Source organism: Eubacterium album, from assembly GCF_025336545.1.
Taxonomy (GTDB): domain Bacteria; phylum Bacillota; class Clostridia; order Lachnospirales; family Lachnospiraceae; genus Eubacterium_U; species Eubacterium_U album.
The window spans coordinates 57,672-115,342 of sequence record NZ_JAODBU010000003.1; the positions used below are offsets into that span (position 1 = coordinate 57,672).

At 32.4% G+C, this 57,671-nt stretch carries 52 protein-coding genes and 3 tRNA genes (1 of these 55 only partly in view); 47 read left to right on the forward strand and 8 right to left on the reverse strand.

Annotated elements, in window-relative coordinates:
* The first annotated feature begins 4 nt into the window (after nucleotides 1-4).
* The 15 genes from N5B56_RS02850 to N5B56_RS02920 all read left to right on the forward strand — a co-directional run bounded on the left by N5B56_RS02850 (nucleotide 5) and on the right by N5B56_RS02920 (nucleotide 17,761).
* Nucleotides 5-877: a phosphoribosylaminoimidazolesuccinocarboxamide synthase gene (locus tag N5B56_RS02850; RefSeq protein ID WP_117908453.1), complete on the forward strand. Its 873-nt coding sequence runs from the start codon at nucleotides 5-7 to the stop codon at nucleotides 875-877.
* A gap of 95 nt (nucleotides 878-972) precedes the next feature.
* Nucleotides 973-1,719, forward strand: coding sequence for an Rpn family recombination-promoting nuclease/putative transposase (locus N5B56_RS02855; RefSeq protein ID WP_118564984.1), 747 nt, complete (start codon nucleotides 973-975; stop codon nucleotides 1,717-1,719).
* 345 nt (nucleotides 1,720-2,064) lie between these two features.
* Nucleotides 2,065-3,168, forward strand: a complete 1,104-nt coding sequence (locus N5B56_RS02860) for a tetratricopeptide repeat protein (protein WP_260978347.1) — start codon at nucleotides 2,065-2,067, stop codon at nucleotides 3,166-3,168.
* Between the two features lie 59 nt (nucleotides 3,169-3,227).
* Nucleotides 3,228-4,325 (forward strand): hypothetical protein, encoded by a 1,098-nt coding sequence (locus N5B56_RS02865; RefSeq protein WP_147585404.1) that lies wholly within the window; start codon nucleotides 3,228-3,230, stop codon nucleotides 4,323-4,325.
* Nucleotides 4,326-4,328: 3 nt separating this feature from the next.
* Nucleotides 4,329-5,555, forward strand: a complete 1,227-nt coding sequence (locus N5B56_RS02870) for a hypothetical protein (RefSeq protein ID WP_147585405.1) — start codon at nucleotides 4,329-4,331, stop codon at nucleotides 5,553-5,555.
* Nucleotides 5,556-5,668: 113 nt separating this feature from the next.
* The gene (locus N5B56_RS02875) at nucleotides 5,669-7,288 is read left to right on the forward strand and encodes a serine/threonine-protein kinase (protein WP_260978348.1); all 1,620 of its coding nucleotides are present in this window, start codon (nucleotides 5,669-5,671) and stop codon (nucleotides 7,286-7,288) included.
* A 613-nt stretch (nucleotides 7,289-7,901) separates the two neighbouring features.
* Entirely contained in the window at nucleotides 7,902-8,786 is an 885-nt protein-coding gene (locus tag N5B56_RS02880) for a PspC domain-containing protein (protein ID WP_260978349.1), read from the forward strand.
* Nucleotides 8,776-10,386 carry a hypothetical protein gene (locus N5B56_RS02885; protein ID WP_260978350.1) on the forward strand — a complete coding sequence of 537 codons (1,611 nt, stop codon included), beginning with the start codon at nucleotides 8,776-8,778 and terminating at the stop codon, nucleotides 10,384-10,386. The genes N5B56_RS02880 and N5B56_RS02885 overlap by 11 nt, the downstream gene beginning before the upstream one ends.
* 58 nt (nucleotides 10,387-10,444) lie before the next feature.
* On the forward strand, nucleotides 10,445-11,233 hold the full coding sequence (locus N5B56_RS02890) for an Ig-like domain-containing protein (protein WP_260978351.1): 789 nt from the start codon (nucleotides 10,445-10,447) through the stop codon (nucleotides 11,231-11,233).
* Between the two features lie 814 nt (nucleotides 11,234-12,047).
* The gene (gene iorA / locus N5B56_RS02895; RefSeq protein ID WP_346432185.1) at nucleotides 12,048-13,817 is read left to right on the forward strand and encodes an indolepyruvate ferredoxin oxidoreductase subunit alpha; all 1,770 of its coding nucleotides are present in this window, start codon (nucleotides 12,048-12,050) and stop codon (nucleotides 13,815-13,817) included.
* Nucleotides 13,817-14,392 carry an indolepyruvate oxidoreductase subunit beta gene (locus tag N5B56_RS02900; protein ID WP_022089113.1) on the forward strand — a complete coding sequence of 192 codons (576 nt, stop codon included), beginning with the start codon at nucleotides 13,817-13,819 and terminating at the stop codon, nucleotides 14,390-14,392. The genes iorA and N5B56_RS02900 overlap by 1 nt, the downstream gene beginning before the upstream one ends.
* A 29-nt stretch (nucleotides 14,393-14,421) precedes the next feature.
* Nucleotides 14,422-15,252 carry an amidohydrolase family protein gene (locus N5B56_RS02905; RefSeq protein ID WP_260978352.1) on the forward strand — a complete coding sequence of 277 codons (831 nt, stop codon included), beginning with the start codon at nucleotides 14,422-14,424 and terminating at the stop codon, nucleotides 15,250-15,252.
* Between the two features lie 12 nt (nucleotides 15,253-15,264).
* Complete coding sequence (locus N5B56_RS02910; RefSeq protein WP_022089115.1) at nucleotides 15,265-16,899, forward strand: class I adenylate-forming enzyme family protein; 1,635 nt, start codon at nucleotides 15,265-15,267, stop codon at nucleotides 16,897-16,899.
* 219 nt (nucleotides 16,900-17,118) lie between these two features.
* Entirely contained in the window at nucleotides 17,119-17,472 is a 354-nt protein-coding gene (locus tag N5B56_RS02915; protein WP_117908461.1) for a hypothetical protein, read from the forward strand.
* A gap of 103 nt (nucleotides 17,473-17,575) precedes the next feature.
* The gene (locus tag N5B56_RS02920; RefSeq protein ID WP_022089118.1) at nucleotides 17,576-17,761 is read left to right on the forward strand and encodes a hypothetical protein; all 186 of its coding nucleotides are present in this window, start codon (nucleotides 17,576-17,578) and stop codon (nucleotides 17,759-17,761) included.
* Nucleotides 17,762-17,863: 102 nt separating this feature from the next.
* Here N5B56_RS02920 and N5B56_RS02925 read toward each other — a convergent pair whose 3' ends face one another.
* Complete coding sequence (locus tag N5B56_RS02925; protein ID WP_147365032.1) at nucleotides 17,864-18,577, reverse strand: cell wall hydrolase; 714 nt, start codon at nucleotides 18,575-18,577, stop codon at nucleotides 17,864-17,866.
* A 565-nt stretch (nucleotides 18,578-19,142) separates the two neighbouring features.
* Between N5B56_RS02925 and N5B56_RS02930 the strand changes: the two genes are divergently transcribed.
* Entirely contained in the window at nucleotides 19,143-20,432 is a 1,290-nt protein-coding gene (locus tag N5B56_RS02930) for an MATE family efflux transporter (RefSeq protein ID WP_178515824.1), read from the forward strand.
* Nucleotides 20,433-20,462: 30 nt separating this feature from the next.
* On the opposite strand, the gene N5B56_RS02935 is transcribed toward N5B56_RS02930, so the two are convergent.
* Complete coding sequence (locus tag N5B56_RS02935) at nucleotides 20,463-21,275, reverse strand: cell wall hydrolase (protein WP_260978353.1); 813 nt, start codon at nucleotides 21,273-21,275, stop codon at nucleotides 20,463-20,465.
* A gap of 388 nt (nucleotides 21,276-21,663) precedes the next feature.
* Here N5B56_RS02935 and N5B56_RS02940 point away from each other — a divergent pair, with 388 nt between their 5' ends.
* Nucleotides 21,664-23,505, forward strand: coding sequence for an ABC-F family ATP-binding cassette domain-containing protein (locus N5B56_RS02940; protein WP_260978354.1), 1,842 nt, complete (start codon nucleotides 21,664-21,666; stop codon nucleotides 23,503-23,505).
* A 145-nt stretch (nucleotides 23,506-23,650) separates the two neighbouring features.
* On the opposite strand, the gene N5B56_RS02945 is transcribed toward N5B56_RS02940, so the two are convergent.
* On the reverse strand, nucleotides 23,651-24,082 hold the full coding sequence (locus N5B56_RS02945; RefSeq protein ID WP_022089123.1) for an acyl-CoA thioesterase: 432 nt from the start codon (nucleotides 24,080-24,082) through the stop codon (nucleotides 23,651-23,653).
* 187 nt (nucleotides 24,083-24,269) lie between these two features.
* Between N5B56_RS02945 and N5B56_RS02950 the strand changes: the two genes are divergently transcribed.
* The 7 genes from N5B56_RS02950 (at nucleotide 24,270) to N5B56_RS02980 (ending at nucleotide 30,057) form a co-directional block, all read left to right on the forward strand.
* Nucleotides 24,270-24,803, forward strand: a complete 534-nt coding sequence (locus tag N5B56_RS02950) for a helix-turn-helix domain-containing protein (protein WP_118565000.1) — start codon at nucleotides 24,270-24,272, stop codon at nucleotides 24,801-24,803.
* A gap of 137 nt (nucleotides 24,804-24,940) precedes the next feature.
* Nucleotides 24,941-25,984 carry a spermidine/putrescine ABC transporter ATP-binding protein gene (gene potA, locus N5B56_RS02955; RefSeq protein WP_022089125.1) on the forward strand — a complete coding sequence of 348 codons (1,044 nt, stop codon included), beginning with the start codon at nucleotides 24,941-24,943 and terminating at the stop codon, nucleotides 25,982-25,984.
* A gap of 102 nt (nucleotides 25,985-26,086) precedes the next feature.
* Complete coding sequence (locus tag N5B56_RS02960; RefSeq protein WP_022089126.1) at nucleotides 26,087-26,914, forward strand: ABC transporter permease; 828 nt, start codon at nucleotides 26,087-26,089, stop codon at nucleotides 26,912-26,914.
* Entirely contained in the window at nucleotides 26,915-28,792 is a 1,878-nt protein-coding gene (locus tag N5B56_RS02965; RefSeq protein WP_260978355.1) for an extracellular solute-binding protein, read from the forward strand.
* A gap of 106 nt (nucleotides 28,793-28,898) precedes the next feature.
* Nucleotides 28,899-29,705 carry a TrmH family RNA methyltransferase gene (locus N5B56_RS02970; RefSeq protein ID WP_260978356.1) on the forward strand — a complete coding sequence of 269 codons (807 nt, stop codon included), beginning with the start codon at nucleotides 28,899-28,901 and terminating at the stop codon, nucleotides 29,703-29,705.
* A 204-nt stretch (nucleotides 29,706-29,909) separates the two neighbouring features.
* Nucleotides 29,910-29,982 (forward strand) — tRNA-Phe (locus tag N5B56_RS02975).
* 4 nt (nucleotides 29,983-29,986) lie between these two features.
* Nucleotides 29,987-30,057, forward strand: a tRNA-Gly gene (locus tag N5B56_RS02980).
* A gap of 110 nt (nucleotides 30,058-30,167) precedes the next feature.
* Here N5B56_RS02980 and N5B56_RS02985 read toward each other — a convergent pair.
* Nucleotides 30,168-31,010 carry a glycoside hydrolase family 16 protein gene (locus N5B56_RS02985; RefSeq protein ID WP_260978357.1) on the reverse strand — a complete coding sequence of 281 codons (843 nt, stop codon included), beginning with the start codon at nucleotides 31,008-31,010 and terminating at the stop codon, nucleotides 30,168-30,170.
* A 255-nt stretch (nucleotides 31,011-31,265) separates the two neighbouring features.
* Between N5B56_RS02985 and N5B56_RS02990 the strand changes: the two genes are divergently transcribed.
* The 17 genes from N5B56_RS02990 (at nucleotide 31,266) to N5B56_RS03070 (ending at nucleotide 47,123) form a co-directional block, all read left to right on the forward strand.
* Nucleotides 31,266-33,047 carry a B12-binding domain-containing radical SAM protein gene (locus tag N5B56_RS02990; protein ID WP_260978358.1) on the forward strand — a complete coding sequence of 594 codons (1,782 nt, stop codon included), beginning with the start codon at nucleotides 31,266-31,268 and terminating at the stop codon, nucleotides 33,045-33,047.
* Nucleotides 33,040-33,765, forward strand: a complete 726-nt coding sequence (locus N5B56_RS02995; protein WP_260978359.1) for a 3'-5' exonuclease — start codon at nucleotides 33,040-33,042, stop codon at nucleotides 33,763-33,765. Before N5B56_RS02990 ends, N5B56_RS02995 begins: the two co-directional genes overlap by 8 nt.
* 391 nt (nucleotides 33,766-34,156) lie before the next feature.
* Complete coding sequence (locus tag N5B56_RS03000) at nucleotides 34,157-35,677, forward strand: VanW family protein (RefSeq protein WP_260978360.1); 1,521 nt, start codon at nucleotides 34,157-34,159, stop codon at nucleotides 35,675-35,677.
* Between the two features lie 27 nt (nucleotides 35,678-35,704).
* The gene (locus N5B56_RS03005; RefSeq protein ID WP_260978361.1) at nucleotides 35,705-36,682 is read left to right on the forward strand and encodes an AIR synthase-related protein; all 978 of its coding nucleotides are present in this window, start codon (nucleotides 35,705-35,707) and stop codon (nucleotides 36,680-36,682) included.
* 15 nt (nucleotides 36,683-36,697) lie between these two features.
* Nucleotides 36,698-37,180 (forward strand): Lrp/AsnC family transcriptional regulator, encoded by a 483-nt coding sequence (locus N5B56_RS03010; protein ID WP_022088686.1) that lies wholly within the window; start codon nucleotides 36,698-36,700, stop codon nucleotides 37,178-37,180.
* Nucleotides 37,180-38,346, forward strand: coding sequence for an aminotransferase class I/II-fold pyridoxal phosphate-dependent enzyme (locus N5B56_RS03015; RefSeq protein ID WP_118565006.1), 1,167 nt, complete (start codon nucleotides 37,180-37,182; stop codon nucleotides 38,344-38,346). The genes N5B56_RS03010 and N5B56_RS03015 overlap by 1 nt, the downstream gene beginning before the upstream one ends.
* Before the next feature lie 206 nt (nucleotides 38,347-38,552).
* A complete protein-coding gene (trmL, locus tag N5B56_RS03020; protein WP_022088684.1) occupies nucleotides 38,553-39,044 on the forward strand; it encodes a tRNA (uridine(34)/cytosine(34)/5-carboxymethylaminomethyluridine(34)-2'-O)-methyltransferase TrmL in 492 nt (163 codons plus the stop codon).
* A 324-nt stretch (nucleotides 39,045-39,368) separates the two neighbouring features.
* Nucleotides 39,369-39,905 carry a nitroreductase family protein gene (locus N5B56_RS03025; RefSeq protein ID WP_022088683.1) on the forward strand — a complete coding sequence of 179 codons (537 nt, stop codon included), beginning with the start codon at nucleotides 39,369-39,371 and terminating at the stop codon, nucleotides 39,903-39,905.
* Nucleotides 39,906-39,971: 66 nt separating this feature from the next.
* The gene (gene pflB, locus N5B56_RS03030; protein WP_022088682.1) at nucleotides 39,972-42,044 is read left to right on the forward strand and encodes a formate C-acetyltransferase; all 2,073 of its coding nucleotides are present in this window, start codon (nucleotides 39,972-39,974) and stop codon (nucleotides 42,042-42,044) included.
* Between the two features lie 26 nt (nucleotides 42,045-42,070).
* Nucleotides 42,071-42,841, forward strand: coding sequence for a pyruvate formate-lyase-activating protein (gene pflA / locus N5B56_RS03035; RefSeq protein WP_022088681.1), 771 nt, complete (start codon nucleotides 42,071-42,073; stop codon nucleotides 42,839-42,841).
* A gap of 12 nt (nucleotides 42,842-42,853) precedes the next feature.
* Nucleotides 42,854-43,096 (forward strand): autonomous glycyl radical cofactor GrcA3, encoded by a 243-nt coding sequence (gene grcA3 / locus N5B56_RS03040; protein ID WP_022088680.1) that lies wholly within the window; start codon nucleotides 42,854-42,856, stop codon nucleotides 43,094-43,096.
* A gap of 212 nt (nucleotides 43,097-43,308) precedes the next feature.
* The gene (locus N5B56_RS03045; protein ID WP_260978362.1) at nucleotides 43,309-43,902 is read left to right on the forward strand and encodes a xanthine phosphoribosyltransferase; all 594 of its coding nucleotides are present in this window, start codon (nucleotides 43,309-43,311) and stop codon (nucleotides 43,900-43,902) included.
* Between the two features lie 94 nt (nucleotides 43,903-43,996).
* A complete protein-coding gene (locus N5B56_RS03050) occupies nucleotides 43,997-45,301 on the forward strand; it encodes an ATP-binding protein (RefSeq protein WP_022088678.1) in 1,305 nt (434 codons plus the stop codon).
* 42 nt (nucleotides 45,302-45,343) lie between these two features.
* A complete protein-coding gene (locus N5B56_RS03055; protein ID WP_260978363.1) occupies nucleotides 45,344-46,060 on the forward strand; it encodes a hypothetical protein in 717 nt (238 codons plus the stop codon).
* 1 nt (nucleotide 46,061) lies between these two features.
* Nucleotides 46,062-46,490 carry a S26 family signal peptidase gene (locus N5B56_RS03060; RefSeq protein ID WP_260978364.1) on the forward strand — a complete coding sequence of 143 codons (429 nt, stop codon included), beginning with the start codon at nucleotides 46,062-46,064 and terminating at the stop codon, nucleotides 46,488-46,490.
* Nucleotides 46,490-46,984, forward strand: coding sequence for a hypothetical protein (locus N5B56_RS03065; RefSeq protein ID WP_260978365.1), 495 nt, complete (start codon nucleotides 46,490-46,492; stop codon nucleotides 46,982-46,984). Before N5B56_RS03060 ends, N5B56_RS03065 begins: the two co-directional genes overlap by 1 nt.
* Before the next feature lie 66 nt (nucleotides 46,985-47,050).
* Nucleotides 47,051-47,123 (forward strand) — tRNA-Gln (locus N5B56_RS03070).
* 59 nt (nucleotides 47,124-47,182) lie between these two features.
* On the opposite strand, the gene N5B56_RS03075 is transcribed toward N5B56_RS03070, so the two are convergent.
* Genes N5B56_RS03075 through N5B56_RS03085 form a run of 3 tightly spaced genes read right to left on the reverse strand, consistent with a single transcriptional unit; the run spans nucleotide 47,183 to nucleotide 48,403 of the window.
* Nucleotides 47,183-47,782 carry a manganese catalase family protein gene (locus tag N5B56_RS03075; RefSeq protein WP_117908498.1) on the reverse strand — a complete coding sequence of 200 codons (600 nt, stop codon included), beginning with the start codon at nucleotides 47,780-47,782 and terminating at the stop codon, nucleotides 47,183-47,185.
* Entirely contained in the window at nucleotides 47,782-48,045 is a 264-nt protein-coding gene (locus N5B56_RS03080) for a spore coat protein CotJB (RefSeq protein ID WP_260978366.1), read from the reverse strand. Before N5B56_RS03080 ends, N5B56_RS03075 begins: the two co-directional genes overlap by 1 nt.
* Complete coding sequence (locus N5B56_RS03085) at nucleotides 48,035-48,403, reverse strand: spore coat associated protein CotJA (protein WP_260978367.1); 369 nt, start codon at nucleotides 48,401-48,403, stop codon at nucleotides 48,035-48,037. The genes N5B56_RS03080 and N5B56_RS03085 overlap by 11 nt, the downstream gene beginning before the upstream one ends.
* 131 nt (nucleotides 48,404-48,534) lie before the next feature.
* Between N5B56_RS03085 and N5B56_RS03090 the strand changes: the two genes are divergently transcribed.
* From N5B56_RS03090 to N5B56_RS03115, 6 genes are all read left to right on the forward strand, one after another.
* Nucleotides 48,535-49,779 (forward strand): 6-phosphofructokinase, encoded by a 1,245-nt coding sequence (locus N5B56_RS03090; protein WP_117908502.1) that lies wholly within the window; start codon nucleotides 48,535-48,537, stop codon nucleotides 49,777-49,779.
* A gap of 322 nt (nucleotides 49,780-50,101) precedes the next feature.
* On the forward strand, nucleotides 50,102-51,559 hold the full coding sequence (locus N5B56_RS03095; RefSeq protein WP_260978368.1) for a glycoside hydrolase family 16 protein: 1,458 nt from the start codon (nucleotides 50,102-50,104) through the stop codon (nucleotides 51,557-51,559).
* 82 nt (nucleotides 51,560-51,641) lie between these two features.
* Complete coding sequence (locus N5B56_RS03100; RefSeq protein WP_022088611.1) at nucleotides 51,642-53,072, forward strand: family 16 glycosylhydrolase; 1,431 nt, start codon at nucleotides 51,642-51,644, stop codon at nucleotides 53,070-53,072.
* Nucleotides 53,073-53,205: 133 nt separating this feature from the next.
* Nucleotides 53,206-54,075 (forward strand): class II fructose-1,6-bisphosphate aldolase, encoded by an 870-nt coding sequence (gene fba, locus N5B56_RS03105; RefSeq protein ID WP_022088610.1) that lies wholly within the window; start codon nucleotides 53,206-53,208, stop codon nucleotides 54,073-54,075.
* 124 nt (nucleotides 54,076-54,199) lie between these two features.
* Nucleotides 54,200-55,153: a class B sortase gene (locus tag N5B56_RS03110; RefSeq protein WP_022088609.1), complete on the forward strand. Its 954-nt coding sequence runs from the start codon at nucleotides 54,200-54,202 to the stop codon at nucleotides 55,151-55,153.
* A 272-nt stretch (nucleotides 55,154-55,425) separates the two neighbouring features.
* Nucleotides 55,426-57,516: a glutamine synthetase III family protein gene (locus N5B56_RS03115; RefSeq protein WP_117908508.1), complete on the forward strand. Its 2,091-nt coding sequence runs from the start codon at nucleotides 55,426-55,428 to the stop codon at nucleotides 57,514-57,516.
* A 127-nt stretch (nucleotides 57,517-57,643) separates the two neighbouring features.
* Here N5B56_RS03115 and N5B56_RS03120 read toward each other — a convergent pair whose 3' ends face one another.
* A protein-coding gene (locus N5B56_RS03120; protein WP_022088607.1) for a sodium-dependent transporter crosses the window boundary here: on the reverse strand, nucleotides 57,644-57,671 show its 3' end. Its footprint extends 1,343 nt past the window's final position; only the last 28 of its 1,371 coding nucleotides appear in the window; its start codon lies beyond the right edge, outside the window; its stop codon occupies nucleotides 57,644-57,646.

The following is a 57,671-nucleotide window of genomic DNA, read 5'->3' on the forward strand; positions in this document are numbered from 1 at the left end:
AATAATGCAGGAATTTAAACCGGTAAAAGAAGGAAAAGTACGTGAGATTTACGATAATGGAGACAATATGATTATTGTTGCAACAGACAGAATCTCAGCATTTGATGACATCTTAAAGAACAAGATTACAGACAAGGGTGCGGTTTTAACACAGATGTCAAAATTTTGGTTTGATTATACAAAGGATGTTGTTCCTAACCATATGGTATCAACAGATGTTAAAGATATGCCGGAATTTTTCCAGAATGACAAATTTGCTGGCAGAAGTATGATGTGTAAGAAGTTAGAAATGCTTCCAATCGAATGTATCGTTCGTGGATACATTACAGGAAGTGGTTGGGCAAGTTACAAGGAAAATGGAACAGTTTGCGGAATAAAACTTCCTGAAGGTCTTGTAGAATCAGATAAGTTGCCTGAACCAATTTATACACCAAGTACAAAGGCAGAAATCGGACTCCATGATGAAAATATTTCATTTGAACAGAGTGTAGAAGTACTAGAAAAAGCATATCCTGGAAAAGGTGCAGAATATGCAGAAAAGATTAAAGATTGCACAATTGCTTTATATAAGAAATGTGCAGAATATGCTTTAAGCAAAGGAATCATTATTGCAGATACTAAATTTGAATTTGGTTTAGATGAAAATGGAAACGTAGTAATTGGTGATGAAATGTTAACACCTGACAGCTCACGTTTCTGGCCACTCGAAGGATATAAACCGGGACAGGGACAGCCTTCATTTGATAAGCAGTACGTAAGAGACTGGTTAAAAGCTAACCCTGACAATGATTTACTTCTTCCGGATGAAGTTGTTGAAAAGACAGTTGCTAAATATAAAGAAGCATATGAATTATTAACAGGTGAAAAATTTGCATAGTTTGATATGTATATAAACCTTTAAAATCCCCATAAAATTTGATTGTGCGATTTAAAAGCATAATTGAATTTTATGGGGATTTTTTTGCAAAAGTGATGAGTGATAAGAGATTATGTAAACCATTGTTAGAAAGCATATTAAATATAAAAATAAGAGACATAGAATATGTAGATTATGAAGAAACAATTCAGATGACAATAAAATCAAAAGGAATAAGATTAGATATATATGTTGAGGATGATAATAATACAGTGTTTAATCTTGAAATGCAGACAACAGCGTATAAAGAATTACCAAAAAGATCAAGATATTATCAGGGAGTTATAGATCTAAACATGATTGAAAAAGGTGAGCCATATGATATACTTAAAGAAAGTTATGTCATATTTATCTGCACATTTGATTTCTTTGGAAAGAACAAATGTATTTATGAGTTTGAAAACTTATGTATAGATGATTGTGGAATTAAACTTAATGATGGAACGCATAAGATATTTTTAAACACAAAAGGGGATAAAAAAGGCATAAATAAAGAACTGAAATCATTATTGGAATATTTTGATGGCAAAGAACCGGAAAGTGATTTGACAAAACAAATTGATGAAAAGGTAATTGCAGTCAGAAAAAATACGAGATGGAGGCGAGAGTATATGTCGTTACAGATGGAGATGAATCTGAAATATAGAGAGGGATTGAAGGCTGGAGAGGCAAAGGGTCAGGAGAATATAAACAAACTTAACACTATATTATTAGCAGAAAAAAGATATGACGATTTAGAAAAATCTGCTAAAGATATTGAATATCAGAACAAGTTAATGAAAGAGTATAAGATTATAGAGTAAAGGGCGAAACATTATATGTAAGAGTGATTAACCTGATATAATTATTATTCTAACAGACAAAGATTAAAAGAATATTATACAACGAAAAAATCCGGAATTAGAGGTGCGAATAAAGCAATCTAATTCCGGATTTTTTTTTGCAAATATGTAAGAAAAATGCAGGGGTCAGTTTGTGAAAAAAATAAAAAATTTATCTGGTATAGTATTAGTAAAGAAAGCAAAAATGGGGACTTAACAATGGTTGAGATTTAAATAAATGTAATATAAGTCAGGCAGAATTCATTTTGAATTCTGCCTTGTTGTGAATATAAATATGATATAATAAACATAGGAAAGGGGACATTAATGAACGTACAACGTATTTTAGATGAAAAGATAAAAAATTATACACAAAATAACGGACAGAAATTGATTGAACAGACATTGTGGAATAATTCAACAGTAGTTTATACAATAGAAGATAAGCAGAATATGGAAATGTCCCTTATCGCAATTTATTTAGAAAAAGAAAAAGCATATTTAAAAGATACAATAGAAAAAATATGCGAGGATAGTAAAAAAACAGAATATTTGGTAAAGTGCAACCAATGGACAACAGAAAAGCTTAATGAAGGACAGATAATAGTTATTGAAACAGAAAAGATTACAACATTGATTGAAATGGCTTTAGATGAAAATATTACTTTGGCTGACAATACGGAAGAGGAAAAGAAAATCTGGCTATGTAATCTCATGGAAAACGTAACTGAATGCGTAGAATATATAATAAAAAAATATCCCGGATTTAATATTTACATAAATAATGAAGAAATTTGTGTTAATGAAGTCGGACAGGGAAAAATATTACTGTTTGATTTAATAAATAATGAAATAAAAACAAATAATGAAGCATACGAAATTGTTACTATTTTTAAACAAGTAGCAAATGGTATGAACATAAAGTTCAGTATAAAAATCCAGGAACAGAAGATAGAAAATTTACGTAAGGAATGCCTTGAATATATTGAGAGACATAAGCGTAAAAATGAGAAAGATAAAAAAATATATAAAGAGAATATAAAAAAAGCAAATAATGGAAATAAAGAATCAGAATTTGTAATTGGTTATTTATATGAAAATGGACGTGGCGTACCTCAAAATATAAATGAAGCCGTAAAATGGTATAGAAAATCGGCAAAAAAGAAATATACAAAGGCGCTTAATAATCTTGCTTATCTTTATCAAAATGGGAACGGTGTAGAAAAAGACATAAGAAAAGCAGAAGAATTATTAAAAATGTCAGCAAAACAAGGTGATAACGTCGCGTGTTTAAATTTAGGGATTTTATATCAGACAAATAATGAAATAAATATGGAAAACGCAAAATTCTGGTATAAAAAAGCAATGAATAAAGGGAATGAAGTAGCTGAAAGAATGTACAAGAGAATTCGTGAAAAAGAGAATTTATAAATAAAATTTACAAAAAAGAAAGCGTGCAATTTTTCATGGACAGGAAAAAGGGAGAAAAAATGAAACATGTAAATACTACAGAAATGTATTTTAAAGTCATTAACTGTGAAGAGGCTGATGAATTAAAAGAAATAATTAATAAATACAGTCCGTACTACTCGAATTGGAGAGATTATGTAAATAATGTAATGCTAAGCAATGGACTATCTTACGAAAAATTAGGTAAAATATGTGGATTTAGCAAAAATACTATTAAATCATGGGCAAAAAGTAACAAAGTGCCAAAATCCAGAGAAAGTTTTATAAAATTTGGAATGGGATTAAGATATAATTTTCAGGAAATTAATTTTATTTTACAAAGATATGGGAAATATCCTAAACTGTATTCTAAATCATTAGAAGATGCAATCTGCATTTACGTCATATCTCATTATCCTAAGGACGAAAATGTAAATGCGTATGAAACTTATTTGAATATGAAGGAAAAATTCCTGGATGTATTAAAAACAAAAAATAAAAGAAGATATTTAAATGATTCAAAAAATAAAACAATAGATGTTGAGCAAATAATAATAAATATGTCAGATGATGAAGAACTTTTTGATTTCATTAGAAAAAATGAAGTAGAGTTTTTTAATAGTTACTATAAACTGATAGATTATATTGAATCATACGTTAAGGCTGAAAGCGTAGGAGGTTCTTACCATAGTCTTGTAAAAGATGAAAATTTGGACAAAGGATTTGAAAAGATGATTTCAAATTTAAAGAACTGGGGAGAGGTGCCAAACAGAAACAGGCTTATAGCACTTGGAATAAAATTGAATATGACAGGACCCGAAATAAATCAGCTTTTAAATTATGCAAATATGGAAAAACTATGTCCTAAAGATAAGATAGAGTGTATAATATTATATGTATTAGCAAATATTGATATTGCAAATCCATATTATCAGATAAATCACATGTCTATTGCGACACAATATACAGAAAATCCGGAAATGAAAAATAAATGCGAACGTCTTCTTATGGAATTGACAGGACTTAGAGAATCTGAGGAAATAAGAGAAGACGTAGAATTTTATATAAAAGATGCATTGGAATCCTTAGATATGGAAGATGAAGAAAATGGAATTTTGCAACTGTTTTTGGAAGGATAGGAAATGCTAAATATAACTAGAAGTTTAAAATATATAATAAAAAAATATAATAAGATACTATATCTTAATATATATATGTTAGTTATTATAGGTTCATTATTAATTAGCACCAAATGTAGTGCGGCGTTAAATGATATAGTGTATTTTGATTCTGATAATCAATTTTTAGAATATTTTAGTAAAAATATATATGATGAGCAAGATGATGAGTTGAATCCTGATTTAGGATATAGATATAATGTTAAGTATTATGGATATAAGAATACAACTAGGACAAGTGATAAATTTTCTTGCTGTAAAAATAAATATAATGAAAATGTTTTGATAAAAAATATAGTACTAAATTATTCAGATAGAAAGAGAGAAGCATATGCAATAATCGCATTTGAAACAAACATTATCAATTATAGGACTAATGATTGCAAAATATATATAAATGGAGAGTTAGAAGATAGTGTTAAACTGTATAATGTAAATAATAGAATGATTGGATATTTACGAATTGATATCTTTTCTAGATGTATTAATTATAAAGTGGAAGTTGCAACTGTTGGAAAAGATGGAGAAAAACTTAGAACTGCAGTGGAAGTGGAATTGTATTATCCTTTAGTTACAACAAAACAATTAATAAATAAAATAGAAAATACACAGGACAACAAAGGACTTAATATCGAGTGGAAAGATTTGGGAAAAGTGGAATCTTATTATGTATTTAGATCAAAACAAAAAGATGGAATATATGAATTGATAGGAAAAAAGAATTGGCCGCTTTTTACAGATAATGATGTCAAAAAAGGAAAGACATATTATTATCACATTTTTGCAAATTTTGTAAATGGTGAAGAATTACAGTCTGATGATGTGGAAGGGATGTTAAGACAGGTTGACAATGTTAAGACAAACAAAACAAAATTAAATAAACCTAAAATACGAATAAAAAAGAAGTCAAGAAACTGGCAGATATATTGGGGAATTATATCTGATAAAAGTACTTGTATAGAAATTTATATGAAAAACGGTCGCGGAAAATATAAAAATTTTCGAAAAATAAACATAACAACAAATTTAAAGAAGAGGAAAAATAAAAAAGGAGCAGTAGGAATAACAAGCTCAAGGAAATCTTTAGTAAAGGGAGTAAAATACCAATTTAAGGCAAGGACATTTTATTATAAAAAAAATGGCAAAAAAGTATCAAGTAAATGGTCGAATGTTATAAAATTAAAAGGCTGATAAAGTAACTACAGGAGGAAACAAAATGAACGAAGTTCATTTTCTATAAATGTTTCCGACGAATAGCCGCTGACCGAAGGGCGGGGGCAATACATATTATTCAGGAGATAAAGATGGACTCTATTATAGGCAGAACAATACTTGGATATAAGGTTATAGAGAGAATAGGTGCAGGCGGATTTGGTGATGTCTACAAAGTTGAAAGAAACAACATTATAGGTAATGTAACAAGAGCTTTGAAAGTCATCACTTTGCCAAGAGACAATGAATATATAGAAATATTAAATTCAATGGGTGGCGATAGGGAAAAAGCCGATACATATTTTCATAAAGAATTAGACAGGGTTGTAAATGAAATTCGTGTGTTTTCCATGATTTCTGAAAAAGACAACCACCATATTGTTTCGTACTATGAAAGCGATGTAGAAAAGGTTGGCGAATATAAATACAACATATACATTCTTATGGAATTTTTGACTCCAATTGACAAATGGATGCAAAATAACAACATAACAGTAGAAAATGCACTAGACATAGGAATCGGAGTAGCTGATGCTTTGGACATTTGCCATAAAAACGGAATAATTCACAGAGATATTAAATTAAGCAACATATTTGTATCTAAGGATGGAGTATTTAAAATAGGTGATTTCGGTGTATCTAAAAATATAAATAATGCAACTATGGCAAAGACAATCAAAGGAACACCAAATTATATAGCACCTGAGGTTTACATAGGAAAAAGCAAATATGATAGTTCAGTAGATAATTATTCTCTTGGAATTCTGCTTTATTATTTGTTTAACAAATTAAGATTTCCGTATTATCCTAATTTTCCCAATGAGTACACACAGGAAGACTCGGATAAGGCATTTTATAAGAGAATGAATTATGAAAAATTAGAGGCACCTGTTTGCGCACCATTATCTGTTGCAAATATAATAAAAAAAGCAATTTCAACACCTTCTGAAAGATATATTAAAGCAAAGGATATGTCTAAAGATTTGTCAGACGTCAAAACAAATCTGACAAAGGACGAGCTGAAAGTAAAGATAGGATTTGAACCTAAGGCAATTACAGATGAATGGATTGAAAATGACAAAGAACGAAAGCTTGTACAGGATTTAAATGGGGAAAGTCAGAGTGATGTAAGCTTTATAGAACAAGGGATAACTGTATTTGAAAAAAGAGATGAATCTAAAGTTAATAAAAATAAAAAATATGTAATTGTCGGCTTAGTTATGGTAGGAATAATTGTAGTTATAATATTTGCTAAAAATGTGATGAATGATAGGCATAGCAAAGAAAAACTACCATCACAAATTCAAACATCTGAGTTCGTAAATGAAAATAATACAAATATAAGTGAAGGCAAAGAGGACGTAAATGAAGATGGAAATGATGTCAATGCGGATGGGACCGGAGATGGCATAAATGCAGTTGAAAATGATAGCAATACGAATGTAAATCAGTCTGGTAGCATAATCGGAAAAGACAATAATTTGAATCAAAATAATTCAGATAATAATCAAATAGGTGAATCTGAAAATATTGAAACGACTAAAAAAGTAAAGAGAAAACAGCCGGAAACAACTAAACGGCAACAGGAGATAACAACAAAGAAACAACAACAGACAACAACTCAAAAACATTACAATTCAACCCCTAAGCCGACTCAAAAGCCTACTGAGAAAAAAGAAGATAACTTTGATTTTAAGAGTGTTGTGGAATGATGGCAATGTATATTTGTAGTTTTTATAGTAGTATCAACAGGTAATGTTACAGCAAAAATAAACCCGGTGGGATACAAGGATGAAAATGGAATAAAATACAACATGAATGTTATATTAAAATTACCTAATGGAAATAAAGAAATTATAGGTAAATATTTTGAAGCGTAAAATAGAAATGATTTGAAATACAAAAAAATAGAGTCCCGGTAATTAACCAATTAAAAAATCAGACAAAGAACTGACAATTAAGAGGTTGGCTTATTGCCGGGACTTTTGTTATGGAAAAAATATGTGGAAATCTTTGAAATATAAAGATTAATAAAAGGAAAAGGGTTGTCAGAGATTATATTACCATGTGACACTTAGAAGGGGTCAGTATGTGAAAAACATCCAAAAAATTAATGATATAATATACATAACAAATTAATTTATTTGCTAAAGCTGTATTTCAAACTACATTAAGCAACACATATTATGTATAACTATAAAAATAGACACAAATATGAATTTATATGTGCAGAATGTATAGCAAAGAGAACGATAAGTAAAAGGTAAGAAAATTATTAAATGTAAAAGAATGTGTGTATAAATCAAATATGAAGGAGGAAAAAATATGTCGTTACGAAAGAGTCAAGAAAATGAAGTTTTAGATAAAGAAATTCATTGTCCATATTGTGAAACAGACCATGCAGTGTTACTTACTAAAATAACAGCGAAAAAAATTTCAATACAATATCCGGCTTTTGGATTGAAATTTCTACTATCGTTATTATATCTGTCAGTAGTGCAGATTATGATATATGGATATAAACTTATTGAAGCGGTAAAAAAAATTGATAGTGTTACATATGCATTTTGTCCGAATTGTGGAAACAGTTATTCTATGGCACCGCCGGAAGCAATTCAAGAGGAAACAAAGGAACCACGATTCTGCAAAATAAAAGACGGAAAAGTCATTATGGGAATGTGTAAAGGAATTTCTGAGTATACAGGAATTTCATTATTATGGGTTCGTATTATGACAGTATTTTACGGGGTGACTGTAATTGGAGCAATTCTATATTTTCTAATTGGCGCTTGTGTTCCTTATAAGGAAGATATAGACAATGGAAACATAAATAATTATGAAAAATTTTACCGCATTCAAACAGGAGGAGATATTACAGGCTTGTGCAAAGGTTTTTCTGAATACACAGGAATTCCTGTTATGTGGGTTCGAATTTTTGCAGTAGCATCTATTATTACAGTTATAGCTCCTGTTTTATATTTTATTATTTCTGCTTTTGTTCCGGTTAAGGAAAAGATAGAAAAAGGTATTAAACGTAAGAAATTATATAAAACTCATAATAAGAAAATTGTATTAGGATTGTGTGCTGGTATATCAGAATACAGTGGAATACCAAGATGGCTTATACGAGTTATAAGTGTTCTACTCTTCCCATTATATTTCATCATTGGTGCAATTGTTCCAACGAAGGAGGAAGAGAATGTCGAATAAGAAATTGCCACCGGGATGGGAAAAACAAAATAGTAATGATAGACCAAATTGGGTGTACAAAGATAGTTTGAAGAAAAGTTGGAATAATAATGCAAGTAATTTGATGAGTAATCCAAATTATAAAGTGGATATATCAGAAGAAACAAAAAATATTGTGTCAGATAAAAGCAAGAAAAATAGCTTAGAAGAAAAATTCGCATCGAATAAAAGAAATCAAAATATCATAAAAGAAGAAAATAAAGTATTAGATGAAAATATGCTTTTAAAGGAACACGAAATCGTAGATGATAAAATAGAAAAAAATAAAACTTTTCAAGCACAAGATAATGTAGAGAATAAAGCCAAAAAAAATGAAACTATACCGGCACAAGATAATGTAGAGAATAAAGCAAAAAAAAATGAAATTGCATATGTAAATGATAGCACTCTTGAAAAAGAAGAAAAGATTGATTTTAAGAAAAGCAGAGATATTGTTAAAAAGGAGAAAAAAATTTTTGAGGTTGTTCTCATGATACTCCTTATTATTACAATAATTGCTTTAGCGGTGTTAGTATATTTATATTTCAACGATAAGAAATTAAAAATTAAATTGGTTGACAGTACAGTAGTAGAAACGTCAACTATTGAACCGACTACTATAACAGATGATATATTAGTAGAAACTACAACGGTGGAAGAAACTACGACAACAGAAGATGTTGTATCAACAAATAATGAAAATATGTCGACTGATGGAATTTTATTGACAACCGAGTATTATACAATAACGCTTCCATCTTGGTGGAAAGGTAAGTATGGATATGAAATTTATGAAACAGAAAATTATGGTTATTCTCTTACAGTATATCATAAACAGAGCAAAGAGGAATATTATAGTGGTGAATTTTTCACTATTTGCTTAATCACACACAATTCTGAAGAACCTATGAATTTAGTGTACTTGGGTGACTTGAGTGTACCAAATATTAATGACTTTTATATTTATGCACATTTTCCTACAGACGTACAATATTCGGAATCGGGAGCTAATGAATATATAGAAATGCAGGATGAAGTTAACAATATTCTTCTCACAATATCTCCAGGGAACGGGAACGCATATACATCTGCTGATTTTACTGAAACAGACGAGAGTTCAATGACAAATAGTGAAAATGAGATTATGGATGAAAATGAAAATAATTATATGAATGAAAATAAAAATATTCTTACGGATGGAATTTCATTGAAAACAGAATACTATACAATAACGCTTCCGTCTTGGTGGAAAGGTAAGTATGGGTATGAAATTTATGAAACAGAAGGACATGGTTATTCTCTTACGGTATATCATAAACAAAGTGGAGAAAATTATTATGGAGGTGAATTATTTTCCATTGACCTTGTTCTACATGATTCAAAAGTGTCTACGAATTCAATATATCTAGGTGATTTGAGTGTACCTCAAATTAATGATTTTTATATTTATGCATTGTTTCCTATAGATGCACAATATTCGGAATCGGAAGCTAATGAATATATGGAAATGCAGGATGAAGTTGACAATATACTTCTCACAATATCTTCGAGGAAAGGAAGTATGTATACATCTGTAGATTGAAATGATAGTAAAAATCAGATAACAGATTCTATTAGCGAATTAAAGGAGATAAAGAAAAATGAAGAGATTAAAGAAAATGTTATGTATGGTAATGGCATTAGTTATGATACTTACAGTAGTAAACGTATCGGATGTAAATGCAACAGCAAAGCCGAAAATAAATAAGAAGAAAGTAACAATAAGAGTTGGAAACACATATCAACTCAAAGTTAAAAACTATAAAGGAAAAGTAAAATGGTATTCTGATAGTGGTAAAATTGTTAGTATAAGTAAAAAAGGAAAAATAAAAGCAAAAAAAGTTGGCAAAGCAACTGTATATGCTCAAAGTAAAAATTTTTTATTATGGTGTGATGTAAAGATTAAAAAGAAAAAGTCGTCAATAACTAATACATATAATACAGTATCGAAGAAACAAGAAACTGAAACTGAACAGGAAACTGAACAGGAAACAACAGTAAGTGTAGAGCCGCAGCTAAACATCGAATTGCCTAGTGTACCGCAAAAGTGTTATATATATAGTCAGTACAGTATTGGAACTACAACTTATACGAAGATTAATTGGGATGGAACAATAACAAATGCTCGTATTGAAAAAACATATAGAGAATCTGATAATTGCTTTTTAGTTGAACTATATATTTCAGGAACAAAAATATCTGGATTTAATGATTCAATAAGTATTGGATGGAAACTATACGATGAGAATAAAAATGTAGTTGATAGTGGAAGTATTATTACGCCGGCAATAAGTGCAGGGGAGAGTTTTGTAGATTCAAGTACTTTTATTGGATCAGTTAAACCAGGAAATTATAAATTAGTATTACAAAGTAATAGAAAGTATAATTAAATATTAGTTTAAAAATGCCATAGGAAAAAATATCTATGGCATTTTCTAGTATAGAGCAAGATAATATTTATAAATGCAGGTTTTTCGGGATGAAAGAGGAGATTTTAATTGCATATTTGTTAAAAATTATTAGAAATAAAATTATGGATAATGTAAAAAAAACTAATTTATCCGTAATAAATAATTGACATATAGCTTCAAAATTAAAGTAAAATTAATTATGTAAACCAAATTACGGATTTTTGTTTATTTTTGATTATATTCCGTAAAAACTAATGCAAATTTCTTACTGATTTTTTTCGATTACGGATGATGGAAAATTTTTTCTCTAGCATCCGTAATTTTTCTGTTTAAATTTAATATTGTTTTGAGAGACAATTAAAAGTTACGGATATAAATGGAAAAAATTATATAATCTGTAAAATATATCACATAGAATATATGTGCTATATTTTGGACGCTGAATTTTACGGATAAATAAGAAATATGAAAATTTTATCCGTAACAGTGTATAAAAAAATGTTAAAGCCGGGCTACAAAACACATCTACAAATCTCCAACTCCAAATTTTCCCGCAGCATTACCAACAAAAAACTTGCCCACACATTGCAACCGCAAATCCCAATCACCAAATAACCATCCCCAAAAAATCTCGCCCACAAATATCCCTCAAAATACATCTCTACATTCATTGACGAATATATCCTAATTAGGTATAATTTACTTTATGAGTTTAAAGCAAAAAAGCAGTAAATTATGCTAAATACAAAATAATATGAAGTGCATTTGTATTGCACTATCAGTTTTATACATAATGACGAAAGGCAGGTTACATATTTTGAGTAAAAAAATTATGTTAGGTAACGAGGCGATTGCCAGAGGAGCATATGAAGCAGGAGTTAAAGTTACTTCAGCTTATCCTGGCACACCAAGTACAGAAATTAGTGAAAATGTTGTTAAATACCCGGGGATTAAGGCTGAATGGGCACCAAATGAAAAAGTAGCTACTGAAGTTGCAATTGGTGCATCTATGGCAGGAGTTCGTTCAATGTGCATGATGAAGCATGTTGGTGTAAACGTTGCATCTGACCCATTGTACACAGTATCTTATATCGGTGTTAATGGAGGTATGGTTTTAGTTGCAGCAGATGATCCGGGAATGTACAGTTCACAGAACGAACAGGATTCGAGAATGGTTGCAAGAGCAGCAATGGTTCCTGTTGTAGAACCATCAGACAGTGAAGAAGCAAGAGTATTTACAAAGAGAGCGTATGAACTTTCAGAAAAATATGACACTCCTGTAATTCTTCGTTCAACAACAAGACTTTCACATTCACAGGGAATTGTTAATCTTGAAGAAAGACAGGAAATAGAAGATAAGCCATATGAAAGAAATGTAGCAAAGAATGTTATGATGCCGGGAAATGCAATTAAGCGTCATATTTTTGTAGAAGAACGTTTAAAGAGAATGGCAGAGGATGCATGTACATTAGACATTAATAAAGTTGAATACAACGATACAAAGATTGGTGTTATTACAAGTGGTATCGTATATCAGTATGTAAAAGAAGTATTACCTAATGCATCAGTTCTTAAGTTAGGATTGGTAAATCCACTTCCTATGAAACTTATCGAAGAATTTGCATCAAAGGTAGACACATTATATGTTATAGAAGAATTAGAGCCTGTAATAGAAGAACAGGTTAAGGCTCATGGAATCAAATGTATTGGAAAAGAAATTTTTACAGTACAGGGTGAATACAGTGCCAATATGCTTAGAAAAGCAATCTTAAAAGAAGATTTAGATTTAGATACACCTGCACAGGCACCGGCAAGACCACCAATTCTTTGTCCGGGATGTCCTCATAGAAGTACATTCTCAGTATTAAAGAAATTAAAAATTCATGCAGCAGGTGATATCGGATGCTACACATTAGGAGCTGTAAATCCTTTAAATGTAGTAGATACAACAGTTTGTATGGGTGCAAGTATTTCAACACTTCACGGTATTGAAAAAGCTAAAGGAAAAGATTTCATAAAGAACTGGGTTGCAGTAATTGGTGATTCAACATTTTTACATACAGGTGTTAATTCACTTATGAACATGGTTTACAATCAGGCAACAGGAACAGTTATGATTTTAGATAACTCAACAACAGGTATGACAGGTCATCAGGATCACTCAGCAACAGGAAAAATGTTAAATGGTGAACCAACATACGCTATTGATTTAGTAGATTTGTGTCATGCAATCGGTGTAAAGCACGTAGAAGTTGTAGATGCATTTGATATTAAGAAATTGGAAGAAGTAATTAAGACAGAAGTTGCAAGAGATGAAGTTTCTGTTATTATTTCTCAGTCACCATGTGCATTGCTTAAGTCATTTGTGCCAAAGGGAAAATGTTATACAATTCCTGAAAAATGTAAGAAGTGCGGAATGTGTCTCGTACCGGGATGTCCTGCAATTACAAAGAATGAAGACGGAACAGTTTCAATTGATGCAACAATGTGTAACGGTTGTGGATTATGTATGCAGAATTGTAAATTTGATGCAATTGGATTAAAAGAGAGAGGTGACAAATAATGGCAGATACAAAGAATATTATGATTGTTGGTGTAGGCGGACAGGGTACACTTCTCACAAGTAGAGTTTTAGGTGGAATCACAATTGAAAGCGGATATGATGTAAAACTTTCAGAAGTTCATGGGATGGCACAGCGTGGAGGAAGCGTTGTTACATTTGTAAGATATGGAGAAAAGGTAGCTGAACCAATTGTTGAAGAAGGTCAGGCAGATGTATTAATCGCATTTGAACGTCTTGAAGCATTAAGATATGCACATTTTCTTAAAAAAGACGGTGTAATTATCGTAAATGACCAGAGAATTGACCCTATGACAGTAGTTACAGGATTAGCAGAATATCCTGAAAACATTATTGAAAATCTTAGCAAAAAACATAAAGTAATCGCAGTAAATGCAATGGATGAAGCATTAAAACTTGGAAATTCAAGAGTATTTAATGTAATTATTTTAGGCGTTGCTGCAAAACATATGGATTTTGAAAAAGATAAATGGATTGAAGTTATAAAAGCAACAGTTCCACCAAAGACAGTAGACATTAATATTGCTGCATTTGAAAAAGGATACGAATTAGCATAATAAAAATAAACAATAAAGAAGGTGCAGTTGTGATAATTGATACACATACACACACTTTTCCGGATAGAATTGCCACCAGAGCATTAGCCGGAATGGAGAAGAGTATTGTTGATAATCATGGCTGGGATGTAAAAATAAAGGTGGCAGGAACAAGAGATGCACTTAGTGAATCTACAAAGAAAAATGGAGTAGATATTTCAGTGGTTGTTCCGGTTGCCACGAAACCAGAGCAGTCTGTGAGTATAAACGAATTTGCAGCACACACAAATGAAAAAACAAAAGAAACAGGCGTATTTTCATTAGGCGCAATACATCCTGACAATGAAGATTATAAAGATATATTAGATGACATTAAGAAAAAAGGATTAAAAGGAATTAAGGTTCATCCTGACTATCAAAAGGTTGAATTTGATGACCCAAGATATCTTAGAATTTTTAAATATGCAGATGAACTTGGTCTTGTAATTGTAACACACGCGGGAGAAGATATAGGTTTTCCGGAAAAGATTCACTGTACACCTGATATGGTGCTTAACGTACTAAACAAAGTTAATCCTAAAAAATTAGTCCTTGCTCATATGGGTGGATGGAATTTATGGGATGAGGTAGAAGAAAAATTAGTGGGAAAAAATGTCTATTTTGACACGGCTTTTTCTTTTGAAAAAGGTATTCCCCACTTAGAAAAAGAACAATTTTTAAGAATTGTTGAAAAACATGGTGCAGATAAAATTTTATTTGCAACAGACAGTCCGTGGTCTGATCAGGGATATACACTTGAAAGATTAAAAGAATTTGGAATGTCTGAAGAAGCATTGAACCTTATATTAGGGGAAAATGCAAAAAAACTATTTGAATTTTAATGAGGTAGAGAAATGCCAATCACAGAGATTTTAGAGAAGAACGCAAAAGAATACGGAAAAGATGTCTGTTTAGTAGAAATTAATCCGGACTTGCAGGAAAAGAAAAGAGTAACATGGAGAGATTACGAATTAATCGAATCCAATCCAATGTGTCAGTATAGAAGAGAAATTACATGGCACGTATTTAACGAAAAAGCAAACCGTTTCGCAAATCTGCTTATTAGCAGAGGAATTAAGAAAGGCGACAAAGTAGCAATTCTTTTAATGAACTGCTTAGAATGGCTTCCAATTTATTTTGGAATTTTAAAGGCAGGAGCTTTGGCTGTCCCATTAAATTTCAGATACGCAGCAGACGAAATAAAATACTGTGTTGAACTTGCAGAAGTAGATGTATTAGTATTTGGACCTGAATTTACAGGCCGTGTAGAAGAAATCGTTGATGAAATTGATGAAAAGAGAATTTTATTCTATGTAGGTGGTGACTGCCCAACATTTGCTGAAGATTATGATAAGTTAGCAGCAAATTGCCCAAGCTATTCACCTGACATTAAATTAACAGATGATGATTATGCGGCAATTTACTTTTCATCTGGAACAACAGGTTTCCCTAAAGCTATTTTACATAAACACAGAAGTTTAATGCATGCAGCAAAAGTTGAACAGAAACATCATGGACAGACTAAGGATGATGTATTCCTTTGCATTCCTCCACTTTACCATACAGGCGCAAAAATGCACTGGCTTGGAAGTTTTCTTGTGGGAGGCAAGGCAGTATTGCTTAAAGGTGTTACACCAAAGACTATTCTTGAAACAGTGTCAAATGAGCAGTGTACAATTGTGTGGCTTTTAGTACCATGGGCTCAGGATATTTTGCTTGCAATAGAAAAAGGCGATGTTAAGCTTGAAGATTATAAATTAGACCAGTGGAGACTTATGCATATTGGTGCACAGCCGGTTCCACAGAGCTTAATTAAAAAATGGAAAACAATTTTCCCTCATCATCAGTATGACACTAACTACGGTCTTAGTGAATCAATTGGACCTGGTGCTGTACATTTAGGAGTCGAAAATATTGACCATGTTGGTGCAATCGGTGTTCCGGGATATGGATGGGAAGTTAAGATTGTGGATGAAAATGGTGTAGAAGTTAAGCAGGGAGATGTCGGTGAATTAATCCTTAAAGGACCTGGTGTAATGGAATGCTATTACAACGACCCTAAGGCAACAGCAGAAACGCTTAAAGATGGTTGGTTATACACAGGAGATATGGCTGAGCAGGATAGTGAGGGATTTATATACCTTGTAGACAGAAAGAAAGACGTTATAATTTCCGGTGGTGAAAATATTTATCCGGTTCAGATAGAAAACTTCTTAAGCAAACATCCTGATATTAAGGATGTAGCTGTAATAGGTATTGCTGATACAAGATTAGGTGAAATATCAGCTGCAATTATTGAATTGAAACCAGGTGTAGCAACAACAGAAGAAGATATTAATAATTTCTGTAAGGAACTTCCACGTTACAAGAGACCTAGAAAAATTATTTTTGCGGATGTACCTAGAAATCCAACAGGTAAGATTGAAAAACCTAAGTTAAGACATATGTATAACAGCGAAAACTTAGTAGATGCCCAGAACAGAGCGTAAAAGGGTAAATAATTAAATAAATTAAGATAATGCGAAAAGGCATAGCCCATAGAATTAAATTCATGAGTTGTGCCTTTTTTTGGCTCTTAAAATTTATGAATAAACAGAACATATTATATCAAATCAAATATAACGGCAAACAATATATTGACACACAAAGTATTAGAGAGTAATATATGTATATATCAAAGGGACAATATAATTTATAGGAGGAGCGATATGAAAAAGTATTTGGCGGGAATTACAAGTGCAATTGCAACACTAGCATGTATTTTGGCAAACTATCTGGTGAGACTTGTTAATAAGGAAGTTTCAATGTCTTATAAGGCATGGGAAGGAATAGGAAAAGAGATTATTATTTACATAGTCTTAGGATTGATTATTGGATATAATATTTATGTATTAAGCAAAAATATTAAGAATAATACAATCACAATAATAGTTGCCGTAATTGTTAACATAGTAATTGCAGCTATTATGTTTTATTGGTGGGATCAGGTATGGACAATAGTTTTATTAGTGGGAAGTTATTTAACACTATTATTAACAAAGATAATTGAAAAAGAAGCATAAATAATAAAAGCGATAGAGTTCTGATATGAATCCACAACACAAGTTGAGATAATATCATTAATTCTATCGCTTTTATATTTAAAGGAAAGAGGAGGACACAGAGATGAGAAAAAGAAGATGCAAATGGGGAATTTGTTTCACTGCTTTATTAGTATGTGTAATGAGTGCAAGTGTTTTTGCGGCAACAGCTAGTAGAACAACTGTATATGCAGATTCAGAAGATAAATCGATTCAACTGGAGTACAGATGCTATGATACAGAAAAAGATAGAGGAATAATTATGGATTAAATATAGAAGAGGCAGTTGCGTCTGTGATTAAATCACTAAAGCAACTGCCTCTTCTTAGATAAGTATATTACTGCCGGATTATTCCGGTAATATTATTCAATTTTATTTAAACTGGTGATTCTGTATCTGTAATCTGCATCCTGGTACATAACCACTGAAATATAAGTAACTGCTCATATCAATAGTTTTACTATTGTATGAAACTGTATTGTCTCCATTTAAAACATCTTTAGCAGCTTTAATGCAGTCAGAATTTAAATTACCGCTGTCATATAATGATAATGATCTGCTAAGAGAACCATTTCTTGCAGGAGTAAACTGTCCACTCTGGTAAACAACTCCACTAACTGTGTTAGGGAAGAGAGTAGATCTTACTCTGTTCATAACTACAATTCCTACAGCTTTCTTACCGGCATAAACCTGATTGCCTGATTCACTGTAAATAATTGAAGAAAGCATTCTTAAATCACTGCTGTTGTAACGATTCTTAACTATTATATTAACTGTTCCGTAAGTTGAACCATTAACTTTACTTGTTATTGTAATTGTTGCCTTGCCGGCCTTTAAACCGGTAACAGTACCTTTCTTTGAAACCTTGGCAACCTTTTTGTTACTTGATTTAAAAGAATAGTAATCAACATTATTACCATTGCTTTTTAAAAGTTTCTTTATCTTGTATGTCTTATTTACCTTAACTGTCTTCGTAATACTTATCTGTGATTTGTTTGTTGAATTAATATCTGCGTTTACCATTGTAATGCTTGATGCAATAAGCATAAATGCTATCATTAGTAAACTATAAATCTTTAATTTCACAACTACCTCCAAATGTTACGCTTATATTTTACAAATGTTACAAATTTGTTACGTTTATTAATAATGCCTTAAAAAACAGTTTTTGTCAAGGGTTTTCTTAAAGGAATAATATGACAAACCGTAATAAATAATAAAAAATGAGAACAAAAACGAAAAAAATCGAATTAATTTGTTACGGTTTGTAACATTTGAAAATGGAATATATAGTGAATGAAAAGAGTGGTTCATACAAGTACTTGATGAAAATGCAATATATCATATTTTAAGTTGCAATGACTCATAAAATTTATTTATAATAAGAAAAATTTTTTGGATATTGTAACATTTATGCTAATTGACAAATATAAAATTATATGTTACTTTTTTCAGAAGAAAAGTATATAAATTAACTGCCACCGGGTAGTAGCGTATAACGCTGGAGTTCATATCGTTAGGTCTTTGAAGATATGAAGTTCCGGCGATTTTTTTGTAATAAATAACAGAAGAAAATAGTGGACGGCAGAATTTGTGTAATAAAAGAATAATGAAATGCTAAACAATATTTTTAAAATAGAAAGAGGGAATAATGAACAGAAACTTAAAAGAATTTATTAAATATACAGTTTTTAATGTTTTAGGAATGATAGGGTTGTCATGCTATATATTAGCAGATACTTTCTTTATATCATTTGGACTAGGTGCAAATGGACTTGCGGCTCTAAATTTGGCACTGCCGGTTTACAGCGTTATTAACGGAAGTGGGTTAATGCTTGGAATAGGTGGAGCTACTAAATATGCAATAATGAAAAATCAGGGAAATAAGAAGTATAATGAAAGTTTTATGAATACAGTGTTTATGGCAATCGTTATTGGAATAATATTTTTCTTAACAGGGATTATTTTTTCGGGAAATATAGCAACGCTGTTGGGGGCAAATAAACAGGTTTACCATATGACATCTATTTATTTAAAAGTTCTTCTCATGTTTGGTCCGGCATTTGTATTAAATAATGTAATGAATGCATTTGTTAGAAATGATGGAAATCCCAAACTTTCTATGATAGCAATGTTAGTAGGTAGTTTTGGCAATATTATTTTAGATTATTTATTGGTAATTAAATTTAGCATGGGAATGTTTGGAGCTGTCCTTGCAACCGGATTTTCGCCGATTATGGGACTTATGGTGTTATCGGGACATATTGTTTCAGAGAATAGCAACATTAAATTTAAAGTAGCAAAAATAAGAGCGTCATTTATTAAATCAATCATAATGCTTGGAATTCCTTCGTTTGTTGCAGAAATGTCATCAGGCATAGTGATTTTTGTGTTTAATATAATTATATTAGGCTTACAGGGAAATGTAGGGGTGGCAGCATATGGTGTTATTGCAAATTTAGCCCTTGTAGTGATTTCAATTTACACAGGTGTAGCACAGGGAAGCCAACCTTTGTTTAGTGCGGCATATGGGAAAAATGACAAGAAGATGCAGAAACAGTTATTTAAATATGCAATTACTGCTGTAACTTTGATTTCTATAGTAATATATGCAGTTATTTTGTTATTTGCAAATCCAATTACTTCTATATTTAATGGCGAAGGAAATATGCAGCTTCAGGCTATAGCAGTTAAAGGAATGTATTTATACTTTACTTCAATTTTATTTATTGGAATGAATATTGTGATGGCTACTTATTTTGCTGCAAGAGAAAAAGTAATTCCTTCATATATAATATCTTTTGGCAGAGGGTTTGTGGTTATAATTCCAATGGCGTTTATAATGAGTTTTCTATGGAAAATGACAGGTGTATGGCTGGCAATGACTGTAACTGAGGGAATAATTGCTGCTGTCGGAGTGGCACTAATAAAAAAAGCTTAGACCTTAAAGGCCTAAGCTTTTTTATATAAATTATTTAAACATATGATGTGCAATTCTAAATTTACTTCTGTAAATATATCTGCTAAAGAATAATGTCTTTGTCATGTTGATAGTTGAGTTCTTGTAAACAACTGTCTTATCACCATTTAATGCTTCCTTAGCTGCTGCAATACAGTCAGGATCCATTCTTCCGCTATCATATAATGCTAAAGATCTGTTAAGTGAACCGTTTCTTGCAGGAGTGAACTGTCGTCTCTGATAAAGAACACCTTTAATTGTGTTAGGGAAGAGACTTGATTTCATCCTGTTAGCAACTACAATACCAACAGCTTTCTTTCCGGCATATGGTTCTCCACATGCTTCACTGTAAATGATAGATGACATATATCTTAACTGACTTGCTGTGTAACTGCTCTTAACATCAAGATTAACAGTGGCATATACTGAATCATCTGTGTCAGAAGTAACAGTAACAGTTGTTGAACCTGTCTTAAGACCGGTAACAGTACCTGCCTTTGAAACCTTAACTACAGTTGAGTCATCAGCTGTAAAAGTCATATCTTTTACTGATTCAGAATCAAGATTTAATGATTTCTGTAATTTGATTTTCTTGTTAACTTTAACTGATTTATTAATATCTAATGTATTGTCTGTGTTATCTGTACTAGTTATATTGTTGTATGAATTTTCTGTTGATGTTTCTACTTCTGAAGCTGTTGATGTTTCAATTGCTACTGTATTAGTATCAGGTATTGAAATTGAATCATCAGCGTGTACTGTTACAAGTCCTACTGCTGCAAACATAAAAGTAAAAACTAAAGAACTGTAAATTTTACGTTTCAAAACTAACCTCCAATATTATATAATTAATTACGAATAATTATTACGAAAAGTCGTAAATTTATTACAAAAATATTACGCCTATTAATAATGCCTTAAAATTCAAAAAATGTCAAGAGTAGGACACAGTCTTTTAACATATTTAAGAATAGGATAAAGAAAGATAAATAAGTTGCAATGAATAGTTTGTTTTGTTAAAATTTAAAAAGGTTTTGCCGTATAAATGGGCATTCTGAGTAAAAATGGTTAAAAATTTTTTTTAACAAATATATAGAATAAATAAAAAGAAAGTAAAAAATAAAAAAATTTACTAAAATATATAAAAATTTCGTTTTTTTTGTGAAAATTATTGAAATTTGAAATAATTAGAATAATGAAAAGAGGCATTAATTTGAATATATTATCAGTTGAAAATATAACACATTCTTTTACGGAAAGAAAATTATTTGACAAAGCAAGCTTTTATCTTCATGAAGGAGACAAAGTAGGTGTTATTGGCATAAATGGAACAGGAAAATCTACATTATTAAAAATAATGGCAGGAATAGAAGAACCGGATGAAGGAAAAGTAATTAAGGCATCGAATTTAATGATTCACTATTTGCCACAGAATCCTAAGTTTAATGATGAGGATACGGTCATAGAAAGTGTACAGAATATGGTACATCATCATGCAAATGAAAATGAACTTATAGAAGCTAAAAGTATGATGACACGTTTAGGAATAACGGATTTTGAACAGAAAACAGGAGAATTGTCAGGAGGACAGAGAAAAAGACTGGCTTTGGTTTCGGTGTTGCTTACACCATGTGATATTTTAATTTTAGATGAACCTACAAACCATTTAGATAGCACAATGGCTGAGTGGCTTGAAAATCAGCTTAAGGCATTTAAAGGCGCTCTTGTAATGGTAACGCATGATAGATATTTTTTAGATAGTGTAACAAATAGAATAATCGAACTTGATAAAGGAAAGATTTACAGTTATCAGGAGAAATATTCAGGATATTTGCAACGTAAGGCAGAAAGAGAAGCGAGTGACAAAGCCAGCGAACGTAAACGCCAGAGTATTTTAAGAAAAGAAATTGAGTGGATGCAAAGAGGTGCAAGAGCAAGGTCTACGAAGCAGAAAGCTCATATTCAAAGATATGAAAATTTGAAAAATCAGCAGGGAATAGTAGAGGATGAAAAAATTGAACTTAGCAGTATAAAGTCCAGAATGGGAAGAACAACCATCGAAATTGAAAATATTTCTAAGGCTTACGGAGACAATGTGTTAATCAAAGATTTTACATACAATTTCCTGAAAGGTGACAGAGTCGGATTTGTAGGAAAGAATGGATGCGGAAAAACAACTTTGATGAAGATTATTGATGGCCGAATTAAGCCTGACAGTGGAAATATTAATATTGGACAGACAATTAAGATGGGTTATTATACTCAGGAAATTGAAAATGACAAAGATGCGGGAATTGCTTATATGGATTCTGAAGACAGAGTTATTGATTACATTAAAAATACTGCTGAATTTGTCAGAACTGAAGAAGGGCTTGTTTCGGCATCAGTTATGCTTGAAAGATTCTTGTTCCCATCATCACAACAGTACAGTAAGATTGGCAAATTATCAGGTGGTGAGAGAAGACGATTGAATCTTCTAAGGGTTCTAATGGAAGCACCAAATGTTCTTATTTTAGATGAACCTACAAATGATTTAGATATAGAGACGATGACAATATTGGAAGACTATTTAGATAGTTTTGATGGAATTGTAATTACTGTTTCTCATGACAGATATTTCCTCGACAGAGTTGTAAGAAGAATATTTTCTTTTGAAGGAAATGGTGTGATTCGTCAGTATGAAGGTGGTTACACAGATTACATTAATAAAAAGAAGGAAAATGAAACACCGGAAGAAAATATTTTTTCAAATTCAAAGTCAAAAAATTCTTCAGAAGATAAAAATGGTAAGTCAGACTATAAAAATAGAAATAAAAAATTGAAATTCTCTTACAATGAGCAGAGAGAATATGAAACCATAGAAGATGACATATCTAAATTAGAAGAAAAACTTGAAAAATTAGATGATGAAATGAACAAAAATGCTACTAATTCTGTAAAACTAAAAGAATTGATAGATTCTAAAGAAGAAACAGAAAATCTTTTAATGGAAAAGATGAACAGATGGGAATATTTAGAAGATTTGGCTAAAAAAATAGAAGAGCAGGGAAGGTAAATATTGTTTATAGAAATGATAACCATAAAATAAAGGCAAGGGAAAATTTTCCTTTGCCTTTTTTCTAATATAATAAAGTCTGTTAATGAACAGATTGTTCAGTTCTTAAAAATGTCTGATAGAATATTTTCATAATATTCCTTGTTTACTGATTATCAGATACTTTATCTAAACACTCTAAGAATTTCTCATGGTATTCAGTCATGTTGTTTTTTAATGAAACAGGTCTTCCATTTTTACTTAAAAAGCAATGGCTTGTAATGCCTCGAGTTGTTACTTTGCCGGATTTTTTATCAACTATTTCATAATTTAATTTCATACGAATGCCATTGTATTCGATAAGGCTAACCTTAATAAGCATTGTTTCGCCAAACTGAACCATACGCTTGTATTCACATTGAACACTAAGAACAGGTGACATAATACCATTCTCTTCTAATTCTTTATAAGGTATACCTAAGGAATCCATAAAAGCAATTCGGGCTTCTTCAAAATATCTTAAGTAATTTGAATGATGAACAACTCCCATCATATCAGTTTCATAATAATTTGCTTTTCGCTCATATGTAAATGTCATATTAAAAATCCCTTCTATCTTATTTAAATCATTGTATCTTTAATTTTTATTAACATTATTAGTATACATCATTTTACAAAAATGTGTTATCAAAAATATTGACAATAAAAATGCGATTTTGTATAGTGTATCTGGGTTTAGCTTTACTAAACTTTAAGGTTAGTATTTGAAAATAAAGGAAAAAATAATGGATATAGGATTTAAGATAAAAGAATTGAGAATGGAGAGGGGATTAACGCAGGAAGAACTGGCTGACAGGGCAGAACTTTCTAAGGGGTTTATTTCTCAGGTTGAAAACAATCTTACATCTCCATCAATTGCAACATTGACAGATATTTTGCAGTGCCTGGGAACGGATTTAAAAGATTTTTTTAATGATACGAAGGATGAGCAGATAGTTTTTTCAAAAGAGGATTATTTTGAAAAAAATGATAGTGAATTAAAGAATTCCATACAGTGGATAATCCCTAATGCCCAAAAGAATACGATGGAACCGATTCTTCTTACATTAGAACAGGGAGGTTCGACGTATCCGGACAATCCTCATGAGGGAGAAGAATTTGGATACGTATTAAAGGGAAGCGTGGAAATCCATATAGGTGGAAAGATTTATAAGGCAAAAAAAGGCGAGTCATTTTATTATGAAGCAAAATACAGCCATCATATAGAATCAAAAAAAGGTGCAACAATAATATGGGTAAGTTCACCACCGAGTTTCTAAAAATATCGAAACAATAATGGTAAGTTTATCACTTGATTTATAATGACGACTAAGAACTACCATAAATTTATAGGTGTGTTGATTAACGTATATAATTGTAAAAAATTGGAACTATTAAAAAGATTGGAGGATGTACAGTGAGTAATAAGATTATTGAATTAAAAGGAATAACAAAGACATTCGATGACCAGCAGGTTTTAAAAGGAATAGATTTAAATATATATGAAAATGAATTTTTGACATTGCTTGGACCTAGTGGATGCGGAAAGACAACACTTCTTAGAATTTTAGGCGGATTTGAATCTGCAGACAATGGAGAGGTATTGTTTAATGGCAAAGATATTGCAAAGGTTCCGCCATATAAAAGAGAAATAAATACGGTATTTCAGAAATATGCTCTTTTTCCATTTTTAAATGTATATGATAATGTGGCTTTTGGTCTTAATTTGAAAAAAATGGATAAGGACGTAATAGATAAAAAAGTTAAAAATATTTTAGCTTTAGTTGGACTTGAAGGATTTGAAAAGAGAGATGTTACAAGACTTTCAGGTGGACAGCAGCAAAGAGTTGCCATAGCAAGAGCTCTTGTAAATGAACCTAAAGTTTTGCTTCTTGATGAACCACTTGGAGCGCTTGATGCAAAATTAAGAAAGGACATGCAGATTGAACTAAAAAAGATTCAGAAAGAAGTAGGAATTACTTTCGTATTTGTAACTCATGACCAGGAAGAAGCGTTGTCAATGTCCGACACGATTGTTGTTTTAAATGATGGTGTTATCCAGCAGATTGGTACGCCTATGGACATTTACAACGAACCTGAAAACAGATTTGTTGCAAATTTTATTGGCGAGTCAAATATTATAGAAGGAAATATGCTTAAGGATTGTCTGGTAAAATTTGATGATATTGAATGGGAGTGCGTTGATAAAGGGTTTAAAGATAATGAAGAAATTGAAGTAGTTCTTCGTCCTGAAGATATGGATATTGTAAAACCCGAAGAGGCACAGCTTGTAGGCACAATTATTTCAAAGGTATTTATGGGAGTTCACTATGAGTATCTTGTTGAAACAAAATATAGAAATTATAAAGTTCATACAACAGATGATTATGAAGTGGGGCTTAAGGTTGGAATGACAATTGACCCATTTGACATTCAGGTTATGTATAAGATGGATTATTAATAGGAGGAAACAAAATGAACGAAGTTCATTTTCTATAAATGTTTCCGACGAATAGCCGCCGACCGAAGGGCGGGGACATTACATGTTTTACAGGAGGAAGAAATGGGACATTATAAAAATTTAATAAAACCGTATGTGTTCTGGTCATTTTTGCTTATTGTTGTGCCGCTGTTATTGATTGTGTTGTATTCAGTTACGGCAGGCGACAATTCCGTGTTGACCATACATTTTACATTAGACAATTTTAAGAAAATATCAGATCCTGTATATTTAAATGTATTTATAAAATCTCTTAAGATGGGATTGATTACTACAGGAATTTGTGTGGTGTTTGCATATCCGATGGCATATATTATTGCAAAATTTGACGAGAGTGTTCAGGATATTTTAATTTTGCTGGTTACAATTCCTATGTGGATTAATACTTTGCTTAGAACTTATGCATGGATTAGTTTGCTATCAGACAATGGAATTGTAAATTCGTTATTAAAGGTTTTAGGAATAAATCCTGTAACAATGATGTATACAGATTTTTCAGTTGTAATGGGATTAGTATGTGACTTGCTTCCGTTTATGGTAATTCCAATCCATACATCTCTTGCCAAAATGGATTATTCCTTAGTAGAGGCAGCAAATGATTTAGGAGCAAATAGATTTCAAACTTTTACAAAAGTTATTTTTAAACTTTCGATTCCGGGTGTTATAAGTGGTGTAACGATGGTGTTTTTACTTTCAATATCAAGTTTCGTAATTCCATCTTTACTAGGTGGACGTCAGTATGTACTTATTGGAAATTTAATTGAAAATCAGTTTATATCAGTTGGAGACTGGAATTTCGGAAGTGCGATTTCTATTATCCTTGCAATTATTATATTAGGATTAATCAGATTAATGAAAAAGATTGACTCTGAGGAAGCAGGAGGTGAATAGATGAATAAGAAAGTTTCAATAGGACCAAAGTTATATATTGCGTTGTGTTTTATATTTTTCTATTTGCCAATTGCAATTACAATGTTATTTTCATTTAACTCATCGAAGTCACTTACTCATTTTACAGGATTTTCATTTAGATGGTATGAAAAATTAATTACGGACAGAGATATTATTTCGGCTGTTTATGTTTCAATCAGTATTGCCATAATTTCAACATTGGTATCAACTGTTCTTGGGACAATTACTTCAATCGGACTTTCGAGAAGTAGAAAGGTTCTTAAAGAATGGGTTCTTAGCGTAAATGACCTTCCTATTATGAATCCTGATATTGTTACGGCTATAGGTCTGATGATTTTATTTTCTTCTATTAAATTAGGTAGAGGATATTTGACAATGTTGCTTGCACATATCGCATTTTGTACGCCATATGTAATAACAAGTGTTTATCCTAAGGTAAGACGAATGGATCACAACCTTGCAAATGCTGCAATGGATTTAGGAGCAACACCTTTTCAAGCACTTACAAAGGTTATAATTCCAATGTTAAAGCCTGGAATTTATGCTGGAATGCTACTTGCATTTACAATGTCACTTGATGACTTTGTAGTTTCATATTTTGTAACGGGAAATGGTGTCCAAAACATTTCAATAGTAGTTTATAACATGACAAAAAGAACAAATCCGACAATTAATGCACTGTCAACTCTTCTTATTTTAGCAGTTGTAATTATTTTGATTGTTGTAAACGTAATTCCTGCCATTGCAAAAAGACAGCACAGAGAGGCAAATGAAATTGCATCAAAGGGACATGGAGTGTGGAAGAAATTTGCTCCGGTGCTTTCAGTTATATTGGCAATTGCAATTGCGGGCGGATGTGTTTATGGATTTGTTAAAGAACAAAACCGTCAGGTACTTAGAGTGTTTAATTCAGGAGAATATATGGATACAAATCTTCTGACTAAATTTGAAAAAGAATATGACTGTGAAGTTGTTTACGAAACATATGATTCAAATGAGTCAATGTATACAAAACTGTTAAGTGGAGCTGAGTATGACATTTTAGTACCGTCTGACTATATGGTTGAAAGACTTATAAAAGAAGACAGAATTCAGCCGGTTAACTGGGATTTAATAACAAATAAGGATAATGTTATCAGTAATCTGTTTGAGAATGAATATGATCCTGAAAACAAATATACAGTGCCTTACTATTGGGGAACTGTAGGAATTTTATATAACAAAAATATTGTAGATAAGGCAGATTTGGCACAAGGTTGGGAAATCTTAAAAAATAAAAAATATGCAGGCAATATTTATATGTATGATTCAGAAAGAGATTCATTCATGGTTGCATTGAAAGCGTTAGGTTATTCAATGAATACTTCAAATCATGATGAACTAAAGAAGGCATATGACTGGCTTGTTGACCAGCGTGAAACTATGCATCCTGTTTATGCCGGAGATGATGTTATTGACAATATGATTTCAGGCAATAAAGCAATGGCAGTTGTATACTCAGGAGATGGAGCGTATATTATGTCAGAAAATGAAGATATGGATTTCTTTGTCCCTGAGCAAGGCTCAAATGTGTGGTATGACAGTATGGTTATTACTAAGCAGTGTAAAGATACAAAACTTGCTAATGAATTCCTTAATTTTATGCTAAGGGAGGACGTGGCAAAGCAGAATACGGAATATGTAGGATATGATAGTGCAGTAAAATCGGTTTATGAATATTTTAGAGATGATGAATATGAAGGAATTTCAGCATGTGCGCCTGATATTTCAAATCCGTTAAATGAAACATTTAAATATCAGGATACTGAATTAAAAGAATTCTGTGCCGGTTTATGGACAAAGGTTAAGTCTTATTAGAATTGAGTATCGCTATTATGACTTATAAAAATAAGTATAAGTTGCAATCTATAGAATTGTAATCGATTACGAATAAAGAAAAAGTCTTATTAGAAAAAGGAGCATTATGGCAAATATTATAGAGATAACTGATTTTAATTCTCCGCAGTTAGATATTTATGCAAGAATGTCGGAAGGGCAGCTTCTTAACAGGCATGAACCTGAAAAAGGGATATTCATAGCAGAAAGTCCAAAGGTAGTTGAAAGGGCGTTGGATGCGGGATGTGAGCCGATATCAATGCTTGTTGAACATAAGCATATTGATGGAGAAGCAAAACCTATTATAGACAGATGTAGAGAAGTTCCTGTGTATACGGCGCCATTTGAAGTGCTTACACAGTTGACAGGATTTAAATTAACAAGAGGAATGTTGTGTGCAATGCATCGCCCACAACTTCCTAATGTTTCAGAAGTTTGTAGCAAAGCAAGGCGTATAGCAGTTCTTGAAAATGTAATGAATCCAACAAATGTGGGAGCAATTTTTCGTTCGGCAGCAGCTTTAAACATGGATGCGGTTTTGCTCACTCATGGATGTAGTAATCCGTTGTATAGAAGAGCGATAAGAGTAAGTATGGGAACTGTATTTCAGATTCCGTGGACTTTTTTGAACGAAGAAAAAGGAGTAAGTGAACTTAAAGAATTAGGATTTAAGACAGCCGCTATGGCATTAACTGATGATTCGGTATCAATTGATAACGAGGAACTTTTGGCAGAAGAAAAACTTGCAATAGTTCTTGGAACAGAAGGGGACGGACTTGCTAAAGAAACAATTGCAGACTGTGATTATACTGTAAAAATTCCGATGTCTCATGGGGTAGATTCATTAAATGTAGCAGCAGCCAGTGCAGTTGCATTTTGGCAAATTGGAAAATAATGAGGTATTAGACCTTTTGCTTCAGGCATCTTAAAATTAAAAGTGTAAGACTAAAATCTACTTTGCCCCACTTTAAAGTGGAAATAAACTTTTCGCTTCACGTTAAAATTAAATAAAAAAAATCGCTTGACAAAAGAGTGTGGTTATTGTACTATAAAACACGCGAGTGCGACTCAAAGCAAGCGCATCATGAATAAGTGATGTGCCCAGTTAGCTCAGTTGGTAGAGCAGAGGACTGAAAATCCTCGTGTCTCTGGTTCGATTCCGGAACTGGGCACTCCGCGGGTGTAGTTCAATGGTAGAACACTAGCCTTCCAAGCTAGATACGTGGGTTCGATTCCCATCACCCGCTTTTGTTATGCCTAAAAATGCGTGTAGAATTTCTTAAAAGAAATATATTAAATATACTTAATCAAAAGAACCCACATCATCGCTGATGTGGGCTCTTTTGATGTTACTATATTATTTTTTCTGATAAACTCTTACATAATCAATAATAAATTCAAAAGGAATATTAGAATCATCTACAGGTCCGCCAAGCCCACCGCCGACAGCAGTATTTAATATGAGATAAAAAGGCTTGTCAAACGGCCATGAATCATGGCTTTGGTCTGTGTCATCAGCTTTGTTGTAACGACAGTAGCTTTTGCCATCAACGAAATATTCGATATAATCTGTAGTCCATTCCATTGCATAGACATGAAAATCATCTGAAAAATCAACGTCAAAAGTTACATTTGTTGTGTACTGAATGCCATCCTTACGTGTATGATTGTGATTTTTAGAATGAAGGCTGAACAATAAATGCTTTTTTAACCTTCCAATATGTTCTAAAATATCAATTTCGCCACAGTTTGGCCAATGATCATTTTCAGGAATAGGAGGCAAAATAGCTCGTTGCTCCTTGCTCATGTTAAAGAAATCTGGGCGGCCATCAGGTCTTGTAGGAATTCCGTCAGGTAATTTATGAGGTTTAATATATGGCATCATCCATATTGCAGGCCATGAGCCGACACCTCTTGGCACTTTGGCACGAAATTCAAAATAACCATATGTCCACATTCCTTTATTTAAGGTGTTGACTTTTCCTGATGTGTATTCTCGGTCGCCATCCTTTTGCTTTAAAGAACGTATTGTTAAATGACCATCTTTCACAAAAACATTATCAAGTCTGTCAGTATAGGCCTGAAGCTCGCGATTTGGCCACTGAAAGTTTCCGGTTTCATAATTCCATTTTTTAGAATCTAATTTTCCTTCGTAATCAAATTCATCATTCCAAACTAAATTGTATTCATTAATATTCATAACTATCTCCGATAAAATTTAAAATTCTTTTTGAATTTAACAATGAAAATATTTTTATGCAACACCTTTTTAAAATAATTTATACATAATAAATTGTTTTGGTGTACAATCACTATTGAGAATAAAATAAAAATATGTAAATATTGGGAGTGATTGTGAATACATAACGTATAATATTAAATTTTACACAGTCAGAATAATGAGATTAAAAATTCTACAGTATTAAAAAAATAATAATCTAAAAGAGGAAATAAAATGAATATAGTTTTAGTAGCAATAAATGCAAAATATATACATTCAAATTTAGCAGTTTACAGCCTGAAAGCTTATGCAGAAAAATATGCAAAAAATGAAAATATAGAAATAGAAATTGCAGAATATACAATAAATCAGACAGAGGACGAAGTACTTAGAAATTTATATGAAAGAAAGGCTGATATTTTAGCATTTTCATGTTATATATGGAATTTGCAAATGACAAAGCATGTAATTGAAAATATGAAAAAGGTTGCGCCTAATGTACCGATTTATATGGGAGGTCCTGAGGTCTCGTATAATGCTAAAGAATTTCTTTTACAAAATCATGAAGTAGAAGGAATTATGCGTGGTGAGGGAGAAAAAATATTTGCAAATTTTGTTACGGCTGTGTCAGAGGAGAATAGCCCGATACCAAATCTTTCCAATATAAAGGGAGTGGTTTATAGAAGTGCGAGCGGTGAAATTATTGAAAATGAATTGGAAAGCCCGCTCGATATGTCGGATATTCCATTTGTGTACAAAGATTTAAAACAGTTTGAAAATAAAATAATGTATTATGAGACGAGCCGTGGATGCCCATTTTCCTGTAGTTATTGCCTCTCATCGATAGATAAAAAATTAAGATTTAGAAATTTATCTTTAGTAAAAGAAGAATTGAAGTTCTTTATAGATAATAAAGTTGCACAGGTAAAATTCGTAGACAGAACATTTAACTGCAAGAAAGACCATGCAATAGAGATATGGAAGTTTATAAAAGAACATGACAATGGAATAACGAATTTTCATTTCGAAGTTGCAGCAGATTTGATGACAGATGAGGAAATAGAAATTATTAAAGATATGCGTCCAGGACTAATCCAGTTAGAAATTGGAGTGCAGTCTGTAAATGAGATGACTATTTCAGCAATAAACAGAAAGACAAATTTAGACAAAATAAGAGAAAAAGTTGCTAAGATTAAATCATTTGGAAATGTACATCAACATCTTGATTTGATTGCGGGATTGCCTTATGAAGATTATGATTCATTTGCAAATTCCTTTAATCAGGTTTATGCGATGAAACCTGACCAATTGCAGTTAGGATTTCTTAAAGTACTTTATGGTTCAAATATGAAACTTATGAGCGGGGAATATGGAATAAAGTACTTGTCATATCCACCGTATGAGGTTTTAGAGACAAAATGGATTTCATATGAGGATGTGCTTAAATTAAAGGAAGTGGAAGAAGTAGTTGAAATATACTATAATAGTTTTCAATTTTCTAATTCAGTTATGTATTTAGAAAAAATGTTTGAAACTCCATTTGAATTTTATGAAGAGCTAGGCACGTTTTATAAAGCAAACAGCATGAATGGTGAAAAACATTCGCGAATTGCAAGATATATATTGTTAAGAAAATTTGCAGAATTATTAATAAAAGAAGAAAATAGACCGATAGATATTAATAAGTTTGACGAATTATTAACATTAGATGTATATTTGCGTGAGAATATAAAAACAAGACCGTTATTTGCAAAAGATATTAATAACTTTAAGAAGGAAAAGCAAAGTATTTACAGAAATGAGAAAATATATGAAGTAATTCCTGCGTACAGGGATTATGATAGCAAGCAGATTGCAAAAATGACTCATATAGAAGTGTTTGAAAGAATTTATGAAGCACAGTCAAATCCGAAATATATTTTATTTGACTATAAAGACAGAAACGCGTTAAACAGCGAAGCAAACACAATTGATGTTACAAATTTAGTTGAAAGGTTTGGAGAGAATAATGACTAATGAATATGTCTGTGTGGATATTGAAACCACGGGATGTAAACCAATGGAAAATAAAATAATCGAAATAGGTGCTGTAAAGGTTAAAGATGGAAAGATAGTTGACACATTCTCACGTCTTATAGACCCTGAATGTAATATCCCTTATTACATAACTAATCTTACAGGAATAACAAATGATATGGTAAAGGGGCAGGATACAATAGATATTGTGCTTAAGGACTTTATTGACTTTGCAGAGGGCGATGTGATAATGGGGCATAATATAATGTTTGATTATAGTTTCCTAAAATGCAATGCCATGGCGTACAATTATAAATTGGAAAAAAGGGGAATTGATACGTTAAAGATTGCAAGAAAAACTATGCCTGAATTAGAAAGTAAGGCGCTGGATTATTTGTGCAGATATTTTGGAATTCTTGACGAAAATCATCATCGTGCATTTAATGATGCTGCAGTTACGGTTGAATTATATAATATTTTGTGTGGCAAATTTGGTGCAGAGTACAAGGAAGTATTTGAACCACGGTCGCTTGTGTGTAAAATAAAAAAAATACAGCCTGCCACGGCAAAACAAATAAAATATTTAAAAGATTTAATGGCATATCATGGTATAGAAGAGCAAATTGAATACGACAAACTGAGCAAAAATGAAGCATCTAAAAAAATAGACAAAATTATAAGCAAAAAGGGAAGAATTTTTGGCTTTGAGAACAAATAGTGTTGTGTTATACTGTGATAATATAGGTTTATAAGCAAAACTATTATGGAATTTATAAGAATTTGCATTGCTAAAGTTAAGAAAATAGTGATAACATATGCAACCTGAGCAAATATGCAAATTAAAAATTTCTACAAATTATAAAAGTATATAAAGGAGAATTGACATGAATTTTTTTGATATGTTCAATAAGAAGAAAAACCAGAGAATCATTTCAGGTGTAATAATTGCAGTAGTTGTACTTGCAATGGTAGTGACAACAGTATTTTCTGTTATGCCGTAAATATAGAAGAGAAAACAAAATGAATGAATTTCATTTTTCTATAAATGTTTTCGACGAGTAGCCGCCGACCAAAGGGAGGGGCAATACAGATTAAGAGGAGGAAAACAAGTGAAAAGTATAAAGAAGAGCGTTGCTGTTATAACAGTAGTTGCAGCTGTACTTGGAATGTCAGTATTTGCATTTGGAGCTGCATCTTCTAAAAATTCAAAAGATAAAGATGTAATCAAAAGTGGAGTAAGAATTGAAAGTATAGACGTAAGCGATTTGACAGAAGAAGAAGCAAATACTAAGGTAAAAGCTTATGTAAAAGAAAAAACAAATGTGCCGGTTAAGATTGATGTAAATGGTACAGAGGTAAAAACTAATTTAAGTGACTTAGGATATAAATGGACAAACAAGTCAGTAATTGAAGAAGCAGTCGGAGTTGGAAAATCAGGAAATGTCATAAAGAGATATAAAGACGGACTTGATTTGAAAAATGAAGGAATTGAGCTCAAACTTGAATTTGGAATTGAAGAAAAAAATATGAAAGACAATTTAAAGAAAATTTGCGACAGCTATAATGTTGAAGCAAAGAATGCGTCTTTAAAACTTACTTCTTCAGGGTTTGAAGTTATACCTGAGCAGGATGGTGTCGTTATTGATTATGATGTAACAGTATCAGGTTTATATGATTACATAACAAAGGAATGGGATAACAAATCAGATATTTTATATACAGCAGAAACAAAGGTGTCTAAACCTAAATATACATCAGAAGATTTAAAGAAAGTTTCTTCTACACCTATGGGAAGTTACTATACTTCATTTTCTGTAGGAACTTCATATGATAATAGAAATAACAATATTAAACATGGAGCTGAAGTATTAGACGGAATTCTTTTATATCCGGGAGAGCAGTATTCATTAAATGAACATTTGGCACCATGGACAGCTGAAAATGGATGGTATCCTGCAGGAACATATGTTGATGGTGGTGTAGCAGACAGTTATGGCGGTGGTATTTGTCAGGTATCAAGTACACTATACAATGCATTGCTTGAAGCAGAAATTAAAGTTGTAGAAAGATATTCTCATTCAATGTCAGTAGCTTATGTGCCATTGGCAGCGGATGCAGCTTTAGCAGGAGATTATAAAGACTTAGTATTTGAAAATAATACGGATGCACCTATTTACATTCAGTCTGTATATAATGCAGGTGGAACATTGACATTTAAAGTTTATGGCCATGATACAAGAGACAGTAGTCGCTCAGTAAAATATGTAAGTGAGACAGTTAAGGAAATACCAATCGGAACAAAGGTTACAAAGGATTCTTCAAAACCTACAAGTTATGAATCAGTAACTGAAAATGGTCATGTGGGATATGTTGCTAAGCTTTGGAAAGTTACATATGAGAATGGAGAAGAAGTTGATAAGGAATTGTTACACACAAGCACTTATGCAATGACTCCAAAGAAAGTTGTAAAAGGAACGAAGAAAGAAGACAAAAAGGGAGAAGAAACGACAGATAAAAAAGATGATTCTGACTCAGATTCAGATAACAAAGAAGAAACAACAAAGAAAAATGAAAAGGCTGAAAAGACAACGTCAGCTAAGGCTAAAGAAACAAAGAAGTCAGAAGAATAAAATAATATATATGATAGGCGGTGGCTTATGCGCAGAGGAAAGATTTCTGAAATCGCTTTAAAACGTTCTGTTTTAAAAAATATAAAAAACAGAAATGCTAAAGTGATTAGAGGAGCAGATTTAAGTAATGACGCCTGTGAAATACAATTAGAAGACGTTACGGTTGTAATGTCTTCTAATTGTATAGAAACATGGTTTGACGGATGCATAGAGTTTAATGTAGCAAAGGAAATGAATAATATATATGTGCAGGGTGGAATTCCACTTGCGGCAGAAGTTTCAATTGCATTACCATTAGAATATGAAGAAAAGCAGCTTGGCAAATTAATGAGAAAGCTTGATGAAGTATTTGGCAAATACAATGTGCAGATTTCAGGCGGTCATACTACTGTTTCTGCTAATGTAAATCAACCTATAATTATGTTTACTATAATGGGTAGTAAGTGCTACAATGTAAATTGTTTGAAGGATGTTAAGCCCGGACAACAGATTGTTATGACAAAATCCATAGCAGTTGGTGGAACGGGACTTATATCTAATGCTAAGACGGATATTTTAAAAGAAAAATTCATAAATACATATGTTGATAAATGTAAAGATATTATAAATTATATTTCAATTGAAGACGAATCACGTATAGCCTTGGAATGCGGAGAGGTTGCTTTACATGACATTTCTACAGGAGGAGTTTTTGCAGGAGTATGGGAACTTACATCTGCAAGTGGTCTTGGAGTGAAAATTGAATTACAAAAGATTCCGGTATGGCAGGAAACAATTGAAGTATCAGAAGTATTTGATATTAATCCTTATATGCTTGATGGTACAGGTTCTTTATTGATAGTAACAAATAATGGGGAAAGGCTTGTAGATGTTTTAGAAGAAAAAGGAATTAACGCAAGCGTTATAGGAATAATAACATCCGATAAAAACAGAGTATTGATAAATGGAGATGAAACAAGATTTCTGGAACCTCAAAGAGGCGATGAAATATATAAGTTATTCTAAAAGGAGAGGTAGAATATGAGAGAAGAAATTCTTCGGTTATTAGAAAAAAATAGCAGAATAGATATTAAAGAGATTGCTATTTTAGTTGGAAAGACAGAAACTGAAGTGGCAAATGAAATAGCACAGATGGAAAAAGAGGGGATTATAAGAGGTTACTATACTTTGATAAACTGGGATAATACAAATGATGAAAGAGTATCAGCGCTTATAGAAGTTAAGGTAACACCGCAAAGAGGAATTGGGTTTGATAAAATTGCTGAGAGAATCAGTAAATTTGATGAAGTAAAATCAGTATATCTTATGTCAGGTGGATTTGATTTTACAGTAATATTAGAAGAAAAGACAATGAAAGAAATTGCTCAGTTTGTTACAAGTAAATTATCTACTTTAGATGAAGTGTTAAATACAGCAACACATTTTGTATTGAAAAAATACAAAGATTACGGTGTGACAATGATGGAAGAACATAAAGATGAAAGGATGTTAGTGACGCCATAATGAAGAATCCAATATCAAATGTAGCAATGAATATGCAACCATCAGGAATAAGAAAGTTTTTTGATATCGTTAGTGAAATGAAGGATGCTATTTCACTTGGCGTTGGAGAACCGGATTTTGACACTCCATGGCATATTCGTGAAGAAGGAATTTATAGCTTAGAAAAAGGAAGAACATTTTACACATCTAATGCGGGACTCATGGATTTGAGGAATGAAATTTGCAATTATCTTGATAGAAAATTAGGATTACAATATGATCCTGCTAAAGAAGTGGTAGTTACAGTAGGTGGAAGTGAGGCTATAGACATAGCGATAAGAGCTATGATTAATCCGGGAGATGAGGTGTTAGTTCCACAACCGTGCTTTGTATCATATGTCCCTTGCGTTCAGTTAGCGTATGGCGTGCCTGTAACAATTGATTTAAAAGAAGAGGACGAATTTAAATTAACAAAAAAATTGTTGCTAGAACATATAACAGACAAAACAAAATTGCTTGTATTACCATTTCCAAATAATCCAACAGGAGCAACTCTTGATAAGCATGAATTAGAAGAGATTGCTCAGGTTTGCATTGAAAAAGATATATATGTATTATCAGATGAAATTTATTCAGAACTTTCATATAAAGAAAAGCATATTTCAATCGCATGTATACCAGGGATGAAAGAAAGAACAGTTCTCATAAACGGATTTTCAAAGGCTTATGCTATGACAGGATGGAGATTAGGCTATGCGTGTGCACCGCACGTTATTATGGAGCAGATGATTAAACTACATCAATTTGCAATCATGTGTGCACCGACAGTAAGTCAGTATGCAGCAGTTGAAGCTTTGAAAAATGGTGACAGAGATGTCGAAAGAATGTGTGAGTCATATAATGAAAGAAGAAGATTTGTTGTTTACAGACTTAGAGAAATGGGCCTTGAATGTTTTGAACCTTATGGAGCATTTTATGTATTCCCGAGCATTAAGAAATTTGGAATGACATCAGAAGAATTCGCAACCAGATTATTACAGGAAGAAAAGGTTGCTGTAGTTCCAGGCGATGCATTTGGAAAATGCGGGGAAGGATATTTAAGAATATCTTATGCATATTCTATTGATAGCCTAAAAACTGCATTAGACAGAGTTGAAAAATTTGTCAAAAAACTGGAACAAAAATAAATGATAATTATTTAGAAAAAGTTGCGATATAAGTAATTGTTGAAAAACTCCAATATAAAAATTAAAATTATAATGCCAGTAATTATAAAAATACAATGTAAATAATTTATTGGAAGTAACGTTATAAGTAATTATCAAATTCATATTTTTATAAATAAAAAATAGCAAATCATAATTTGAAGAATTTGCATTGAAAGAGGGAAAAGATGAATATCGTTTTATTAGAACCTGAAATACCACAGAATACAGGAAACATAGGAAGAACATGTTGCGCCACAGGAACAAAACTACATTTAATAGAGCCTATGGGATTTAAAATTAATGAAAAATCAGTTAAAAGAGCCGGAATGGATTATTGGGAACATTTAGATGTTACAATCTATGAAAGCTATGAAGATTTTTTGGAAAAAAATCCAAATGCGAAAATATGGATGGCAACAACTAAGGGACCAAACAGATATAGTGATGTTAAATTTGAAGAAAATGATTACATCATGTTTGGAAAAGAAAGTGCAGGGATACCTGAGGAAATATTAGTTGAAAATCAGGAACATGCAATACGAATCCCGATGAATCCACAGATTCGTTCATTGAATCTTGCAAATTCAGTAGCAATCGTATTATATGAAGCTTTACGTCAGAATGATTTTGCGGGAATGCAAATGGAAGGACATTTGAGAAAATACGATTGGAAATAATAAAAATTGACATATTTTAATGCCGAAAGTTAAAAAAATCTACAATAATAGCAGGAAAACTGTTGTTTTGTAGGTTTTTTTTGGTTAAAAACGATTTTAATAAAGTTACCGTATTTTAGGACTAAAATTCGTATTAAAATATATCAAATTCCACATTAAAATTAGTCGAATATTTTTGAATCAAACCATTGCAAAACAAATAATTAAGTGATATATTAGTCTCGATTAGTGGAGACATTATGTGTTTTTGTTGTACTTTTTATAGAAGAAACAAGTAAAAAAAACGCATTTTGCCATAAAAATAACATACATGGAGGTTTATAGATGGAAACTTTAGAATGTATTAAAACAAGAAGAAGTGTCAGAAAGTTTAAGACAGATTCAGTAAGTAAAGAAACAATTGAGAAACTTGTATTGGCAGCATCATATGCACCTTCATGGAAAAATACTCAGACAACAAGGTACATTGCTATAACTAATGAAGAAGTTAAGGCAAGATTAGCAACAGAATGTTGTGCAGAACACAACGCTCAGATAATCAATGGAGCCCCTTTACTTATAGCAACTTTAATTGTGGACAAGCGTTCAGGATTTGAAAGAGATGGAAGCTTTTCTACATCTAGAAAGGATGCATGGCAGGCATTTGACAATGGTATTGCAACACAGACTCTTTGCCTTGCGGCAAATGACCTTGGATTAGGAACGGTTGTTATGGGACTTTATGATATAGATAAGGCCAGTGATATAATTGGAGTTCCTGAAGGTCAGCTTTTAATGGCTTTAGTTGCTGTAGGATATCCGGATGAGAAACCGTCTGTACCGAAGAAGAAGACAGTAGAAGATTTATTGAGTTACTGTTAATAAAAGCACTAATATGTTAGAAAAGCGCAAGCTTTTATATATTTATTTTTAGGAGGAAGAACAAAAATGAGAGAAGAATGGACAGGATTTAGCAATGGCGCATGGACATCAGAAGTCAACGTTAGAGATTTTATCCAGAAAAACTACACACCATATGATGGTGATGCTAGTTTCTTAGCAGGACCAACACAGAACACAACAGATTTATGGAATCAGGTACTTGATCTTCAGAAGAAGGAAAGAGAAGCTGGTGGTGTTCTTGATATGGATACAAAAGTTGTACAGACAATCACATCACACGGTGCAGGTTACTTAGACAAAGATAAAGAAACAATCGTAGGTTTCCAGACAGATAAGCCTTTCAAGAGAGGTCTTCAGGTTAACGGTGGTATCCGTATGGCTATGAAAGCTTGCTCAGATAACGGCTATGAAGTAGATCCGGAAGTTGTAGATTTCTACACAAACTATAGAAAGACACATAACGCAGGTGTATTTGATGCTTACACACCTGAAATCAGAACATGTAGAACAAACCACATCGTAACAGGTCTTCCTGATGCTTACGGACGTGGACGTATCATTGGTGACTACAGAAGAGTTGCATTATACGGTGTTGATACACTTATCGTAGATAAGGAAGCTCAGAAGGCTGCTACACCTACAGAAATGAGACCGGAAGTTATCCGTGATAGAGAAGAATATTCAGAACAGATCAGAGCTCTTAAGGAATTAAAAGAATTAGGTAAGATTTACGGATTTGATATTTCTAGACCAGCTCAGAACGTACAGGAAGCTATTCAGTGGATGTACTTAGCATACTTAGCAGCAGTTAAGGAACAGAATGGTGCAGCTATGTCACTTGGACGTACTTCAACATTCATCGATATCTATGCTCAGAGAGACTTAGAAAACGGTACATTTACAGAAGAACAGATTCAGGAATTCGTTGACCACTTCATCATGAAGTTAAGATGCGTTAAGTTCGCAAGAACACCTGAATACAACCAGATTTTCGCTGGTGATCCAGTTTGGGTTACAGAATCAATCGGTGGTGTAGGTATTGACGGACGTCATATGGTAACAAAGACATCATTCAGATACCTTCATACATTAGAAAACTTAGGTGCAGCTCCAGAACCAAACCTTACAGTACTTTGGTCAACAAGACTTCCACAGGAATTCAAGAAATACTGTGCTAAGCTTTCAATTGAATACTCATCAATGCAGTACGAAAACGATGACTTAATGAGAGTATACAATGGTGATGACTACGGAATCGCTTGTTGTGTATCTTCAATGAGAATTGGTAAAGAAATGCAGTTCTTCGGAGCTAGAGCAAACCTTGCTAAATGTCTTCTTTACGCTATCAATGGTGGTGTTGATGAAAAGACTAAGGTTCAGGTAGGACCTAAGTACAGACCAATTACATCAGAATACCTTGATTATGATGAAGTAATGGAAAGATACGAAGATATGATGAAATGGTTATCAGGAGTATATGTAAATGCTCTTAATATCATTCATTATATGCATGATAAATACTCATATGAAAGAATCCAGATGGCATTACATGATGCTCACGTTAAGAGATGGTTTGCAACAGGTGTTGCCGGACTTTCAGTAGTAGCAGATTCACTTTCAGCTATGAAATATGCTAAGGTTAAAGTAATCAGAGATGAAGACGGATTAGCAGTAGATTATGAAGTAGAAGGTGACTTCCCTAAATATGGTAACGATGATGACAGAGTAGATAGCCTTGCAGTTATGATTGTTGACAAATTCATGGGCTACTTAAGACAGCACTACACATACAGAGATAGTATCCCAACACAGTCAATTCTTACAATTACATCAAACGTAACATATGGTAAGAATACAGGTAACACACCTGACGGAAGAAAAGCTGGACAGCCATTCGCTCCAGGTGCTAACCCACTTCACGGAAGAGATACTCATGGTGCAGTTTCATCACTTGCATCTGTAGCTAAGATTCCATTTGAAAACGCTAGAGATGGTATCTCAGATACATTCACAATCATCCCAGATGCTCTTGGAAAAGATTGTGACGTATTCACAGGTGATCTTGACGCTGACGAACTTGGTCTTGATATCGACGATCTTATCAAGTTACAGCAGTAATAAAAAATAAAAGGAAATGATTCAGAATGACAACAGGAATAATTCATTCAACTGAAAGCTGTGGGACAGTAGATGGACCTGGCGTAAGATTTGTAGTGTTCTTCAAAGGGTGCCCAATGAGATGTGCATATTGCCATAATCCGGACACATGGACTATGGAGGGCGGTACAGAAATGACTGTTCAGGAACTTCTTGATGAATATCAAAAGAAAGCACCATTTTATAAAACCGGAGGTATCACCGCTACAGGCGGTGAGCCAATGGTACAAATAGATTTTCTTACGGAACTGTTTGCCGCAGCGCATAAAAAAGGAATTCATACCTGTCTGGATACATCAGGTGTAACATTTAGACCTGATAATCCGGAAAATCTGAAAAAAGTAGATAAATTACTTGAAGTAACCGATTTGGTTATGCTGGATATAAAACACATTGATCCGGAAGAACACAAAAAGTTGTGCAAACAGCCAAATGATAATATTTTGGCATTTGCAAAATATCTTAATGATAAAAAGATTCCAATATGGATAAGACATGTTGTGGTTCCGCATATTACAATGAACAAAGAATATCTTTATAAGTTAGGTCTATTTATAGGAAAACTTGAGATGGTTAAGGCATTAGATATTTTACCATATCATGATATGGCTAAACCAAAGTATGCAGAGCTTGGGATTGATTATCCATTAAAGGATATAGAGCCAGCTACTAAAGAAATGGCTGTAGCGGCTAGAAAAATAGTGTTACAGGGATTTAGAGAATCCAGGATAAAATTATTAGAAGAGAAAAACAAATAGGAGGTAGAGAAAATGGCAGCAAGTGCAAAACAGATTGATAATTTAGTTTCATTAATAGATGGATATGCAGAGGAAGGCGGATATCATCTTAACGTTAACGTATTAGTTAGAGATACATTACTTGATGCTCAGCAGCATCCAGAAAAGTATCCACAGCTTACAATCCGTGTATCAGGATACGCTGTAAACTTCATCAAGTTAACAAAAGAACAGCAGGATGATGTTATTAGCAGAACATTCCACGGAAATCTCTAAGATTAAGTTGGATAGTTTACTAAATAACTATTAAATAAGAGACTGATTGTATTTAATGGTAATGAATTACCGTTATAAAACAATTGGTCTCTTTTAAATTATTAGATGCAGTGCATATAAAATTGTGCTATAGTGATATAAAGCGTCCAAAAGACGATAAAATTCGTGATATGATATCATGGAAATTTAATATAATCATAAGGATGAATGATATGAAGTTATTAGAGGAAAGAATCAGAAAAGATGGAATACTTAAAGAAGGCAATGTATTAAAAGTTGATAATTTTTTAAACCATCAGATGGACATTGAATTATTTAATGAAATGGGAAAAGAATGGAAGAAATTATTTGCAGACAAGAATATTAATAAGGTGTTAACAATTGAAGCTTCAGGAATAGGAATTGCTTGTATTGTAGCACAGTATTTTAATGTACCGGTCGTATTTGCTAAAAAAGCACAAAGTATTAATATTGATGGTGAAGTATATTCAACTAAAATAGAATCATTTACTCATAAGAAAGTTTACGATGTAATCGTTTCAAAGAAATATATAGGACCTGAAGATCATGTATTAATTATTGATGATTTCCTTGCTAATGGATGTGCACTTCAGGGATTAATTCAGCTTGTCGAAGACGCGGGTGCTACAGTTGAAGGAATTGGAATTGCTATTGAAAAAGGATTCCAGCAAGGTGGAAAAATAATAAGAAATAAAGGAATTAAATTAGAATCATTAGCTATTGTAGATGGAATGAATCCTGAAACCGGAGAAATAATATTCAGAAAACAGAAACAAAGTTATTAGCCGGAAGTAAAGACATTCTGGAAAACCAAAATAAGTGTGTTTCAGACTTTTGGTTTCGACGTTACTAAAAATATAATAAAAAGAGGCGATAGATATGCACAACATAGTTTCAAAATTATTAATTTACGGAAATATGCCGGAAGATTCAATATTAATGGAATTGAGTAATATAATAAGAGAATATAAGGGTGAGAATTACAAGAAGGATGAGATTATTACAAGAATATATCATCAGATAAAGAGAATTCTCGAAATTTCAACAGATTATGCGTTTGATAAGAATTTATGGCATAATTATCTTACATATTTACTTATTACAAATGAAAATCCATTTAGTTTGACTTGTGAAAAGGTAGGAGCAAGTGATGGAAGTGTAAATTATTTCGCAAAAAATGATTTTAAGCAGTTCAAAAAATTGTTTGATTATGATTTTGGACCTATGGAAGAAGAACTTGGAATTGATTGTTTTTCAAGAATTGAAAATTATAAGGCTATAGGTAAACCTGAATTAATGTACAATAAAAATGTAAGCGAAAAGGTTAGAGCGTTAAGTGAAAAATTGGAAAATACAAAAAATGAAGATGAATTTTTTACATGTGTTACTGATTTCTACAAAGATTATGGTGTAGGAATGTTTGGACTTAATAAGGCATTTAGAATTAGTGACAATGACGGCAAATTACAATTTCATGCTATTAATAATATGGAGCAGGTTGCATTGGATGACCTTGTAGGATATGAAATTCAGAAAAAGAAACTTGTGGATAATACAGAAGCATTTGTACAAGGAAGAAAGGCAAACAACTGTCTTTTATTTGGCGATAGTGGAACAGGAAAGTCAACAAGTATAAAGGCTATTGTTAATGAGTATTATGACAAGGGTCTTAGAATGATTGAAATTTATAAACATCAGTTTAAAGACCTTTCAAATGTAATAGCAAGTATTAAGAATAGAAATTATAAATTTATTATTTATATGGATGATTTGTCATTTGAAGAATTTGAAATTGAATATAAATTCCTTAAAGCTGTAATAGAAGGTGGCGTTGAAACAAAACCGGAAAATGTATTAATATATGCAACATCTAACAGACGTCATTTGATTAAGGAAACATGGAATGACAGAAGCGATGTCCAGGTGGATAACGGAATGCATAAATCAGATACAATGGAAGAAAAACTTTCTCTTGTAAACAGATTTGGTGTGACAATTAATTATTCTAAACCAAGTCAGAAGGAATTCTTTAACATTGCAGTAGAATTATGCAGAAGAGCTGGAGTTACAATGAGCGACGAAGAGATAAAGGCTGAAGCAAATAAGTGGGAATTAAGCCATGGTGGTATCTCAGGAAGAACAGCGCAACAGTTTGCAAACTATCTTGCAGGACAGCAGAAATAATAAGCAATAGTAGTAGGTAGTTTGGGAAAGTATGGTGATTTGATGAAAGTATATAAATTCGGAGATATTCCTGTCGGAGTAGAAACAAGAGGTATTTATTTTAATGATAATTGTATTAATTATTTAGCTGAAAAAGCAAAACCGGAATTTGTAATAAAGGCTACAGACAAGGATTTGGAATTCGAACAGATGCAGTCAGAAGATAATCAGACTTATCCTAAATCCTATTTGGAATTTATAGCTTTATATAGAAAGTTTTGCGAAAAAGCGATTGATTATGGGGTTATTCTAGTTCATGGAAGTGTGCTTGAAATTGATGGAAAGGCATATATGTTTTCAGCTCCAAGTGGAACAGGAAAATCAACTCATGCTAAATTATGGAGAGATTGCTTTGGAGACAGAGTGACTATGATAAATGATGACAAGCCGTTAATTAAATTTAGGGAAGATGGCATATATGCGTATGGTACGCCTTGGGATGGAAAGCATCATTTATCAACTAATATGAAAGCAAAACTTGCCGGGATTTGTTTCTTGCATCAGGCTAAGGAAAATCATATAGAAAAAGCAACAAAGGAGAATGCAGTTAAGCATCTTATGAACCAGGTGTATAGACCAAGAGATATTATGGCAATGAGTAATACATTAGAATATGTTGATAAAATTGTTAATGAGATTCCGATATACGAAATGGGATGTAATATTTCAAAGGAGGCAGCTATTGTTGCATATGATGCAATGAAGGATGGAACACTGTAGTATGGAAGATAAGAAAATAGAAGATATTATTAAAGAAAAAGGTTTCTATGTCGCGACAGTAGTTGGAGACAGTATGATGCCAATGTTACATAATAAAAAAGATTTGGTGAAAATTGTTCCGGCTGATTCTAATTTAAAAGAGAATGATATTCCGTTATATAAACGACCTACAGGAGAGTATGTTCTACATAGAATAATAGCTGTGAAAAGGAAATATTACATTATTTGTGGCGATAATAGAACTCATAAGGAAAAAGTTCCTTTTGATTGGATTGTGGGCGTTTTGGAAGAATTTGAAAGAAATGGCGCAACATACAAAACAGATAATGCAGAATATCTAAATTATGTGGATAAAATGCGGAAAACTTTTTGGAAGAGAAAGTTAAAAAACAATGTAATAAAAATTAAGAGAAAAATAAGAGGAAAATAATGAAAAAGAAAACTTTATTGATAGCAATGGTTTTGACAATGGTAATGTCTACATCAGTATTTGCAGCAGGAGGAGACAATTATGGAGAAGATATTTTTGGAACAACATCTTCCCAAGTAACGACAACTAAAGCGAGTGCTACAGAAAAGACAACTGATAAAGAAAATATAAAAAATAATGTTGAAATATGTGCTACACAAAATGGCACAGAAAATAAAAATATATTAAAAAAGGCTAAGATTGTAAGTATTAAGAGAGTTAATGGAAATAAAGCCAAAATAAAATTAAAGAAAATTGATAGTGCATCAGGTTACCAGCTATGTTATTCTACAAATAAAAAGTTTAAGAATAACAAAAAGGTGTCAGGCTCTAAATTGTCATACAAGTTAAAGTTAGTGAAAAAGGGAAAAAAATACTATGTAAAAGCAAGGGCATTTTCCTTAAGCAATAATAAAAAGGTGTATGGAAAATGGAGCAAAGTTAAAAAAATATAAAAAAAGTAAAAAAGTGCTTGCAAAGGTTACTGCTTTATGATAAAATTATTTCCGTTGCAAGAGCAATGGCCCATCGCCAAATGGTAAGGCACTGGACTCTGACTCCAGCATTTTCAAGGTTCGAATCCTTGTGGGCCAGTTAAAAACCACTTCATAATGAAGTGGTTTTTTTAGCTTTATGATTATGATACATGTTTATTATTTGCAACCAGCCGGATTGTATAAATAGAAGTTCTTTTTATTATTTAAATCATCTAAAACCATTCTGAGAGCTTCACCAAAACGTTGGAAATGAACAATTTCCCTAGCTCTTAAAAATCTTATTGGGTCAGCAACCTCATTATCCTTAACTAATGTCAAAATATTGTCATAAGTAGTTCTCGCTTTTTGTTCAGCAGCCATATCTTCAAATAAATCAGTGATTGGGTCGCCTTTTGATTGAAATTCACATGCATTAAATGGGATGCCTCCAGCAGCTTGTGGCCATACGCCTAAAGTGTGGTCAACGTAGTACTTTTCGAACCCTGCAGTGTCTACCTCGTTGCAAGGAAGATCCTTGGTAAGTTGATGAACAATGGTTCCAACTATTTCTAAATGTCCAAGTTCTTCAGTTGCGATATCGTTTAAAAGTCCTGCAACTTTAGGATTAGACATAGCATATTTTTGTGACATATAACGCATTGCAGCGCCTGCTTCGCCGTCAGGACCACCATACTGAGATATTATTACCTGTGCAATTTTGGGGTTCCTAAATTTTATATTTACCGGGTACTGAAGTCTTTTTTCATAACTATACATTAGCAATTACCTCCTTCCCATGGTAAAGGGGAATCGTTCCAATTCCAATAATCCTTAACATCAACGTCGTAGGATGTAATGGGACCAAATTCCCTTGTATATTCATCTACGGCATCCATTCTTATTTTTTTAACTTTCTTATAATATTCAATCGCTTCAGAGCAACTGGGATGAGTATCTAAAAATAATTTTACGTCATCCATTGCAAAACTTGCCTGATTAATTATTTTCATAAGTTTTAAACGATTTGCATTATTCTTCATTTCTACCCCTCCATGGTTTATTTAAATCTTTAAATATGGTTCCGCATTCAAATGCATCACACATATCGAAAAGTTCACCCCATTTTTGCCATGGAACAAATGCCATAGCCGGATTCATTTTATCAACATGATCAGTTCCTATGTCACAACCATCTTTATGACAAGGGCATGAATTCATTTCTTTATCATGTTTATCATCTTTTTTATTAGGACCGGCATTCCTGCATGAAGAACAAGGCTGATTCATATTTCCACTCATTTGATTGCGACCACGGTACATATTGTTCATTCGTGCCTGATTGCTACATCTGCAGGGAGACATCTGGTTAGAATGCATATTACAATTTGTGCAGCTCATTTATACACCATCTTTCTAATGTTTACATTAGTATTTTATGCAAATAAAAATAAAAAGTTCTGAACATAGATATAGTTTTTTGTCACAAATTCGTTTATACTAGAAATAGTTTGACTTTTTAGGAGGAAATTATGAGAAATTGTTTAGTTGCCCAGTCGGGCGGACCAACAGTAGCAATAAATGCAAGTCTTGCAGGAGTTATACAGGGAGCTATTGATAGTAAAGAATTTTATAAAGTATATGGTTCAATTAATGGAGTTCAGGGACTTTTAAATTCAAGACTTATGGATTTGACACATAAAGTTGAGACAACTCCTATGTTTATAGAATTATTAAAAAAATCACCTTCAATGTATTTAGGATCATGTCGTTATCAGTTGCCTGATTATAAAGAGGATGATACACCATATGCGTATATCTTTAAAAAATTTGACGAATATGAAATAGATGCATTTTTCTATATTGGTGGAAACGATTCTATGGATACAGTTGATAAATTAAGCAAATATGCATTAGCAATAGGAAGTGATATTAAGATAATTGGAATTCCTAAGACAATCGATAATGACTTATGCGTAACAGACCATACTCCGGGATATGGTTCAGCAGCTAAATATATTGCATCAACATTACTTGAAATAGGTCATGATACAAGCATATATCCAATTAATAGTGTTACTATTGTGGAAATTATGGGAAGAGATGCAGGGTGGCTTACAGGAGCAGCTGCATTGGCAAGAAACACATATAATGATGCACCGCATCTTATTTATTTGCCGGAAGTAGCTTTTAATAAAGATGAATTTATTGAAGATGTAAAGGCTGCTATGGATAAATATAATAACGTTGTAGTTGCTGTTTCAGAAGGAATAAAAGATGCAGATGGAAATTATATAAGTGCGACAAATGCTGTTGAAGATACATTTGGACACAGTCAGTTAAGTGGAACAGGGAAATGTCTTGAATATATTATAAAAGAAAATATTCAGGTTAAAGTTCGTTCAGTTGAAATAAATATTTTACAAAGAAGTGCAGCTCATATGTCATCAATTACAGATATAGGTGAAGCATTTAGATTAGGAAGACATGCAGTTAAATGTGCAATTGAAGGAAAGACAGGAATAATGGTTACGTCTATTAGAAAAAATAATGAGCCTTATTCAATAGATATGGGTGAGACACCTGTTGAAAATGTAGCAGGACTTGTAAAACATGTACCAAGAGAATGGATAAATGAACGTGGAAATAATGTTACACAGGAATTTATTGATTATGCATATCCTTTAATTTTAGGGGAGCCGGTTGTTAAATATCAGAGAGGCATACCTGATTACCTTGACATATCACATTTATTCCCTAATAAATTTGACAATTAAAGTTAAAAAAATATAATAAAAAAATTTTATAAAATGAGAAAATGGGTAAGTTTAAAATAAAAAAACTTATTCATTTTTTTGATAAAAATTCAAAATATAACGTGTATAAAATGTTTGATAAAATAAGGCAAAATAATTAAAAAGAAGGAAAAAGTAAAAACGTTTTTAGAAAAACTAAAAAAAGAGTACTTTTAATTTAAAGTGAATACTTTTTATGACAAATTTTATGTGGTATATTTAAATTGGTATAATGGCTGTTTATGAATTGATGAAATTTACAGATAGCATACAATATAAAATTAGGAAAAGGAGAAAATAAAGAATGAAAGGGTTTAAAGAAAAATTATTAACTGGAACATTAGCATTTACAATGGTATTAACTAGTGCAGCAGTTCAGTTTAATACAACAGAGGTTAAAGCAGACACTGCAGGAAGTGATTACAAACTCGTATGGAGTGATGAATTTAATGGGACAGCTCTTAATACAGACAACTGGACATATGATTTAGGAAATGGAGGATCAAATGCAGGTTGGGGAAATAATGAAAAAGAGTATTACACAAACAGAACAGATAATGTCTATGTATCTGATGGAACATTAAAGATTACAGCATTAGAACAGAAATTTAATAGATATAATTATACATCAGGAAGAATCAAGACAGCAGGAAAACAGACTTTTAAATATGGACGTATGGAAGCAAGAATAAAACTTCCATCATTAAAAGGTGTGTGGCCGGCATTCTGGATGCTTGGAGTTGATCAGAAAGGATGGCCATGGTGTGGGGAAATTGATATTTTAGAAGCATGGAATACAGATAATTTCGCACAGGGAGCTTTTCATTGGAATACAGGTGGAGAAAGTAATGCATATAGTCCAAATTATATTGCAAGACAGCTTAATGCAAGGTATACAGCATATAATTGGTACGATAAAACACAGTGGCATATTTATGCAGTTGAATGGAATGATAAGAAAATAAATTATTTTGTAGATGATACATTATATTTTTCAGTTGATGTTACAAGTGCAGATAAAAAGGATGAAGCATCTAAGTATTATTATTTCCTTTTAAATGTGGCAGTAGGTGGAAATCTTCCGGGAACAACTCCTACATATAACACTTTACCTGCGACAATGGAGGTGGATTATGTAAGAGCTTATCAGAAAACAAGCAATCAGGGTGGAAATACAGCTACATGGACTGAACAAGGCGAGGTGCCTATACATACAGTTACATTTAAAGATGAAAATAAAGTAATGAGTACATTTACATGTTATGATGGTGAAACTCTTGAAATCCCAAGTGTATATGCCGGAGAAAATGGTTTTGAAGGCTGGTATACAAGTGATAATCAGAAAGCAATTAACACTATGAGAGTTAGAGGCAGTATTGAGTTGACTGCAAAATGGTCAGTACCACATAAGGTTGAACAGGATATTACAGATAATAATAGAGATAATAATAGAGATAATAATAGAGATAATAATATAACTACTATGCCTTCAGTAAAAAAAGCTGTTATAAAGTCAGCCGTAAAGAAGAAAGGCAAAGCTGTCATCAAAATTAAAAAGATAGCTAAAGTTTCGGGTTATCAGTTGAATGTGGCACGGAATGTTAAATTTAAAAAAGTGAAAACTATAAACACAAAGAAAACAACTGTAATTGTCAAAAAAATAAAGTCAAATAAGAAATATTATGTTAGAGTCAGAGCTTATAAAGTAGTGAATGGTACTAAAGTATATGGAAAATGGAGTAAAGTAAGAAAAGTAAAATAATCTTTTGATATGTTCTATAATAAAAAATATGCTAAGAGCAAAATAAAAACATAGAAGTACAATTTAAAAGTAGGAGAACATTATGAGAAAATTAATGAACAAAGTAATAGGTACAACTCTAGCAATAGCGATGGTTGTTACATGCATGCCGGTGGCAAATGTAAAAAATGTTCATGCAGCAGAAAAAAAGAATACAGCATATAAGCTTGTATGGAGTGATGAATTTAATGGAACATCACTTAATATGAATAACTGGAATTATAATATTGGAAATAGTGGAACAGACGGAAAAAATCCAGGCTGGGGAAACAATGAATTAGAATATTATACAGATAGTGAAAAGAATGTAAGTGTTTCAGACGGAACATTGAAAATAACAGCAATTGAAGAAAAAACAGTTGATCCAAAAAATTCTAAAGTTACATATTCTTATACATCAGGTAGAATAACAACAGCTGGAAAACAGGATTTTCAGTATGGCAGAATGGAAGCAAGAATAAAACTTCCATCATTAAAAGGTGTATGGCCGGCATTTTGGATGCTTGGAGTTAATCAGAAAGGATGGCCATGGTGTGGAGAAATTGATATTTTGGAAGCGTGGAATACAATTAGCTTTGCACAGGGAGCCTTTCATTGGAATGCAGGAGTTGGAGATGACAGTCCATATGATAACAAATATGTTTCCGGTCAGTTGAATGCTTCATATTCAAGATATAACTGGTATGACAAAACGCAGTGGCACATTTATGCAGTTGAATGGGACAATGAATATATACATTATTTTGTAGATGATGTTGAATTTTATAAAGTAAATATTTCAACAGCAGATAAAAAAGACGAAGGAATGAAATCATATTACTTCTTATTGAATATGGCAGTTGGAGGAAATCTTCCGGGAGTAGCACCTGATGCAGGAACACTTCCGGCAACAATGGAAGTAGATTATGTCAGAGCATATCAGAGAACAAGTGATAATGGAACCAATTCGGCAAAATGGACAGAACAGAATCAGGTTCCTACATATCAGATAACCATGAAAGATGGAAAGAAGACTGTGTCAAATGTTAATGCATATGACGGAGAAACACTTGATTTGCCTGTTTTAACAAAAAAAAGATATACATTTAACGGCTGGTACACAAGTGACGGAAAAGAAATAACAGAAAAGTACAGAGTAAGGCAGAATACAACTATAGTAGCTAAATGGACAAAGGTAACTGTAAAGCAGCCTAAATTAACAAAATTAGTTAATAAAAAGAAAGGCACTATTTATGCTAAATATAGTATAAAAGGAAAAAAAGCAGATAGTCCAAAGGGTTACCAGATAAAATATGGAACAAACAAAAAGTTGAAAAAAGGAAAAGTTACTTCAACAACTTCAAAAAATATTACTATTCCATTTTTGAAATCAGGTAAGACTTATTATGTTAAGGTAAGAGGCTATAAATTGGATTCAAAAAACAAAAAAGTATTTGGAAAATGGAGTAAAATAAAATCAATTACCGTAAAATAAGAAAAAACACAGGGTAAAATTAGTAAAACTAATGGTTTTAAATAAGAAATATGTTTGCAATACTCTGAAAATGGGGTATAATAAACACGGTTAGAAAAAATCTCTATAAATATAAAACATACGGAGGTACAATATGTTAGTTTCAGCAAAAGAAATGTTAGAAAAAGCAAAAGCAGGTCATTATGCTGTAGGACAGTTCAACATCAACAATCTTGAATGGACAAAGTCAATTCTTTTAACAGCAGAAGAATTAAAGAGCCCTGTTATTTTAGGTGTATCTGAAGGTGCAGGAAAGTACATGACAGGATTTAAGACAGTAGCTGCTATGGTTAAGGCTATGGATGAAGAATTAGGAATTACAGTTCCTGTAGCTCTTCACTTAGATCACGGAACATACGAAGGATGTTATAAATGTATTAAGGCAGGATTTACATCTATTATGTTTGATGGTTCACATTATCCAATTGAAGAGAACATTGCTAAGACAAAAGAATTAGTAGCAGTAGCTCATAATATGGATATGTCAATTGAAGCAGAAGTTGGTTCAATTGGTGGTGAAGAAGATGGAGTTATCGGAAGAGGCGAATGTGCTGACCCTGATGAATGTAAGGCAGTAGCTGATCTTGGTGTAGATATGCTTGCAGCAGGTATCGGTAACATTCATGGAAAATATCCTGAAAACTGGGAAGGACTTAGTTTTGAAACTCTTGATGCAATTCAGCAGAAGACAGGAATTATGCCATTAGTTCTTCATGGTGGTACAGGTATCCCAGCAGATATGATTAAGAAAGCAATTGATCTTGGTGTATCTAAGATTAACGTTAATACAGAATGTCAGTTATCATTTGCTGATGCAACAAGAAAGTACATCGAAGCAGGAAAGGACTTAGAAGGAAAAGGATTTGATCCTCGTAAGTTACTTGCTCCAGGTGCAGAAGCTATTAGAGCAACAGTAAAAGAAAAAATGGAATTATTCGGTTCAGTTGGAAAGGCTTTTGAATAGGCATATAACAGACCGGGCATCCTGAAATATATTTTTAGGAAGCACATAATATTAGTAACAATGGGCTCCTGCTTGAAGCGGGAGCCTTTAATAATATTTAGGATTTAAAAGAGTATTTTATTGTATGAATAGAAAAGAATTTGTAGATAATAAAATAGAAAATAATATCAAAATAAGAGATAATAAAATAGATGATGAATTAAGGATAGGATTTGATTCTGAAAAGAAAGAAAATACTGAAAAGAAAGAAAATACTGAAAATAAGAAAAACAAAATATCAGGAATTGCATATAACATAGTGAGGGTAATAGCATTTACCGTTGCCGGTATAGCATTTGGATATGCATCATATGAATTGATGGATTCATATTTGGATTATACAGCAGCTCAGGAAAAATATAGTGCAGTTGATGAAATGTTTAATCAGATACAGAGTACAGAACAGACGGCAGATACGTCAGATACAGCTCAGACAGCTAGTAGTGCAGAATACCAGGGAACAATAACCAAATGGGTATGGGACTATGATGCAATGTTAAAATATAATGATGAGTCAAAAGGATATATTAAACTTGATGGCACAAGAATTCAGTACCCTATAGTTCAGCATAGTGATAACGATTATTACTTGGTAAAAGGTTCAGATAAAGTGGCAAATGGTGGTGGAGCTATTTTTATGGATTCACGTTGTGGAGGACTTGATGCCAGAATGAGTGTTGTGTATGGACACAACATGATGGATGGTTCAATGTTTCACGACTTAATGAAATTTTCAAAAGAAGATTTTTGCAAGAAAAATCAGACATTTGATGTTTATGTGGGACATCGTCATTATATTTATCACGTATTTTCGTCATTTAGAACTAAGGCAGATAATGAAGATATATATAAGTTTGGCTTTAAAGATGATGATGAGTTTGCTAAATGGATTAAGAAGACTTATGACAAGAGTAATTTCAAGTATGACAGTAAAATGCCAGGTGTATCAGACAAGATTTTGATATGTTCTACTTGTGTGGATAACAATGGTAACAGAATGGTTGTATGTATGTACAGAGGGGAAGAAGTAGTGGATTAGTGTAAACTAACTTAATTTTATTAAGTAATACTTAAAAAAATAAGGGATTTTAGGGAATGGTATTGATTTTTATTAAGAAATAGTGTAACTTATATATCGACGAGGGAAACCTCACCGCTAAATGAGATTAAGAACAAGGGCGTTCTTCAAAGAATTATTTGGAGAAAAGCCTTTTTTTATTACAAGGCTAAAGACATATAGAGTGGACAGAGTAAATGCCTTTTTAAATTAGCGGAATGAAAAATAGTTAAGTATAGAAAGGAACAGACACTATGGGAGTTAATGTATCAGAAGTATTTGGACAGAATGTATTCGATGAATCAGTAATGAAGAATCGTTTACCTGAAGCAACTTACAATGAAATTAAGAAAATTATGCACGAAGGTGGAGATATCACAATGGATATCGCAAACATCGTTGCACAGGCTATGAAGGAATGGGCTGTTGAAAAAGGTGCTACACATTATACACATGTATTCCAGCCATATATCATTTCAGTAGGAGCTGAAAAACATGATTCCTTCGCATCATTACCAACAGATGGTAAGATTGATAATACATTTACAGGAAAAGATTTATTAATGGGAGAACCTGATGCATCATCATTCCCATCAGGTGGATTGAGACAGACATGTGGAGCAAGAGGTTATACAGCATGGGATGTTACATCACCTGCTTACATAAAAGATGATACACTTTGCATTCCAACAGCATTTTGCTCATACACAGGTGAATCACTTGATACAAAGACACCTTTACTTAAAGCAATGCATGCAGTAAGTAAATATGGTATAAGACTTTTAAGATTATTAGGAAATACAACATCAAGAAGAGTTCTTTCATATGTTGGTCCTGAACAGGAATATTTCTTAATTCCTGAAGATTTATATGAACAGAGACCTGACCTTAAATTCTCAGGACGTACACTTTTCGGTGCTATGCCTCCAAAAGGACAGGAAATGTCAGATCAGTATTTTGGTGATATTAGAGAAAAAGTTAAGAAATTTATGTCAGACGTTGATGAACAGTTATGGAAATTAGGAATCACAGCAAAGACACAGCATAATGAAGTTGCTCCTTGTCAGCATGAAATTGCACCTATTTTCTCAGTTTCAAATGTAGCATTAGATAATAACTACTTAGTAATGAACGTATTAAAGAAGACAGCTAAGAAGTATGGATTAGTTTGTTTATTACATGAAAAACCATTTGATGGAATTAATGGCTCAGGTAAACACAACAACTGGTCGCTTACAACAGATGACGGAATTAACTTATTCAAACCAGGTAAAGAACCTGAAAATAATAAAGTATTCCAGTTAGTACTTGCATGCCTTATGTCAGCAGTTGACAAACATGCAGTATTGCTTAGAACAGCCGCTTCTAACACAGGTAACGATCACAGATTAGGAGCAAATGAAGCACCACCTGCAATCATTTCTATTTATTTAGGAGATCAGGTTGGAGATGTAGTAGATCAGATTATTAAGACTGGAAAAGCTACTTCAAGCCTTCATTCAGGTGTAATTGATTTTGGTATTAACAAACTTCCTGTATTAGAAAAGGATCCTACAGATAGAAACAGAACATCACCATTTGCATTTACAGGTAACAGATTCGAATTCAGAATGGTTGCTTCATCAAACTCAATTGGTGATACAAATACAGTACTTAGTGCAATGATGGCAGAAGCATTTGCAGATGCAATTGATGCTCTTACAGGTGCTGAAGATTTAGATAAAGCTGTAGAAGAATATACAGTAAAACTTATGAGAGAACATGAAAGAATTATCTTCAATGGAAACGGTTATTCAGCAGAATGGCCTGTAGAAGCTGAAAAGAGAGGACTTCCAAACTGCAAGTCTATCGTAGATGCAATTCCTTCATTAGTAGCTGATTCAACAGTTAAGATGTATGAAAGATTCAATATTATGTCTAAGGCAGAACTTGAAGCTCGTAAGGAAATCTTATTTGAACAGTATGCAGGAGTAAGAAATATCGAAGCTTTAACTATGATTGATATGGCAAGCAAGATGTTTATTCCATCAGTTGTATACTATACAAAAGAACTTGCTGATACAGCAATTGCAGTAAAAGAGGCAGGAGCAGATGCTTCAACTCAGATAGAATTATTAAATGCTGTAATAGCTAAGTTAAATGAAGCTAAAGCAGGATTAGAAGACTTAAAGAAGGCAACAGCTAAGGCTCAGAGCATTGATGACAATCAGGAAAAGGCAGAAAGCTACAAGTCAGAAGTAATGGCAGCAATGGCAGAACTTAGAAAACCTGTAGATGAACTTGAAATGATTGTAGACAAAGAAGTATGGCCGGTACCTTCATATGGAGATATTTTATTCTACTAAAATCAAAAACTAAATATGATAAATAGCGAAAGTGCACCGAAAGAATGAAAACTTCCGGTGCACTTTTGATTTGAGTGGCAAGCAGCGCGAGCGTAAATTTCAATAAATATATCAGGACCTTTCAGCCTTATTTGAAGAAAACAGAAATTAATCCG

Excerpts from the sequence above, each read along its gene's own strand:
- N5B56_RS02850 (WP_117908453.1), top strand. The coding sequence starts at position 5 with ATGCAGGAATTTAAACCGGTAAAAGAAGGAAAAGTACGTGAGATTTAC.
- N5B56_RS02855 (WP_118564984.1), top strand. The coding sequence starts at position 973 with ATGAGTGATAAGAGATTATGTAAACCATTGTTAGAAAGCATATTAAAT.
- N5B56_RS02860 (WP_260978347.1), top strand. The coding sequence starts at position 2,065 with ATGAACGTACAACGTATTTTAGATGAAAAGATAAAAAATTATACACAA.
- N5B56_RS02865 (WP_147585404.1), top strand. The coding sequence starts at position 3,228 with ATGAAACATGTAAATACTACAGAAATGTATTTTAAAGTCATTAACTGT.
- N5B56_RS02870 (WP_147585405.1), top strand. The coding sequence starts at position 4,329 with ATGCTAAATATAACTAGAAGTTTAAAATATATAATAAAAAAATATAAT.
- N5B56_RS02875 (WP_260978348.1), top strand. The coding sequence starts at position 5,669 with ATGGACTCTATTATAGGCAGAACAATACTTGGATATAAGGTTATAGAG.
- N5B56_RS02880 (WP_260978349.1), top strand. The coding sequence starts at position 7,902 with ATGTCGTTACGAAAGAGTCAAGAAAATGAAGTTTTAGATAAAGAAATT.
- N5B56_RS02885 (WP_260978350.1), top strand. The coding sequence starts at position 8,776 with ATGTCGAATAAGAAATTGCCACCGGGATGGGAAAAACAAAATAGTAAT.
- N5B56_RS02890 (WP_260978351.1), top strand. The coding sequence starts at position 10,445 with ATGAAGAGATTAAAGAAAATGTTATGTATGGTAATGGCATTAGTTATG.
- iorA (WP_346432185.1), top strand. The coding sequence starts at position 12,048 with ATGACGAAAGGCAGGTTACATATTTTGAGTAAAAAAATTATGTTAGGT.
- N5B56_RS02900 (WP_022089113.1), top strand. The coding sequence starts at position 13,817 with ATGGCAGATACAAAGAATATTATGATTGTTGGTGTAGGCGGACAGGGT.
- N5B56_RS02910 (WP_022089115.1), top strand. The coding sequence starts at position 15,265 with ATGCCAATCACAGAGATTTTAGAGAAGAACGCAAAAGAATACGGAAAA.
- N5B56_RS02915 (WP_117908461.1), top strand. The coding sequence starts at position 17,119 with ATGAAAAAGTATTTGGCGGGAATTACAAGTGCAATTGCAACACTAGCA.
- N5B56_RS02920 (WP_022089118.1), top strand. The coding sequence starts at position 17,576 with ATGAGAAAAAGAAGATGCAAATGGGGAATTTGTTTCACTGCTTTATTA.
- N5B56_RS02930 (WP_178515824.1), top strand. The coding sequence starts at position 19,143 with ATGAACAGAAACTTAAAAGAATTTATTAAATATACAGTTTTTAATGTT.
- N5B56_RS02945 (WP_022089123.1), bottom strand. The coding sequence starts at position 24,082 with ATGACATTTACATATGAGCGAAAAGCAAATTATTATGAAACTGATATG.
- N5B56_RS02950 (WP_118565000.1), top strand. The coding sequence starts at position 24,270 with ATGGATATAGGATTTAAGATAAAAGAATTGAGAATGGAGAGGGGATTA.
- N5B56_RS02960 (WP_022089126.1), top strand. The coding sequence starts at position 26,087 with ATGGGACATTATAAAAATTTAATAAAACCGTATGTGTTCTGGTCATTT.
- N5B56_RS02965 (WP_260978355.1), top strand. The coding sequence starts at position 26,915 with ATGAATAAGAAAGTTTCAATAGGACCAAAGTTATATATTGCGTTGTGT.
- N5B56_RS02970 (WP_260978356.1), top strand. The coding sequence starts at position 28,899 with ATGGCAAATATTATAGAGATAACTGATTTTAATTCTCCGCAGTTAGAT.
- N5B56_RS02985 (WP_260978357.1), bottom strand. The coding sequence starts at position 31,010 with ATGAATATTAATGAATACAATTTAGTTTGGAATGATGAATTTGATTAC.
- N5B56_RS02990 (WP_260978358.1), top strand. The coding sequence starts at position 31,266 with ATGAATATAGTTTTAGTAGCAATAAATGCAAAATATATACATTCAAAT.
- N5B56_RS02995 (WP_260978359.1), top strand. The coding sequence starts at position 33,040 with ATGACTAATGAATATGTCTGTGTGGATATTGAAACCACGGGATGTAAA.
- N5B56_RS03005 (WP_260978361.1), top strand. The coding sequence starts at position 35,705 with ATGCGCAGAGGAAAGATTTCTGAAATCGCTTTAAAACGTTCTGTTTTA.
- N5B56_RS03010 (WP_022088686.1), top strand. The coding sequence starts at position 36,698 with ATGAGAGAAGAAATTCTTCGGTTATTAGAAAAAAATAGCAGAATAGAT.
- N5B56_RS03015 (WP_118565006.1), top strand. The coding sequence starts at position 37,180 with ATGAAGAATCCAATATCAAATGTAGCAATGAATATGCAACCATCAGGA.
- trmL (WP_022088684.1), top strand. The coding sequence starts at position 38,553 with ATGAATATCGTTTTATTAGAACCTGAAATACCACAGAATACAGGAAAC.
- N5B56_RS03025 (WP_022088683.1), top strand. The coding sequence starts at position 39,369 with ATGGAAACTTTAGAATGTATTAAAACAAGAAGAAGTGTCAGAAAGTTT.
- pflB (WP_022088682.1), top strand. The coding sequence starts at position 39,972 with ATGAGAGAAGAATGGACAGGATTTAGCAATGGCGCATGGACATCAGAA.
- pflA (WP_022088681.1), top strand. The coding sequence starts at position 42,071 with ATGACAACAGGAATAATTCATTCAACTGAAAGCTGTGGGACAGTAGAT.
- grcA3 (WP_022088680.1), top strand. The coding sequence starts at position 42,854 with ATGGCAGCAAGTGCAAAACAGATTGATAATTTAGTTTCATTAATAGAT.
- N5B56_RS03045 (WP_260978362.1), top strand. The coding sequence starts at position 43,309 with ATGAAGTTATTAGAGGAAAGAATCAGAAAAGATGGAATACTTAAAGAA.
- N5B56_RS03050 (WP_022088678.1), top strand. The coding sequence starts at position 43,997 with ATGCACAACATAGTTTCAAAATTATTAATTTACGGAAATATGCCGGAA.
- N5B56_RS03055 (WP_260978363.1), top strand. The coding sequence starts at position 45,344 with ATGAAAGTATATAAATTCGGAGATATTCCTGTCGGAGTAGAAACAAGA.
- N5B56_RS03060 (WP_260978364.1), top strand. The coding sequence starts at position 46,062 with ATGGAAGATAAGAAAATAGAAGATATTATTAAAGAAAAAGGTTTCTAT.
- N5B56_RS03065 (WP_260978365.1), top strand. The coding sequence starts at position 46,490 with ATGAAAAAGAAAACTTTATTGATAGCAATGGTTTTGACAATGGTAATG.
- N5B56_RS03075 (WP_117908498.1), bottom strand. The coding sequence starts at position 47,782 with ATGTATAGTTATGAAAAAAGACTTCAGTACCCGGTAAATATAAAATTT.
- N5B56_RS03080 (WP_260978366.1), bottom strand. The coding sequence starts at position 48,045 with ATGAAGAATAATGCAAATCGTTTAAAACTTATGAAAATAATTAATCAG.
- N5B56_RS03085 (WP_260978367.1), bottom strand. The coding sequence starts at position 48,403 with ATGAGCTGCACAAATTGTAATATGCATTCTAACCAGATGTCTCCCTGC.
- N5B56_RS03090 (WP_117908502.1), top strand. The coding sequence starts at position 48,535 with ATGAGAAATTGTTTAGTTGCCCAGTCGGGCGGACCAACAGTAGCAATA.
- N5B56_RS03095 (WP_260978368.1), top strand. The coding sequence starts at position 50,102 with ATGAAAGGGTTTAAAGAAAAATTATTAACTGGAACATTAGCATTTACA.
- N5B56_RS03100 (WP_022088611.1), top strand. The coding sequence starts at position 51,642 with ATGAGAAAATTAATGAACAAAGTAATAGGTACAACTCTAGCAATAGCG.
- fba (WP_022088610.1), top strand. The coding sequence starts at position 53,206 with ATGTTAGTTTCAGCAAAAGAAATGTTAGAAAAAGCAAAAGCAGGTCAT.
- N5B56_RS03110 (WP_022088609.1), top strand. The coding sequence starts at position 54,200 with ATGAATAGAAAAGAATTTGTAGATAATAAAATAGAAAATAATATCAAA.
- N5B56_RS03115 (WP_117908508.1), top strand. The coding sequence starts at position 55,426 with ATGGGAGTTAATGTATCAGAAGTATTTGGACAGAATGTATTCGATGAA.